The sequence below is a fragment of the Streptomyces sp. NPDC012888 genome, from assembly GCF_042900645.1.
Classification (GTDB): domain Bacteria; phylum Actinomycetota; class Actinomycetes; order Streptomycetales; family Streptomycetaceae; genus Streptomyces.
This window is the reverse complement of sequence record NZ_JBIBBM010000019.1, coordinates 1-50,200: the sequence shown is the minus strand read 5'-3', so window position 1 is coordinate 50,200 and position 50,200 is coordinate 1. Positions and strand designations below refer to the sequence as shown.

At 73.7% G+C, this 50,200-nt stretch carries 47 protein-coding genes; 27 read left to right on the top strand and 20 right to left on the bottom strand.

The window, feature by feature from the left end; genetic code table 11:
* Nucleotides 1-272: 272 nt before the first annotated feature.
* Both ACFY61_RS28055 and ACFY61_RS28050 read right to left on the bottom strand, forming a co-directional pair.
* Nucleotides 273-1,139 (bottom strand): arylamine N-acetyltransferase, encoded by an 867-nt coding sequence (locus tag ACFY61_RS28055; protein WP_389476410.1) that lies wholly within the window; start codon nucleotides 1,137-1,139, stop codon nucleotides 273-275.
* Nucleotides 1,140-1,196: 57 nt separating this feature from the next.
* Nucleotides 1,197-2,339: an NADH-quinone oxidoreductase subunit D gene (locus ACFY61_RS28050; protein ID WP_389476408.1), complete on the bottom strand. Its 1,143-nt coding sequence runs from the start codon at nucleotides 2,337-2,339 to the stop codon at nucleotides 1,197-1,199.
* An 80-nt stretch (nucleotides 2,340-2,419) separates the two neighbouring features.
* Here ACFY61_RS28050 and ACFY61_RS28045 point away from each other — a divergent pair, with 80 nt between their 5' ends.
* Both ACFY61_RS28045 and ACFY61_RS28040 read left to right on the top strand, forming a co-directional pair.
* Nucleotides 2,420-2,929: a PH domain-containing protein gene (locus ACFY61_RS28045; protein WP_389476406.1), complete on the top strand. Its 510-nt coding sequence runs from the start codon at nucleotides 2,420-2,422 to the stop codon at nucleotides 2,927-2,929.
* Between the two features lie 11 nt (nucleotides 2,930-2,940).
* Nucleotides 2,941-4,311 (top strand): PH domain-containing protein, encoded by a 1,371-nt coding sequence (locus ACFY61_RS28040; RefSeq protein ID WP_389476404.1) that lies wholly within the window; start codon nucleotides 2,941-2,943, stop codon nucleotides 4,309-4,311.
* Nucleotides 4,312-4,411: 100 nt separating this feature from the next.
* Here the strand turns inward: ACFY61_RS28040 and ACFY61_RS28035 are convergent, their stop codons facing one another.
* Nucleotides 4,412-5,086 (bottom strand): response regulator, encoded by a 675-nt coding sequence (locus tag ACFY61_RS28035; protein ID WP_389476402.1) that lies wholly within the window; start codon nucleotides 5,084-5,086, stop codon nucleotides 4,412-4,414.
* A gap of 23 nt (nucleotides 5,087-5,109) precedes the next feature.
* Nucleotides 5,110-6,315: a sensor histidine kinase gene (locus tag ACFY61_RS28030; RefSeq protein ID WP_389476672.1), complete on the bottom strand. Its 1,206-nt coding sequence runs from the start codon at nucleotides 6,313-6,315 to the stop codon at nucleotides 5,110-5,112.
* Between the two features lie 104 nt (nucleotides 6,316-6,419).
* Here ACFY61_RS28030 and ACFY61_RS28025 point away from each other — a divergent pair, with 104 nt between their 5' ends.
* A complete protein-coding gene (locus ACFY61_RS28025) occupies nucleotides 6,420-7,433 on the top strand; it encodes an SAM-dependent methyltransferase (RefSeq protein ID WP_389476400.1) in 1,014 nt (337 codons plus the stop codon).
* Between the two features lie 198 nt (nucleotides 7,434-7,631).
* On the opposite strand, the gene ACFY61_RS28020 is transcribed toward ACFY61_RS28025, so the two are convergent.
* Both ACFY61_RS28020 and ACFY61_RS28015 read right to left on the bottom strand, forming a co-directional pair.
* Nucleotides 7,632-9,182, bottom strand: a complete 1,551-nt coding sequence (locus ACFY61_RS28020; RefSeq protein WP_389476398.1) for a M28 family metallopeptidase — start codon at nucleotides 9,180-9,182, stop codon at nucleotides 7,632-7,634.
* Between the two features lie 177 nt (nucleotides 9,183-9,359).
* Nucleotides 9,360-10,487: a DUF5937 family protein gene (locus ACFY61_RS28015; protein ID WP_389476396.1), complete on the bottom strand. Its 1,128-nt coding sequence runs from the start codon at nucleotides 10,485-10,487 to the stop codon at nucleotides 9,360-9,362.
* A gap of 150 nt (nucleotides 10,488-10,637) precedes the next feature.
* Between ACFY61_RS28015 and ACFY61_RS28010 the strand changes: the two genes are divergently transcribed.
* Nucleotides 10,638-10,844: a hypothetical protein gene (locus tag ACFY61_RS28010; RefSeq protein WP_389476394.1), complete on the top strand. Its 207-nt coding sequence runs from the start codon at nucleotides 10,638-10,640 to the stop codon at nucleotides 10,842-10,844.
* A gap of 221 nt (nucleotides 10,845-11,065) precedes the next feature.
* Here the strand turns inward: ACFY61_RS28010 and ACFY61_RS28005 are convergent, their stop codons facing one another.
* Entirely contained in the window at nucleotides 11,066-12,247 is a 1,182-nt protein-coding gene (locus ACFY61_RS28005) for a threonine aldolase family protein (RefSeq protein WP_389476392.1), read from the bottom strand.
* A gap of 115 nt (nucleotides 12,248-12,362) precedes the next feature.
* Here ACFY61_RS28005 and ACFY61_RS28000 point away from each other — a divergent pair, with 115 nt between their 5' ends.
* From ACFY61_RS28000 to ACFY61_RS27955, 10 genes are all read left to right on the top strand, one after another.
* Entirely contained in the window at nucleotides 12,363-13,283 is a 921-nt protein-coding gene (locus tag ACFY61_RS28000) for a Rossmann-like and DUF2520 domain-containing protein (RefSeq protein ID WP_389476390.1), read from the top strand.
* Entirely contained in the window at nucleotides 13,280-14,275 is a 996-nt protein-coding gene (gene panC / locus ACFY61_RS27995; RefSeq protein WP_389476388.1) for a pantoate--beta-alanine ligase, read from the top strand. The genes ACFY61_RS28000 and panC overlap by 4 nt, the downstream gene beginning before the upstream one ends.
* On the top strand, nucleotides 14,272-16,017 hold the full coding sequence (locus ACFY61_RS27990) for an L-aspartate oxidase (RefSeq protein WP_389476386.1): 1,746 nt from the start codon (nucleotides 14,272-14,274) through the stop codon (nucleotides 16,015-16,017). The genes panC and ACFY61_RS27990 overlap by 4 nt, the downstream gene beginning before the upstream one ends.
* 2 nt (nucleotides 16,018-16,019) lie before the next feature.
* Nucleotides 16,020-17,006, top strand: coding sequence for a carboxylating nicotinate-nucleotide diphosphorylase (gene nadC, locus ACFY61_RS27985; protein WP_389476384.1), 987 nt, complete (start codon nucleotides 16,020-16,022; stop codon nucleotides 17,004-17,006).
* Nucleotides 17,007-17,009: 3 nt separating this feature from the next.
* Nucleotides 17,010-17,819, top strand: coding sequence for a type III pantothenate kinase (locus tag ACFY61_RS27980; protein ID WP_389476382.1), 810 nt, complete (start codon nucleotides 17,010-17,012; stop codon nucleotides 17,817-17,819).
* A 142-nt stretch (nucleotides 17,820-17,961) separates the two neighbouring features.
* On the top strand, nucleotides 17,962-18,546 hold the full coding sequence (locus tag ACFY61_RS27975; protein ID WP_389476380.1) for a hypothetical protein: 585 nt from the start codon (nucleotides 17,962-17,964) through the stop codon (nucleotides 18,544-18,546).
* A 14-nt stretch (nucleotides 18,547-18,560) separates the two neighbouring features.
* On the top strand, nucleotides 18,561-18,728 hold the full coding sequence (locus ACFY61_RS27970) for a hypothetical protein (RefSeq protein ID WP_389476378.1): 168 nt from the start codon (nucleotides 18,561-18,563) through the stop codon (nucleotides 18,726-18,728).
* 124 nt (nucleotides 18,729-18,852) lie between these two features.
* Nucleotides 18,853-19,281, top strand: coding sequence for a BlaI/MecI/CopY family transcriptional regulator (locus ACFY61_RS27965; protein WP_389476376.1), 429 nt, complete (start codon nucleotides 18,853-18,855; stop codon nucleotides 19,279-19,281).
* Nucleotides 19,282-19,290: 9 nt separating this feature from the next.
* The gene (locus ACFY61_RS27960) at nucleotides 19,291-19,839 is read left to right on the top strand and encodes an amino-acid N-acetyltransferase (protein ID WP_389476374.1); all 549 of its coding nucleotides are present in this window, start codon (nucleotides 19,291-19,293) and stop codon (nucleotides 19,837-19,839) included.
* A gap of 141 nt (nucleotides 19,840-19,980) precedes the next feature.
* The gene (locus tag ACFY61_RS27955) at nucleotides 19,981-20,316 is read left to right on the top strand and encodes an Lsr2 family protein (RefSeq protein WP_389476372.1); all 336 of its coding nucleotides are present in this window, start codon (nucleotides 19,981-19,983) and stop codon (nucleotides 20,314-20,316) included.
* Here ACFY61_RS27955 and ACFY61_RS27950 read toward each other — a convergent pair.
* Nucleotides 20,295-20,882, bottom strand: coding sequence for an SCO3374 family protein (locus tag ACFY61_RS27950; RefSeq protein WP_389476370.1), 588 nt, complete (start codon nucleotides 20,880-20,882; stop codon nucleotides 20,295-20,297). The genes ACFY61_RS27955 and ACFY61_RS27950 overlap by 22 nt on opposite strands.
* Before the next feature lie 442 nt (nucleotides 20,883-21,324).
* Between ACFY61_RS27950 and ACFY61_RS27945 the strand changes: the two genes are divergently transcribed.
* Both ACFY61_RS27945 and ACFY61_RS27940 read left to right on the top strand, forming a co-directional pair.
* Nucleotides 21,325-23,850, top strand: coding sequence for an ATP-dependent Clp protease ATP-binding subunit (locus ACFY61_RS27945; protein ID WP_389476369.1), 2,526 nt, complete (start codon nucleotides 21,325-21,327; stop codon nucleotides 23,848-23,850).
* A 325-nt stretch (nucleotides 23,851-24,175) separates the two neighbouring features.
* Nucleotides 24,176-24,784: a M23 family metallopeptidase gene (locus ACFY61_RS27940; protein WP_389476368.1), complete on the top strand. Its 609-nt coding sequence runs from the start codon at nucleotides 24,176-24,178 to the stop codon at nucleotides 24,782-24,784.
* 67 nt (nucleotides 24,785-24,851) lie between these two features.
* Here the strand turns inward: ACFY61_RS27940 and ACFY61_RS27935 are convergent, their stop codons facing one another.
* The 7 genes from ACFY61_RS27935 to ACFY61_RS27905 all read right to left on the bottom strand — a co-directional run bounded on the left by ACFY61_RS27935 (nucleotide 24,852) and on the right by ACFY61_RS27905 (nucleotide 31,039).
* Entirely contained in the window at nucleotides 24,852-25,997 is a 1,146-nt protein-coding gene (locus ACFY61_RS27935) for a LamG-like jellyroll fold domain-containing protein (protein WP_389476366.1), read from the bottom strand.
* A gap of 75 nt (nucleotides 25,998-26,072) precedes the next feature.
* Nucleotides 26,073-27,386: a two-component system sensor histidine kinase CseC gene (gene cseC / locus ACFY61_RS27930; RefSeq protein ID WP_389476364.1), complete on the bottom strand. Its 1,314-nt coding sequence runs from the start codon at nucleotides 27,384-27,386 to the stop codon at nucleotides 26,073-26,075.
* Complete coding sequence (gene cseB / locus ACFY61_RS27925) at nucleotides 27,383-28,087, bottom strand: two-component system response regulator CseB (protein ID WP_389476362.1); 705 nt, start codon at nucleotides 28,085-28,087, stop codon at nucleotides 27,383-27,385. The genes cseC and cseB overlap by 4 nt, the downstream gene beginning before the upstream one ends.
* A gap of 14 nt (nucleotides 28,088-28,101) precedes the next feature.
* Complete coding sequence (locus tag ACFY61_RS27920) at nucleotides 28,102-28,737, bottom strand: hypothetical protein (protein ID WP_389476670.1); 636 nt, start codon at nucleotides 28,735-28,737, stop codon at nucleotides 28,102-28,104.
* A gap of 26 nt (nucleotides 28,738-28,763) precedes the next feature.
* Nucleotides 28,764-29,321, bottom strand: coding sequence for a SigE family RNA polymerase sigma factor (locus ACFY61_RS27915; protein ID WP_389476360.1), 558 nt, complete (start codon nucleotides 29,319-29,321; stop codon nucleotides 28,764-28,766).
* Between the two features lie 175 nt (nucleotides 29,322-29,496).
* The gene (locus ACFY61_RS27910) at nucleotides 29,497-30,402 is read right to left on the bottom strand and encodes an A/G-specific adenine glycosylase (protein WP_389476358.1); all 906 of its coding nucleotides are present in this window, start codon (nucleotides 30,400-30,402) and stop codon (nucleotides 29,497-29,499) included.
* A gap of 22 nt (nucleotides 30,403-30,424) precedes the next feature.
* Nucleotides 30,425-31,039 carry a phosphatase PAP2 family protein gene (locus ACFY61_RS27905; protein ID WP_389476356.1) on the bottom strand — a complete coding sequence of 205 codons (615 nt, stop codon included), beginning with the start codon at nucleotides 31,037-31,039 and terminating at the stop codon, nucleotides 30,425-30,427.
* 181 nt (nucleotides 31,040-31,220) lie between these two features.
* Here ACFY61_RS27905 and ACFY61_RS27900 point away from each other — a divergent pair, with 181 nt between their 5' ends.
* Nucleotides 31,221-32,051, top strand: a complete 831-nt coding sequence (locus tag ACFY61_RS27900; RefSeq protein ID WP_389476354.1) for a hypothetical protein — start codon at nucleotides 31,221-31,223, stop codon at nucleotides 32,049-32,051.
* On the opposite strand, the gene disA is transcribed toward ACFY61_RS27900, so the two are convergent.
* Both disA and radA read right to left on the bottom strand, forming a co-directional pair.
* Nucleotides 32,048-33,172 carry a DNA integrity scanning diadenylate cyclase DisA gene (gene disA / locus ACFY61_RS27895; RefSeq protein ID WP_389476352.1) on the bottom strand — a complete coding sequence of 375 codons (1,125 nt, stop codon included), beginning with the start codon at nucleotides 33,170-33,172 and terminating at the stop codon, nucleotides 32,048-32,050. The genes ACFY61_RS27900 and disA overlap by 4 nt on opposite strands.
* 542 nt (nucleotides 33,173-33,714) lie before the next feature.
* Nucleotides 33,715-35,115: a DNA repair protein RadA gene (radA, locus tag ACFY61_RS27890; RefSeq protein WP_389476350.1), complete on the bottom strand. Its 1,401-nt coding sequence runs from the start codon at nucleotides 35,113-35,115 to the stop codon at nucleotides 33,715-33,717.
* A gap of 197 nt (nucleotides 35,116-35,312) precedes the next feature.
* Here radA and ACFY61_RS27885 point away from each other — a divergent pair, with 197 nt between their 5' ends.
* On the top strand, nucleotides 35,313-37,121 hold the full coding sequence (locus ACFY61_RS27885; protein ID WP_389476348.1) for a hypothetical protein: 1,809 nt from the start codon (nucleotides 35,313-35,315) through the stop codon (nucleotides 37,119-37,121).
* Between the two features lie 9 nt (nucleotides 37,122-37,130).
* Here ACFY61_RS27885 and ACFY61_RS27880 read toward each other — a convergent pair whose 3' ends face one another.
* Nucleotides 37,131-38,000 carry a hypothetical protein gene (locus ACFY61_RS27880; protein ID WP_389476346.1) on the bottom strand — a complete coding sequence of 290 codons (870 nt, stop codon included), beginning with the start codon at nucleotides 37,998-38,000 and terminating at the stop codon, nucleotides 37,131-37,133.
* 62 nt (nucleotides 38,001-38,062) lie between these two features.
* On the opposite strand from ACFY61_RS27880, the gene ACFY61_RS27875 reads away from it, so the two are divergent.
* The 4 genes from ACFY61_RS27875 to ilvD all read left to right on the top strand — a co-directional run bounded on the left by ACFY61_RS27875 (nucleotide 38,063) and on the right by ilvD (nucleotide 42,643).
* A complete protein-coding gene (locus ACFY61_RS27875; protein WP_389476344.1) occupies nucleotides 38,063-38,992 on the top strand; it encodes a Ppx/GppA family phosphatase in 930 nt (309 codons plus the stop codon).
* A gap of 87 nt (nucleotides 38,993-39,079) precedes the next feature.
* A complete protein-coding gene (locus ACFY61_RS27870; protein ID WP_389476342.1) occupies nucleotides 39,080-39,919 on the top strand; it encodes a sugar phosphate isomerase/epimerase family protein in 840 nt (279 codons plus the stop codon).
* A complete protein-coding gene (locus ACFY61_RS27865; protein WP_389476340.1) occupies nucleotides 39,916-40,683 on the top strand; it encodes a TetR family transcriptional regulator in 768 nt (255 codons plus the stop codon). Before ACFY61_RS27870 ends, ACFY61_RS27865 begins: the two co-directional genes overlap by 4 nt.
* 109 nt (nucleotides 40,684-40,792) lie before the next feature.
* On the top strand, nucleotides 40,793-42,643 hold the full coding sequence (gene ilvD / locus ACFY61_RS27860) for a dihydroxy-acid dehydratase (protein WP_389476338.1): 1,851 nt from the start codon (nucleotides 40,793-40,795) through the stop codon (nucleotides 42,641-42,643).
* Between the two features lie 130 nt (nucleotides 42,644-42,773).
* Here ilvD and ACFY61_RS27855 read toward each other — a convergent pair whose 3' ends face one another.
* Nucleotides 42,774-44,984: a PQQ-binding-like beta-propeller repeat protein gene (locus tag ACFY61_RS27855; RefSeq protein ID WP_389476336.1), complete on the bottom strand. Its 2,211-nt coding sequence runs from the start codon at nucleotides 44,982-44,984 to the stop codon at nucleotides 42,774-42,776.
* Nucleotides 44,985-45,089: 105 nt separating this feature from the next.
* On the opposite strand from ACFY61_RS27855, the gene ACFY61_RS27850 reads away from it, so the two are divergent.
* The 5 genes from ACFY61_RS27850 (at nucleotide 45,090) to proC (ending at nucleotide 48,554) form a co-directional block, all read left to right on the top strand.
* Nucleotides 45,090-45,392: a peptidase gene (locus ACFY61_RS27850; protein ID WP_389476334.1), complete on the top strand. Its 303-nt coding sequence runs from the start codon at nucleotides 45,090-45,092 to the stop codon at nucleotides 45,390-45,392.
* 68 nt (nucleotides 45,393-45,460) lie between these two features.
* Complete coding sequence (locus ACFY61_RS27845; RefSeq protein ID WP_389476332.1) at nucleotides 45,461-45,994, top strand: hypothetical protein; 534 nt, start codon at nucleotides 45,461-45,463, stop codon at nucleotides 45,992-45,994.
* Between the two features lie 78 nt (nucleotides 45,995-46,072).
* Entirely contained in the window at nucleotides 46,073-46,900 is an 828-nt protein-coding gene (locus ACFY61_RS27840) for an ABC transporter ATP-binding protein (protein WP_389476330.1), read from the top strand.
* A complete protein-coding gene (locus ACFY61_RS27835) occupies nucleotides 46,897-47,658 on the top strand; it encodes an ABC transporter permease (RefSeq protein WP_389476328.1) in 762 nt (253 codons plus the stop codon). The genes ACFY61_RS27840 and ACFY61_RS27835 overlap by 4 nt, the downstream gene beginning before the upstream one ends.
* A gap of 86 nt (nucleotides 47,659-47,744) precedes the next feature.
* Nucleotides 47,745-48,554, top strand: a complete 810-nt coding sequence (gene proC, locus ACFY61_RS27830; protein WP_389476326.1) for a pyrroline-5-carboxylate reductase — start codon at nucleotides 47,745-47,747, stop codon at nucleotides 48,552-48,554.
* 49 nt (nucleotides 48,555-48,603) lie between these two features.
* On the opposite strand, the gene trpS is transcribed toward proC, so the two are convergent.
* Nucleotides 48,604-49,590, bottom strand: coding sequence for a tryptophan--tRNA ligase (gene trpS, locus ACFY61_RS27825; RefSeq protein WP_389476324.1), 987 nt, complete (start codon nucleotides 49,588-49,590; stop codon nucleotides 48,604-48,606).
* Between the last annotated feature and the right edge of the window lie 610 nt (nucleotides 49,591-50,200).

Genomic DNA, 50,200 nt, shown 5'->3' with positions numbered 1-50,200 from the left:
CACGGGCGGGCCGGCACGTGCCGCGCAGCGGGGGCCGCGGCGCGCGGGGCTCGGTTGCCGGCGGGGCGGAGGTGGCCCCGGTCAGGGGCGCGGGGACCTGCGCGAGCGGCCACGGGCGGGCCGGCACGTGCCGCGCAGCGGGGGCCGCGGCGCGCGGGGCTCAGTCGCCGGCGGGGCCGGAGGTGGCCCGGCCGGGGCCGGCCGCGGCCCGCCCGGGGTGGGCCTGCCGACCCGCCGCGGGCGGACGGGCGCGACCCCCGGCCGGCCCGGGGTCAGGCCGGGGGCGGTGGGGTGTCGCGGTCGGAGAGCCAGGCCTCGTGGGCCTGGGTGACCTTGTGCCACAGCGCCTGCCGGTCCGCCGGGGTCAAGTCGTGCAGCTCGCGCCCGAAGACCGTGGACACGGCCTCGTACAGCTCCTCCGCCGTACCGAGCTCCCGCTCGCTCGGCCCCTTCGCCGGGTCGATCCGGTACAGGATCCGTCCCCGCAGCAGGTCGATCCCCTCGGCGTCCCGGCGCAGCAGCGTCAGGGTCCGCACGAACGGGGAGTCCTCGGCGGTGGACAGCCGCAGGTGCTCCGCCTCGAAGTCCGCCGTCACCGCCGGCGCGCTCCGGAAGTTGGTCCTGGGGAACGGGCCGCCGGGGCTGTGGTAGCTCCAGCCGGTCTGCTCCCCCTCCGGCCCCTCCAGCCGCTCCAGCCGGTACCGGAACCCGCCCTGCTCGTGCACGCCCTCGCGCAGCGGCAGCGGGTCGAAGGGGCCGTCGCCCAGGCCCGTGTCGACGAAGTACGCCTCGCCGTCGACCCGGACCGTCAGCGCCATGTGGTTGCCGTTGACGCCGGTGTCCCCGGAGTCCTCGTACACGCCCGCCACGTGACGGGTCACGTCGTAGCCGAGCTGCTCCAGCAGGGCCGCGAAAGCCCCGTTGAGGTGGAAGCAGTACCCGCCGTGGCCGGCGGCGAAGCGGCGGGCCGACAGCTCGGGCGCGATGCCCGGCGGCCGGCCGAGCTGGATGTCGATGTTCTCGTACGGGACGCGTTCCAGGTGGGCGCGCTGCAGCGTGAACAGCGCCTCTGCCGAGGGCTTTCCCGGGTCGGTGACGCCCAGCCGGCGCAGGTAGCCGGCGAATATGCCAGAGATCATGAAGCCCACCCTAGGCACCGAAGGCCGCGCCGACCCCCAAATCGCCCGGACCGGCACCTACTTGTCGATGTCGCCGACCACGAAGAACAGCGAGCCCAGGATCGCCACCATGTCCGCGACCAGGGTGCCCGGCAGCAGCTCCGTCAGCGCCTGGATGTTGTTGTAGGAGGCGGAGCGCAGCTTCAGCCGGTACGGCGTCTTCTCACCCTTGGAGACCAGGTAGTAGCCGTTGATGCCGAGCGGGTTCTCGGTCCACGCGTAGGTGTGCCCCTCCGGGGCCTTCAGCACCTTGGGCAGCCGCTGGTTGACCGGCCCCGGCGGCAGCTCCGCCATCCGGTCCAGGCAGGCGTCGGCCAGGTCGAGGGAGTTGTGCGTCTGGTCGAGCAGGCACTCGAAGCGGGCCAGGCAGTCGCCCTCGGTGCGGGTGACCACCTCGAGCACGTCCTGGAGCTCGCCGTACGCCAGGTAGGGCTCGTCGCGGCGCAGGTCGAAGTCGACGCCGGAGGCGCGGGCGATCGGCCCCGAGACCCCGTACGCGTGCACGGCCTCCGCGGACAGCACGCCGACGTCCCGGGTCCGGGCGCGGAAGATCTCGTTGCCGCGCACCAGCTTGTCGTACACGTCCATGCGGGAGCGGCACTCGGCGACGGCGGCGCGGGCCCGGCCGAGCCAGCCGGCCGGCAGGTCCTCCTTGAGGCCGCCGACCCGGTTGAACATGTAGTGCATCCGGCCGCCGGAGATCTCCTCCATGACGGCCTGGAGGTCCTCCCGCTCGCGGAAGGCGTGGAAGATCGGGGTGATGCCGCCGAGTTCGAGCGGGTACGACCCGAGGAACATCAGGTGGTTCAGCACCCGGTTGAGCTCGGCCAGCAGGGTGCGCATCCACACCGCCCGCTCGGGCACCTCCATGCCCAGCATGCGCTCGACGGCCATGACCACGCCGAGCTCGTTGGAGAACGCGGACAGCCAGTCGTGGCGGTTCGCCAGCATGATGATCTGCCGGTAGTCACGCGCCTCGAAGAGCTTCTCGGCACCCCGGTGCATGTAGCCGACGACGGGCTCGGCGCTCGCGATGCGCTCGCCGTCCAGGACGAGGCGCAGCCGCAGCACGCCGTGCGTCGAGGGGTGCTGGGGCCCGATGTTCAGCACCATGTCGGTGCTTTCCGCCGCGCCGCCGATACCGACCGTGGTCTCCGTCATGGGCGCATTGTCTCAGCCCGCCGCCGGATCTCGTCCTGTGGTCCCACAGGTCGGATCGAACGGCGACCTAGGGTTGAGACATGGACACGGGGACGGATACCGGGACGGGCGCGGGGACGGCTCCGGCCGGGCCCGACTGGGTGGGGCTTCCGGGCGGACTGCTCGGCCTGCGGCGGCTGCTGCTGGTCGTGTGGATGCTGCTGCTGGCGGCGGCCACGGCCGCGGCCGGGGCCTGGTGGATCGGCCCAGGCTGGGCCGCCCTCGGGCTGTTCTGGATCGCCGTACTGGCCTGGGGCTGGCCCATGCTGGCCCGCAACTGGCGGTCCTGGCGGTACGCCGAGCGCGCCGACGACCTGCTGATCAGCCGGGGCGTGCTGTGGCGCGAGCAGACCGTCGTGCCGTACGGGCGGATGCAGCTGGTCGAGGTGACCTCGGGCCCGCTGGAGCGGCACTTCGGGCTGGCCTCCGTACAGCTGCACACGGCCGCCGCCGCGACCGACGCGAAGATCCCCGGCCTCGACCCGGCCGAGGCCGAGCGGCTCCGGGACCGGCTGACCGCGCTGGGCGAGGCAAGGTCGGCGGGGCTGTGAGCGGAGGGGCTGTGAGCGGGACCACGGAGCCGGGGACCCCGGAGCCGGGGACCCGGGAGCAGGGGACCCCGGAGCCGGGGACCCCGGTCCTGGAACGGCGGCTGCACCCGTTCACCCCGCTGCGCCGGGCCTGGGTGCCGATCGGCGCTACCGCCGGCGTGCTGTTCCACCAGGGCGACCGGGCCGGCGAGTGGCTGGAACGGTTCCGCTCCGGCGGCCTCGGCCTGCTGATCATGGCGGGCGTGGTCCTCGCCGGCGCCCTCTACGGCTTCCTGAGCTGGCGTTTCACCTCGTACGCGGTCACCGACACGGAACTGCGCATCCGTACCGGCCTGCTGTTCCGGCGCACCGCGCACATCCGGCTGGACCGGCTCCAGGCCGTGGACGTCACCCGGCCGCTGCTGGCCCGGGTCGTGGGCGTGGCCAAGCTGAAGCTCGACGTCATCGGCACGGAGGAGAAGGACGAGCTGGCCTTCCTGGGCGAGCGGGAGGCCGGCGAGCTGCGCGCCGAGCTGCTGGCCCGGGCGGCCGGCATCGCGCCCGCCGAGGCCGTGTCCGTCGGCGAGGCCCCCGTGCGCGGGCTGCTGCGGGTGCCCTCCGGGCAGCTGGCCGTCTCGCTGCTGCTCAGCCTGGGCACCTGGGCGGCGGTCGTGACCGCGCTGGTCGCACCCGTGGTGGTGTGGCTGCTCAGCGACAGCCTGTGGGCGACGCTCGCGACGCTGCTGCCGGTGCTCGGCGCCGCCTGGGCGCACAGCGCCGGCCGCTTCCTCACCGAGTACGACTGGACGGTCGCGGAGTCCCCGGACGGGCTCCGGCTGGACCACGGCATGCTCGACCGGGCGCACGAGACCGTGCCGCCGGGCCGGGTGCAGACCGTCCGCATCGTCGAACCGCTGCTGTGGCGGCGACGCGACTGGGTCCGGGTGGAGCTGGCGGTGGCCGGCTCGAAGAACGACGTGCTGGTCCCGGTCGCCCCGCGCGGGGCGGCGTACGCGGTGGTGGCGCGGGTGCTGCCGGGCGCGGACCTGGCGGCGCTGGACTTCAGCCCGTCGCCCGGCCGGCGCTCCCGCTGGGTGGTGCCGGTGTGGTGGAAGGGCTACGGCGTGGCCGTCTCGGCGGAGGTGTTCGCGGCCCGGCACGGCCGGCTGTGCCGCCGCACCGAGATCGTCCCGCACGCCAAGGTCCAGTCGGTGCGGCTGACGCAGGGGCCGTGGGAGCGGGCCCGCGGGCTGGCCGACGTATGCGTGGACACCGGCGCGAACGGCACGGTGACCGCCCGGCTCCGGCCCGCCGAGGAGGCGGAGGCCCTCCTCGGCGCCCAGGCCGACCGCTCCCGCACCGGCCGCGCGACCGCGCGCCCGGACCGCTGGATGACGTCCTGACCCCGACGCCGACCGCGGCCCCGGCGCCCGACCCCGGCGCCCGGCCCCGCCCGGCCGACCCGCCCGCCGGCTGAGGGGCGGGCCGCCGGGGGAGGGGCCGTCAGGCCGGGCCGCCGCCGGCGCGGACCATGCCCGTCTCGTAGGCCAGGACGACGACCTGCACGCGGTCGCGCAGGCTCAGCTTGGTCAGGATGCGCCCCACGTGCGTCTTGACCGTGGCCTCCGACAGGACCAGCCGGGCGGCGATCTCGCCGTTCGACAGGCCCTGCGCCACCAGCAGCATCACCTCGCGCTCGCGCTCGGTCAGCCGCTCCAGCTCCTTGTTCTGCGGCTCCGCCGTGGTCGTCGGCAGCATCGGGGCGAAACGGTCCAGCAGCCGCCGCGTCGTCGACGGGGCCACCACCGCGTCCCCGCTGTGCACGCTGCGGATCGCGGCCAGCAGCTCGGCCGGCGGCACGTCCTTCAGCATGAACCCGCTCGCGCCCGCCTTCAGACCCGAGAACGCGTACTCGTCCAGGTCGAAGGTGGTCAGGATGATCACCTTGGGGTGGTCCTCCTGCGCGCAGATCCGCCGCGTCGCCTCCACCCCGTCGAGCCTGGGCATCCGCACGTCCATCAGGACGACGTCCACCTTCGTGGCCCGCAGCACCTCCAGCGCCTCCAGGCCGTCACCCGCCTCGGCGACCACCTCCATGTCCGGCTGTGCCGCCAGCACCATGCGGAAGCCGGTGCGCAGCAGGACCTGGTCGTCGACAAGCATCACTCGGATGGACATCCGCTACCTCGACCTCACTCTTCTCAATTCGGCTGCTTCTTGAGCGGCAGCAGCGCGCTGATCCGGAAGCCGCCGCCCGGCCGCGGGCCCGCGTCCAGGGTGCCGCCGACCATACCGACCCGCTCGCGCATGCCGATCAGCCCGTGGCCCGCGCCGTCCGCGCCGCCGTCCTCGTACAGTTCGTGCGCCGCGCCGCGGCCGTCGTCCTCGACCAGCAGGCCGAGTCCGTCGTCGAAGTACACCAGCCGCACGCTGGCGCTGGCGTCCGGTCCGCCGTGCTTGCGGGTGTTGGTCAGCGCCTCCTGCACGATCCGGTACGCCGTGAGCTCCACTCCCGTGGGCAGCTGCCGCGGCGTGCCCTCGACCTGGAAGTCCACCGCCAGGCCGGCCGCCCGCACCTGCTCGACCAGCACCTCGATCTGCTCGACGTCCGGCTGCGGCACGTAGTCCTCGGACTCCTGCGGTTCGCCGGTGCGCAGCACGCCCAGCAGGCGGCGCATCTCGGCGAGGGCCTGACGGCCGGTCCCGGAGATGGTCTGGAGGGCCTCCTTGGCCAGCTCCGGGGAGGAGTCCAGGACGTACGCGGCGCCGTCGGCCTGCACCACCATCACGGACACGTTGTGCGCGACCACGTCGTGCAGCTCCCGGGCGATCCGGGCGCGCTCGGCGGCCACCGCCACCTGCGCCTGGGCGGCGCGTTCCTTCTCCAGCCGCTGGTTCCGCTCCACCAGCTGCGCGTAGTAGGCGCGGCGGGTGCGGACCGAATCGCCCAGCACCCAGGCCAGCGCGAACATCACCATCAGCATGACGATGGCGAAGACGGTCTCGCCGGTGGTCGTCCCCTCGTTCATCCGCCACCGCAGGTTCGACAGCGGCGGCGCGGCCAGACCCATGGCCAGGGCGACGCGGGAGACCCAGCGGGGGACGTCGGCGGCGCCGACGGTGTAGAGCACGACCAGCATGGCGAGGTTCGCCGGGGTCGGCTCGGAGTCGGTGACCAGCTGGTACGCCCCGGCGCCGGCGGTCAGCCAGAGCATCGGCACGGTGTACTTGCGGCGCAGGGCGACGGCCGTGGCGAGCGCGACGACGGCCGGGACGGCGGTCAGCTTCACGTCCCGGTGGTCGGCGCTCCCCGCGACCTGCAGCATGCCGAGCCCGAAGAGCAGGACAGCCCAGAAGCTGTCGACGCCCGTCGGGTGTCTGCGGAGGAAGTCGTAGAGGCGCTGCACGTAACCCAGCGTAGGCACGGGAGATAGGTGCTGGAGTCAACCACAGGGGCGATCCGTGATGCGGGGCCGTACTCCGCAAGGTGGAGGGGCCCTAGCCTGGGGCCATGAGCGGGCAGAGGAGCGGGGCGGCCGGGGCGACCCGCGGTGCGACCGGGGCGGCCGGGGCGGTCGGCTGGGCCGAGGCGATGGAGCGGGCCCTCTACGGGCCGGACGGGTTCTACGTCCGCCCGGGCGACTCCACCGGGCCGGCGGGGCACTTCCGCACGTCGGTGCACGCCTCCCCGCTCTTCGCCGGGGCGGTGGCCCGGCTGCTGCTGTGGGTGGACGGGGCGCTGGGGCACCCGCCGGAGCTGGCGCTGGTCGACGTGGGCGCGGGCCGCGCGGAGCTGCTGACCGGGGTGCTGGCCGCGCTGCCGGCCGGGACGGCGGCCCGGGTCCGGCCGTACGCGGTGGAACGCGCGGCCCGGCCGGCGGGGCTGGACCCGCGCGTCGCCTGGGTCGCGGAGCCGCCGCGGGGGGTGTCGGGACTGCTCTTCGCGAACGAGTGGCTGGACAACGTACCGCTGGACGTGGCGGAGGACGGGCGGTACGTACTGGTCGACCGGGACGGTACGGAGAGCCCCGGCGGGCCGGTCTCCGCCGCGGACCGGGCCTGGCTGGACCGGTGGTGGCCCGGGCCGGGCCGGGCGGAGATCGGCCGTACGCGCGACGAGGCGTGGGCGGCGGCGGTGGGCTCGCTTTCCCGGGGCCTGGCGGTGGCGGTGGACTACGCGCACACGGCGGCGAACCGCCCGCCGTTCGGCACGCTGGCGGGGTTCCGGGCGGGGCGGGAGTGCCGGCCGGTGCCGGACGGCAGCTGCGACGTGACCGCGCACGTCGCGCTCGACGCGTGCGGTGCGGCTGCTGCGGAGCCGCTTCTGCTCACCCAGCGCGAGGCGCTCGCCGCGCTCGGCGTCTCCGGGGCCCGGCCCCCGCTGGCCCTCGCCTCGTCGGACCCGGCGGCGTACGTCCGGGCGCTGGCGGCGGCGGGCGAAGCGGCGGAACTCACCGCGCCGGGCGGCCTGGGCGACTTCCTCTGGCTCGCCCACCCGGTCCACGTCCCGTCCCCTTGGCCCTGACGCGCCGGCCCGCCCCTCACCTCCGCCCCACGCACGGCCCGGTGGCCGTCGGCCGCGCAGTTCCCCGCGCCCCCTGGGGCCTACCCGTCTTCGGCCGCTGCGGGCGGGTGGTGGCTGGTCGCGCAGTTCCCCGCGCCCCTGGTGGGGCGCAGCGTGGCCCCCGCCAGGGGGTGGCGGGGGCCACGGGCGGCGGGGTGGTTACTCCGTCGCGTGGTCGTGGCCGTCGTGGAGGCCACCACCGCTGCCGTCCGTGCCGTCCGTCGGCTCCGACACCACCGGCTTCGACAGCGGCGCCAGGTCGAACGCGTAGTGCCCGACCGCGTCCGCGATCACGTCGACGTTGACGTCCAGCGCCTTGTGGTCGATGTTCGTGATGTCGTCGCCCGCACCGTGGTAGTTGACGTCGTACGCGACACCCGCCTGCCCGCCGAACTTCGCGGCCTGCGCCTCCGTCTTGATGCCCTCCGCGCCGGTGAACGTGCCGCCCGACGGGATGCCGACCTCGATGAACGGCCCGTAGTCCGAGCGGCCGCTGAAGTCCGTGCCCTCGTGCGGCAGGTTCTTCGAGTCGAGGAAGTCGGTGATGCCCTTCTCGATCTGCGCGGAGCCCTCCGGGCCGGGGCCCGAGCCGACGCCGTCCGAGTCGTCGCCGTCGTACACGAAGTACGCCGCGTTCGGCGAGGCGATCATGTCGAAGTTCAGGTAGAGCTTGATCTGCTTCTTCTGCTCCTCCGTCAGGGAGGCGACGTACGCCTCCGATCCGAGCAGACCGAACTCCTCCGCCGACCACCAGGCGAACTTGACCTTGTTCTTGATCTTGTCCTGGCTGGACGCGAGGCGCTGCGCGACCTGGAGGATGCCCGCCGAACCCGACCCGTTGTCGTTGATGCCGGGCCCGTCCGCGACCGAGTCGAGGTGGGCTCCCAGGAACACCGTGTTGTTCGCGTCGCCGCCACGGGTCTCCGCGACCACGTTCCAGGTCTTGCGGTTCTCGCGCAGCTCGCGGACGTCCAGGGTGAGCGAGACCTCCCCGGCCGCCGCCTCGGCGGCCAGCTTCTCGCCGTCCTCCTGGCTCACACCACCCGTGGGGATCTTGCCCAGCGTCGGGTCGCCGATCGTGCCGTTCAGGGCGCCGGCCGTGTTGTTGTAGATCACCGCACCGACCGCGCCGGCCGCCGCCGCGTTGGCCTGCTTGACCGCGAAGGTGCAGCCGCCGCGCTTGACCAGCGCGATCTTGCCGGTGAAGGTGCCGGACGCGAAGTCGCCCGGCTCACAGCCGTTGGTGCCGTCCGCGTCCACCGGGGCGACCGCCACCGGGGCGGTGACCCCGCCCTCGGGGCTGCTCGCCGTGTACGTCATCAGCTTGATCGGGACGTCCCGCCCGGCCGACCCGTTCACGGTCAGCTTCTCGGCGAGCGTCTCGACGTACACGAAGTCGAACTCGTGCCGGGACACCTTGTAACCGGCGGCCTTCATGACCGCCTCCACGTACTTGGCCGACTGCTCATGGCCCTTGGAGCCCGCCACCCGGGTGTCGCCGTTGTAGTCGGCGATGGACTGGAAGACCTTCAGGTGGTTGAAGGCGCCCTTGCCGGTGGAGTCCTTCACCAGCTTCCGGGCGAGCGCGTCACCCCGCGCTGCGTCGCTCTGCGGGCTGGTGGCGCCCGCGGGGCCGGCGAGCAGCAGCGGTGAGACGAGGGCCGCGGCCGCCAGGGTGGCGGTGGCAACGGCTATACGGCGTGAGGGCATGGAGGTCCTTTCACGACAGGCAGGTCGTCTGCGGTGGACGCACGTTAGACAGCAAGGAGCCGCTCTGGCCAGACTTCGCGCTGATTCCGGTTTATGAATTCCAGATATCGGTACGCCATACCGGTACGTCGACATGACGATCGGGCGTTTGCGGACCGGTCGGACGGGCCCTCAGCGTCAGCGCAGGATGCCCTCGATGAAGTCCGAACCGATCCGCGCGACTATGGACAGGTCCAACTGATGCTGTACATAACGGCCTTCGCGCCGCGTGTGGAGCAGCCCGGCCTTCTTCAGCACCGACAGGTGCCGCGACACCTCCGGCGGCGTGATCCCGTACACGCTCGCCAGCTCGCTCGTCGTGTACGGGGCCCGGGCCAGGCTCCGGCACAGCTTCATCCGCATCGGGTGCGCGAGGGCGTCCATCCGCCGCTGGAGCAGCTCCACCGACCCGGATCCCGCCGCCAGTTGGGACGAGGGGGACGACAGCGGGTAGTGCACCACGGGCCGCCAGCCGGGCGCGTGCAGCACCAGCAGGTGCGGCCAGCCGAAGTGGGTGGGCAGGAACACCAGGCCGGGGCGGCCGATGGCGGGGTCGGTCGCACTCGTCGTGCCGTGGGCCATCTTGTCCACGGTGATGGTGGTCTGCGCCTCGTCCACGGCGAGTGCCGCGGACACCTCCGCCAGCGCGGCCGGCAGCCCCTTGCGGCGCAGCACCTCCGTCTTGTGCCGGGCGTCGGCCGTCTGCTGCGGCTCGATCCGCCGCCAGGTCGCGGCGAAGAACGCCTCGTCGCAGTCCTCGAGCAGCCGCCGCAGCCACACCCGTACGGACGCCGTGTCGTCCAGCAGCCGCAGCGTGAACGCCAGCCGGCCCGGGCCGCGCGCGGCCGCCGTCTCCAACGCCTTGGCGCGGGCCGCGGGGTCGACGAGGGGGGACGCGCCGGGGCCCTCGTCGTAGAGCGCGAGCCAGCAGTGCTCCAGCGCGGCGGTCACGAACCGCTCGTCGTCCAGACGGTCGAGTACGTCGAGCTCCTCGGCGAGCGTGGCGGCCGGCCGGCCGGTGCCGCCGGGCACGCCCGCGAACGGCATGAACACGTCGGAGAAGGAGCTCCGCCACATGAAGTCGGCCTCCAGGAGCCGGTCCGCCAGACACGGGTCGAGCGCGGCGGAGGTGGCGGCGGTCCAGGAGCCGAGGCCGGGGTGGTGGGCGGGCTGGGACAGCGCGTGCAGGGCCATGCAGAGCTCGGCGAGCGGGGACGCGGCGAAGGTGACGGCGTCGGCCGGAAGGCCCGCGATGTCGATGTTCACGCCCACGCCGACCCCTTCCGCCTGCCTGTCGTTGACCGGAGCCCCATTCTGTCGGGTGTCGTCGCAGGTCCGCGGCCCGGGTGGGCCGGTCGATTGACGCTCCCCGTCAATCGACGGGCGCGGGTGCGCCGACGGGGTGAGGGTGGAGGCATGACCGCGATCGAGCAGTACCTCGTCGACAGCTACCGGGCGGCGCAGCGGGGGGACGCGATGCCGCCGCCGCCCGGGCGGGACGACCTCGCCGTGCTGCGGGCCGCCCGTTCCTACGAGCAGTTCCGCGCCGTCCTCGACGGCCGCCCGGCCCGCCACCCCTGGCGCGCCGCCCTCCACCGCGCCTGGCCCGGCCCACCCCACTGACCCGCCTGGCCCGCGCCCCACGTTGCCCAGCGCGTTTGAGGCGTGGGGGTCCCCCCGGAACGGAGTCCGGGGGGGCGTTCGGGGCGGAGCCCCGCGTGTCCGGGCGGTGCTCCCGTCGGGCCCGCTCAAGCGCCGCTCGGGTCCGCCCGGCGGGCGAGCGCTGCCGCAGCCTTCAGCCGGGGCGGAGCCACCGCCGGGCCGGGGCGGCGGTGGGGCGCCCGTCAGCGCTGGACGCGGGCGAGGAAGTCCGCCAGCGCCGCCCCCACGTCCCGCACCGTCCACGACAGCCCCGGTTCCGTGACCGTCACCTCCGTCACCGCCAGCCCCGGCGGCCCGCCCGCCGCCCAGCGGCGGAACAGCACCGTGCCGGTCTCCTCCGCCTGCCGCAGCCCCGCCTCCGTGAGCCGTTCCGCCTCGTACGGCAGCCACACCTGGAACTGGTGGGTGTGCGGCGGCTCCGGGTGCACCCGGAACCACGGCACGCCGGCCGACGACAGCCCCGCCGCCAGCGCCGCGGCCACCACCCGGGCCTGGCGCACGTACGACGGCAGCCGCGGCAGCTCCCGCTCCAGCCCCGCCAGCGCCGACAGGGCCTGCGGGAACTGCCGGAACACCCGGCCGCCGTACCGGTGCCGCCACACCCTCGCCTCGGCGACCAGCCCGGCCGGGCCGGCCAGCGCCGCCCCGCTCAGGCCGCCCAGCGACTTGTAGAAGGAGACGTACACCGAGTCCGCCAGCCCCGCGATCTCCGCCAGCGGCCGCCCGAAGTGCTCGGTGGTCTCCCACAGCCGCGCCCCGTCGAAGTGCACCACCGCGTCCCGTTCCCGGGCCGCCTCCACGACCTCCTCCAGCTCCTCCCACGACGGCAGCAGGAACCCCGGGTCGCGCAGCGGCAGCTCCAGCACCAGCGTGCCGAACGGTTCCGCCAGGTCCCGTACGTCCTCCGCCGCCGGCTGCCGCGGGCCCGACACCGGGTGCACCGTCCGCAGCCCCGACACCAGCGACAGCGCGCCGCCCTCCCACACCTCCGGGTGGCTCTCCGGGTGCAGCGCCACCACCGGGTTCCCCGTGCGGCCCGCCCAGCAGCGCAGCGCCACCTGCTGCGCCATCGTCCCGCTCGGGAAGAACGCGGCGTCGGCCGTGCCCAGCAGCGCGGCCACGCGCTGCTCCAGCCGGGCCACGACCCCGTCGCCGTACACGTCGGCGGGTTCGTCCAGCGCTCCGCCGCCAGCGGCCGCCAGCTCCGCCAGCAGCTCTCCCACCGTGGGCTCGGACGCGGCGAACGACAGCCTGCGCCGCGCCCCGCGCCACGCCGCCACCTCCCGAAGCTCCCGCGCCGCCGGCTCCGCCTCTCCCGCCGCCCGCGCCGCCGGCCCCGCCCCGCCCGCACTCGTGTCAGTCATCCCCCGATCCTGCCCGACCGACCGCCCACGACAGGGGCCGGCCAACCCCCAGGAGCTAGCATGGCGACGTATCGTCCGGTACCCCCCGCGGACTGGAACGGAAGGCCCTCCCCGCGTGAACGCAACACAGCAGGCCCGACCTGCCCGGCTCACCGTCGGCGTCGTCGGTGCCGGCCGCGTCGGCCCGGCGCTCGCCCGCGCCCTGCAACTGGCCGGGCACCGCCCCGTCGCCGTGTCCGGCGTCTCCGACGCCTCGCGCCGCCGCGCCGCCGAGATGCTGCCCGACGTGCCGCTGGTACCACCCGCGCAGGTGCTGGAGCTCGCCGAGCTGGTGCTGCTCACCGTCCCCGACGACGCGCTCCCGCCCCTGGTCCAGGGCCTCGCCGACACCGGCGCGGTCCGCCCCGGCCAGCTCCTGGTGCACACCTCCGGCCGGTACGGGGCGGCCGTCCTCGACCCGGCCCGCCGGGCCGGCGCGCTCCCGCTCGCCCTCCACCCCGCCATGACCTTCACCGGCACCTCGGTCGACGTGGACCGGCTCGCCGGCTGCTCCTTCGGCGTCACCGCCCCCGACGAGCTGCGGCTCGCCGCCGAGGCCCTGGTCATCGAGATGGGCGGCGAACCCGAGTGGATCGCCGAGGCCTCCCGGCCGCTCTACCACGCGGCCCTCGCCCTCGGTGCCAACCACCTCGTCACCCTCGTCGCGCAGTCGATGGAACTGCTCCGCACCTCCGGCGTGGAGCACCCCGACCGGATGCTCGGCCCGCTGCTCGGCGCGGCCCTCGACAACGCCCTGCGCTCCGGCGACGCCGCCCTCACCGGCCCGGTCGCCCGCGGCGACGCCGGCACCGTCGCCGCACACGTCGCCGAGCTGCGCAAGCACGCCCCCAGTACCGTCGCCGGCTACCTCGCCATGGCCCGTACCACCGCCGACCGCGCCCTCGCGCACGGCCTGCTCAAGCCCGAACTCGCCGAGGACCTGCTCGGCGTGCTCGCCGACGCCACGGACGACCGGCCCGAGGGGGGCGCCCGATGACCAGGCTGCTGCACACCCGCGACGAACTGGCGGCGGTCGCCCCGCCCGCGGGCGGCCGGCGCGCCGTCGTCATGACCATGGGCGCCCTGCACGAGGGCCACGCCACCCTCGTCCGCGCCGCCCGCGCCCACGTCGGCCCCGACGGCCAGGTCGTCACCACCGTCTTCGTCAACCCCCTCCAGTTCGGCGCCGGCGAGGACCTCGACAAGTACCCGCGCACCCTCGACGCCGACCTCGTCGTCGCCGAACGCGCCGGAGCCGACGTCGTGTTCGCCCCGGCCGTCGACGAGGTGTACCCCGGCGGCGACCCCCAGGTCCGCGTCAGCGCCGGCCCCATGGGCACCCGCCTGGAAGGCGCCACCCGCCCGGGCCACTTCGACGGCATGCTCACCGTCGTCGCCAAGCTGCTCCACCTCACCGCGCCCGACGTCGCCTTCTTCGGCCAGAAGGACGCCCAGCAACTCGCCCTGATCCGGCGCATGGTGACGGACCTCAACTTCCCCGTGGCCGTCGTCGGCGTCCCCACCGTCCGCGAGGACGACGGGCTCGCCCTCTCCAGCCGCAACCGCTACCTGTCCGAACCGGAACGCCGCACCGCCCTCGCGTTGTCCCGCGCCCTGTTCGCCGGCCGCGACCGGCTCGCCGCCCAGACCGCCCTGGCCGCCCGCGCCGAGGCCAACGCCTCCTCCGAGGCCCGCGCCACCGCCCTCGCCAGGCTCGGCGAGGCCCGCGCCTCCGCCGACGCCCACGCCGTCTCCATGGCCGGCGCCGGACTCCCCGACGCCGTACGGGCCGCCGCCCGGCACGTCCTCGACGAGGCGGCCCGCGGCGACACCCCCCTGGTCCTCGACTACCTGGCCCTCGTCGACCCCGCGGACTTCACCGAGGTCCCCGCCGACCACACCGGCCAGGCTGTCCTCGCCGTCGCCGCGAAGGTCGGCACCACCCGGCTGATCGACAACATCCCGCTGGAATTCGGAGCACACCCGTGAGCACCTCGTCAGGCAGAGCGACCGGCACCGCCCCGAGCGGCGGCACCGGCATACGGCTGCACGCCCCGGCCCCCGGCTGGGCCCTGGAAGCCGACGTCGTGGTCGTCGGGTCCGGGGTCGCGGGCCTGACCGCCGCCCTGCGCTGCGCCGCCGCGGGCCGCCGTACCGTCGTGGTCACCAAGGCCCGGCTCGACGACGGCTCCACCCGCTGGGCCCAGGGCGGCATCGCCGCCGCCCTCGGCGAGGGGGACACCCCCGGCCAGCACCTCGACGACACCCTCGTCGCCGGGGCCGGACTGTGCGACGAGACCGCCGTACGGATGCTCGTCACCGAAGGCCCCGACGCGGTCCGCCGCCTGATCGCCACCGGCGCCGTCTTCGACACCTCCCCGGACACCGGCGAGATCGAGCTGACCCGGGAGGGCGGCCACCACCGCCGCCGCATCGCCCACGCCGGCGGTGACGCCACCGGCGCCGAGATAAGCCGGGCCCTGGTCGAGGCCGTCCACGCCGCCGGCATCGAGACCGTCGAGAACGCCCTGGTCCTGGACCTGCTCCAGGACGCCGAGGGCCGCACCGCCGGCGTCACCCTGCACGTCATGGGCGAGGGCCAGCACGACGGCGTCGGCGCCGTCCACGCCCCGGCCGTCGTCCTCGCCACCGGCGGCATGGGCCAGGTCTTCTCCGCCACCACCAACCCGGCCGTCTCCACCGGCGACGGCGTCGCCCTTGCGCTGCGCGCCGGCGCCGAGGTCTCCGACCTCGAATTCGTCCAGTTCCACCCGACCGTGCTCTTCCTCGGACCCGACGCCGAGGGCCAGCAGCCCCTGGTCTCCGAGGCCGTCCGCGGAGAGGGCGCCCACCTGGTCGACGCCGACGGCGTCCGCTTCATGGTCGGCGCGCACGAGCTCGCCGAGCTGGCCCCCCGCGACATCGTCGCCAAGGGCATCATGCGCCGCATGCGGGAACAGGGCGCCGAGCACATGTACCTCGACGCCCGGCACTTCGGCGCCGACATGTGGGAGAACCGCTTCCCCACCATCCTCGCCGCGTGCCGCGCCCACGGCATCGACCCCGTCACCCAGCCGATCCCGGTCGCCCCGGCCGCCCACTACGCCAGCGGCGGCGTCCGCACCGACCTCGACGGACGCACCACCGTCCCCGGCCTGTACGCCTGCGGCGAGGTCGCCTGCACCGGCGTTCACGGCGCCAACCGGCTCGCCTCCAACTCCCTGCTGGAGGGCCTGGTCTTCGCCGAGCGCATCGCCGCCGACATCGCCGCCCACCCGCCCGCCTCGGCCGGCCCCGGCATCCCCGTCCCCTCCCGCGGCCCGCTGCTGCCCGCCACGGCCCGCTTCGAGGTCCAGCGGATCATGACCCGCGGCGCCGGCGTGCTGCGCTCCGCGGACTCCCTGCGCGAGGCCGCCGACGCCCTCGACGCCCTGTACGCCTCCGCCCTGTACGACCTGGAGGTGCACGGCAAGACGGCCGAGCCGGGCGTGGACACCTGGGAGGCCACCAACCTGATGTGCGTGGCCCGGGTGCTGGTCGCCGCGGCCCGGCGGCGCGAGGAGACCCGCGGCTGCCACTGGCGCGAGGACCGCCCGGAGCGCGACGATGCGGCCTGGCGCCGCCACCTCGTCGTCCGCCTGTCGAGGACCGAGCACCGCGCCCTGGTCGTCACCGAGACCGAGACCGCGGACTTCCCGTCCGTACGCCACCCCCTGAGCCAGGAGCAGTGACCGTGAGCACCCCCGACCTCCCCCTGATCGACCAGAACGCCGGCGGCTGCGGCGACGACTGCGGCTGCGGCGGCGAGGAGTCCGGCCTGGACCCGGCGCTGGCCCAGCTGCTGGCCGACGCCGGCCTGGACCCGTACGAGGTCGAGGCGATCGCCGAGATGGCCGTCGCGGAGGACCTCGACGGCGGAGTGGACGTCACCACCGTCGCCACCGTCCCCGAGGACGCCGTCTCCACCGCCGACTTCACCGCGCGCGAGGCCGGCACCGTCGCCGGACTGCGCGTCGCCGAGGCCGTCTTCTCGATCGTCTGCACCGAGACCTTCGAGGTGGAGCGGCACGTGGAGGACGGCGAGCGGGTCGAGCCCGGCCAGGTGCTGCTGTCGGTCACCGGCCGCACCCGCGACCTGCTCACCGCCGAGCGCAGCGCGCTGAACATCCTCTGCCGGCTCTCCGGCATCGCCACGGCCACCCGCCGCTGGGCCGACGCCCTGGAGGGCACCGCCGCCAGGGTCCGCGACACCCGCAAGACCACCCCCGGCCTGCGGTCCCTGGAGAAGTACGCGGTCCGCTGCGGTGGCGGCGTCAACCACCGCATGTCGCTGTCGGACGCCGCGCTGGTCAAGGACAACCACGTGGTGGCGGCGGGCGGCGTCGCCCAGGCCTTCCAGGCCGTGCGGGAGGCGTTCCCGGACCTGCCGGTGGAGGTCGAGGTGGACACCCTGCACCAGTGCCGCGAGGTCATGGACGCGGGCGCCGACCTGATCCTCCTCGACAACTTCACGCCGATGGAGACCGAGGAGGCCGTGATCCTGAACCGTGAGCACAACAAGGGCCGCGCCGTCCTGGAGTCCTCCGGCCGGCTGACCCTGGAGAACGCGCGGGCCTACGCGGAGACCGGCGTGGACTACCTCGCCGTGGGTGCCCTCACCCACTCCTCGCCGGTCCTGGACATCGGCCTGGACCTCCGCGAGCCCCGCGAGGCGGTGTAACCCATGCTGTTGACCATCGACGTCGGCAACTCCCACACTGTGCTCGGCCTGTTCGACGGCGACGAGATCATCGAGCACTGGCGGATCTCCACCGATCCGCGCCGTACCGCCGACGAACTCGCCGTGCTCATGCAGGGCCTGATGGGCATGCACCCGATGCTCGGCAGCGAACTCGGCGACGGCATCCACGGCATCGCCATCTGCTCGACCGTCCCCGCCGTCCTGCACGAGCTGCGCGAGGTCACCCGCCGGTACTACGGCGACGTGCCGGCGGTGCTGGTCGAGCCGGGCATCAAGACGGGCGTCCCGATCCTCACGGACAACCCGAAGGAGGTCGGCGCCGACCGGATCATCAACGCCTGCGCGGCCGTCGACCTGTACGGCGGCCCGGCCATCGTCGTGGACTTCGGCACCGCCACCACCTTCGACGCGGTGTCGGCGCGCGGGGAGTACGTGGGCGGGGTCATCGCCCCCGGCATCGAGATCTCCATGGAGGCCCTCGGCGTCCGCGGCGCCCAGCTGCGCAAGATCGAGCTGGCCCGGCCGCGCAACGTGATCGGCAAGTCCACGGTCGAGGCCATGCAGTCCGGCGTGGTCTACGGCTTCGCCGGCCAGGTCGACGGGGTCGTGACCCGCATGGCCCGCGAGCTCATCGGCCCGAACGGCGACCCGGACGACGTCCGCGTCATCGCCACCGGCGGCCTGGCCCCCATGGTGCTGGGGGAGTCCTCGGTCATCGACGACCACGAGCCCTGGCTCACCCTGATCGGGCTGCGGCTCGTGTACGAGCGCAACGCACCGAACTTCGCCTAGGCCGGCCGCGGGGATTCCCGGAGGCAAGAACGAGCCGGGAACCCGGGCCCGCCGCGGCGCACCGGCGGTCCGGCGCTCCGGCGGCACGCCCGGATCATGCGAAGTCGGAGGATTTTGTCCGATTAGCGCGTATCTTCTGGCCATGCCCACGCCCTACGGATCCCGCGGCGGCATGGCGTTCAGCGCTGCTGAACTGCGCGTGCTGCGGCGGTCCCTCGCCCACGCCCTCCAGACCTCCGCCGGCCCGCTCCCCGCAGCCGAGGTCCGGGACTGCCTCCGGCTCGCCCAGGCCGTCGACGACGCGGCCGCGGAGTCGGGCCGGCTCAGAGCGTTCCTGCGGGAGGACCTCCGGCGTTACCGCGAGGCCCTGCCCGGCAGCGCGGCCGGCTACCTGGAGCTGCTGCGCGAGGCGATGGCCCACGGCTACGAGCCCGCCCCCGAGGACCTGGCCGGGCTGCGGGCACTGCGCGGCAACCCGGCCGCCGCCGCCCTGCTGGAGCGCACCCGCCCGGCCGGCGGGCCGTCCGTACGGCCCCGCCCGGGCGCACCCGTACCGCGGGCCCGGTACCTCACGCTGGCCGGCGGGAGGGACGAGGGCGAGCCGCGCCCCAAGCCCGCGCCGGCCCCGCCGGTGCGCGAACCGAGGCCGGTGCCGACCCCCGGAGAGGTGTTCCCGCCACGCCGGAAGCCGACCCCGCCCCCGGCGGCGGCCCGCGCCGCCGGGTAGCTACGCTGGGGGGCATGGACTACGTTTCCGCGCTCGTGCCCCCCGTCGTGATGGCCGCGTTCTTCATCGCCCTCGTCGTGACGATCGTGAAGAGCCAGGGCGGTTCCAACAAGGCCAAGGAGGACGCGGCCGTGGACGCCGTCATCGCCCGCGCCGAGGCGGGCCAGCCGAATCAGAAGTAGTGCGGTAGTGCTGTAGGACGAAAACACGGGCGGACGGCTCCTGAGGGGCCGCCCGCCCGATTTTCTTGGGTGGTTCCGGACGAATAGCCGGGCAATTGCGGACATCCCGCACTATCGTGCTGGTGTGCCTCGCCCCTTGGGAGAACTCGAAGACGCCGTCATGACGCGGGTGTGGCAGTGGAACCGCCCGGTCACCGTTCGGGAAGTGCTGGAAGACCTCCAGCAGGAACGCTCCATCGCGTATACGACGGTCATGACCGTCATGGACAATCTCCACCAGAAGGGCTGGGTCCGGCGGGAAGCCGAAGGCCGCGCCTATCGGTATACCGCGGTCTCCACCCGCGCCGCCTACTCGGCCGCACTCATGAACGAAGCCTGGTCCACCAGCGACAACCCCGCCGCCGCCCTGGTCGCCTTCTTCGGGATGATGTCGTCGGAACAGCGCGAGGCCCTCCGGGACGCGGTGCGCATCGTCCAGCACGACGACGATGACGAGGCCGAGGCCGAGGCCGAAGGCGACTCCGGCGAGCGCCGCCCCGAGCCGGGGCGATAGCGTCCGGGCATGGAAGACGATTCGCCCGCGCAGCCGGTTACCGGTGCAAATGCAAAAGCAGTGACGATCCGCCGGGCCCGTACCGGGGATGTTCCCGCGCTGCGCCGACTGCTCGACCAGTACGTGCAGCAGCGGATCCTGCTCGACAAAGCCCCGGTGACCCTTTACGAGTCCATCCAGGAGTTCTGGGTCGCGGAACGCGGCACCGACGGCCGGGTGGTCGGCTGCGGCGCCCTCCACGTGATGTGGGAGGACCTCGCCGAGGTGCGCACGCTCGCCGTCGACCGGGAGCTGAGGGGGGCCGGCGTCGGGCACCTCGTGCTCGCCCGGCTGTTGCGGACCGCCCGGGAGGTCGGCGTGCAGCGGGTATTCTGCCTGACCTTCGAAGTGGACTTCTTCGCGAAGCACGGCTTCGTCGAGATCGGCGAGACTCCGGTGGACACGGATGTCTACACGGAGCTGCTCCGTTCCTATGACGAGGGCGTCGCCGAGTTCCTCGGTCTCGAACGAGTGAAGCCGAACACCTTGGGCAACAGCCGGATGCTTCTGCACCTGTGACCGATCTGTTCGCGAACCCTATGTCCGAATCGCGCACGTTTCCCGCCCGCTAGCCCTCCTGAACCTCTCCCGGGGGTTTGAGTTTTCCAGGCAAAAGCGGTTTCCTTTCCGCGTACTGCATTTTCGATGAAAGGAAATCCGGTGGCGCAGAAGGTTCAGGTCCTTCTTGTCGACGACCTCGACGGTGGCACGGCGGACGAGACCGTCACGTTCGCACTGGATGGCAAGAGCTACGAGATCGACCTCACCAGCGCCAACGCGGCGAAGCTCCGCAGCGCGCTGGAGGAGTTCGTGAAGGCCGGACGCCGCACGGGCCGCACCTCCGCGGGCCGCGCCAAGGGCCCCCGGGCCGCCTCCGCGGGCAGCCCGGACACCGCGGAGATCCGCGCCTGGGCCAAGGCCCAGGGTCTGAGCGTCAACGACCGCGGCCGCGTGCCCGCCGACATCCGCGAGGCCTACGAGAACGCCAAGGGCTGACCCACACCCCCCGGCCGCCGCGCACGCAGCAGTCTGGCCCGGTGGCACTCCGTCGCCGCCGCGCCGACCAGCCGCACGAGGCCGGGGGCCGAACCCTGCCCGCGGCCGGGCAGGGCCGGCAGCGAGGCCTCACAGCCCGGCTCCGGGGGCCGCAGCCACACGGCGGCACCCCGAGGGACCTCACCGGGCGGGTGGACGGCCCCGGGGGGCTCCGGGGCGGTCATCCGGCCGCCCTCACCCATCGCGGTGAGCTCCAGCTCCACCCCGCCCCACTCCAGCCAGTCGAGCAGGCCCGCCAGCTCCTCGGCCCCGCCCGGCGCCACCAGGAACCGCATCCGCCGCCCCAGCAGGGCGACCGGCCCGGTGGCGACCGGCCGGCGCAGCAGGGCCGCCCCCGCGTCCGCGGGGAGCTCCAGCACGTCGAAGAGGAGACCGGTGGCCAGCTGGACGGGCACCCCGCCCGCCACCCGCCAGCCGAGCACCCGCTCGTACCAGCGCGCGGTCCGGTCGGCCGACCGGACGGGGTCCCCGGGAGCGGTCCTGGGCGGCGGAACCGTGAGAGCCATGCCAGGAGCAACAGCCACCGGACCCCCGGGGTTACGCTGAGCTCCCGGAGGAATGCGGAACGTAAAGCTCGGTCTCACATTCGGGACGCAACTGTGTTCGCCCGTAGCGGAGGGAACGGGTGCCGGGGGCATGGAGTGTCAGTGCTTACGGGTAAGACATTCCTAGTGGATCGGGGCGACACGCTGATTTGACCGGCTCCCGTTCGCCATCGGCGTACACGTGTGACGGGTATCTGCCTGGCCTGCGGGAACATCGTCTCGCACCATCGGGTTGGAGCAGTTGTCGGCTGTTCAGGCCGGTTTTTCCTCACCGACGTGGGGGTGAGCCGTGGACGGATGTCGGCAGTTGGAATGAGCTGTCCCGCCCCGCGGGACTAGCATGCGGAAGGACAGGGAGGGGACCGCCCCCTTACTGCCCGACCGCTCTGAGGAGCGATTAACGATGTTCGAGAGGTTCACCGACCGCGCGCGGCGGGTTGTCGTCCTGGCTCAGGAAGAAGCCCGGATGCTCAACCACAACTACATCGGCACCGAGCACATCCTTCTGGGCCTGATCCACGAGGGTGAGGGTGTCGCCGCTAAGGCCCTGGAGAGCCTCGGGATTTCGCTCGAGGCGGTCCGCCAGCAGGTGGAGGAGATCATCGGCCAGGGCCAGCAGGCCCCGTCCGGCCACATCCCCTTCACCCCTCGCGCCAAGAAGGTCCTGGAGCTTTCCCTCCGCGAGGCTCTTCAGCTCGGCCACAACTACATCGGGACCGAGCACATCCTGCTCGGCCTGATCCGTGAGGGCGAGGGCGTCGCCGCCCAGGTCCTCGTGAAGCTGGGCGCCGACCTGAACCGGGTCCGGCAGCAGGTCATCCAGCTGCTCTCCGGCTACTCGGGCGGCGGCAAGGAGTCGGCCACGGCCGGCGGCCCGGCCGAGGGCACGCCCTCGACCTCCCTGGTCCTCGACCAGTTCGGCCGCAACCTCACCCAGGCGGCCCGCGAATCCAAGCTCGACCCGGTCATCGGGCGCGAGAAGGAGATCGAGCGGGTCATGCAGGTGCTGTCCCGCCGGACCAAGAACAACCCGGTCCTCATCGGCGAGCCCGGCGTCGGCAAGACCGCCGTCGTCGAGGGCCTGGCGCAGGCCATCGTCAAGGGCGAGGTGCCCGAGACCCTCAAGGACAAGCACCTCTACACGCTGGACCTCGGCGCGCTCGTCGCCGGCTCCCGCTACCGCGGTGACTTCGAGGAGCGCCTGAAGAAGGTCCTCAAGGAGATCCGCACCCGCGGCGACATCATCCTGTTCATCGACGAGCTCCACACCCTGGTGGGTGCGGGCGCCGCCGAGGGCGCGATCGACGCCGCCAGCATCCTCAAGCCGATGCTGGCCCGCGGTGAGCTCCAGACCATCGGTGCCACCACCCTCGACGAGTACCGCAAGCACCTGGAGAAGGACGCGGCCCTGGAGCGCCGCTTCCAGCCCATCCAGGTCGCCGAGCCCTCGCTGCCGCACACCATCGAGATCCTCAAGGGTCTGCGCGACCGCTACGAGGCCCACCACCGCGTCTCGATCACGGACGAGGCCCTCGTGCAGGCGGCCACCCTGGCCGACCGGTACATCTCGGACCGCTTCCTCCCGGACAAGGCGATCGACCTGATCGACGAGGCCGGCTCCCGGATGCGCATCCGCCGGATGACCGCGCCGCCGGACCTCCGCGAGTTCGACGAGAAGATCGCCGGCGTCCGCCGGGACAAGGAGTCCGCGATCGACTCCCAGGACTTCGAGAAGGCGGCCTCGCTCCGTGACACGGAGAAGCAGCTGCTGGCGGCGAAGGCCAAGCGGGAGAAGGAGTGGAAGGCCGGCGACATGGACGTCGTCGCCGAGGTCGACGGCGAGCTGATCGCCGAGGTCCTCGCGACCGCCACCGGCATCCCGGTCTTCAAGCTGACCGAGGAGGAGTCCAGCCGGCTGCTCCGCATGGAGGACGAGCTCCACAAGCGCGTCATCGGCCAGAAGGACGCCATCAAGGCCCTCTCCCAGGCCATCCGGCGTACCCGTGCGGGTCTGAAGGACCCCAAGCGCCCCGGTGGCTCGTTCATCTTCGCCGGCCCGTCCGGCGTCGGTAAGACCGAGCTCTCCAAGACGCTCGCCGAATTCCTCTTCGGCGACGAGGACGCGCTGATCTCCCTCGACATGTCGGAGTTCAGCGAGAAGCACACGGTTTCCCGTCTCTTCGGTTCGCCCCCCGGTTACGTGGGCTACGAAGAGGGCGGCCAGCTCACCGAGAAGGTGCGCCGCAAGCCGTTCTCCGTCGTCCTCTTCGACGAGGTCGAGAAGGCCCACCCGGATATCTTCAATTCCCTTCTCCAGATCCTGGAGGACGGTCGCCTGACCGACTCCCAGGGCCGGGTCGTGGACTTCAAGAACACGGTCATCATCATGACGACCAACCTGGGCACGCGGGACATCTCGAAGGGCTTCAACCTGGGCTTCGCCGCCCAGGGCGACACCAAGACCGGCTACGACCGCATGAAGGCCAAGGTCAACGAGGAGCTGAAGCAGCACTTCCGCCCCGAGTTCCTGAACCGTGTCGACGACACGGTGGTCTTCCACCAGCTGTCGCAGGAAGACATCATCCAGATCGTCGACCTGATGATCGCCAAGGTGGACGAGCGGCTGAAGGACCGCGACATGGGCATCGAGCTCAGCCAGGACGCCAAGCTGCTGCTCGCCAAGCGCGGCTACGACCCGGTCCTGGGTGCCCGGCCGCTGCGCCGGACCATCCAGCGCGAGATCGAGGACGTCCTGTCGGAGAAGATCCTCTTCGGCGAGCTGCGTCCCGGCCACATCGTGGTCGTCGGCAAGGAGGGTGAGGGCGAGGAAGCCAAGTTCACCTTCCGCGGCGAGGAGAAGTCGGCCCTGCCGGACGTCCCGCCGATCGAGGCGACGGGCTCCGGCCCGGACCTCAGCAAGGGCGCGTAAGGCCGTACGGCCACCGCAGGGCGGCCCCGGAACCGAGAGGTTCCGGGGCCGCCTTCTTCGTGCCGCGGCCCGTCCCGGGCCGCCGGAGGCCGGTGACAAGCCGCACAGGACAAATCGGACCTACGACGCCATCTCGTAGATCCTTCGCGTACTGCGAGGGGGTATCGCCCCAGGAAGACGCCGGTCAACGGGGGAGGAATGTGACGTCGACCCTACGGGGTCTGGTAGTAGATGCGGCTTTTGGGGCATAGGGCCCCGACGGGTTACCAAGGGTGGGCCGTTCCCACGGCACCCCCGCTTCAAACCCGTCTCGGAGGACTCACCCATGTCTGCGAAGCCCTTCCGCACCCGCCGCATCCGCACCGCCCTCGTCGCCGCCTCGGCCGGCGCCGCGCTGGCCGCCGGAGCCGCGGGCACCGCCTTCGCCGACGAGGCCCCGCAGGCCCCGCTGCCGACCGCCCAGCTGGTCGCCGCGCAGGCCAAGGCCCAGGGTGAGGCCGCCGCCGCCAAGGGCGCCGCCTGGAAGAAGCCGGTCTCCGGCTACACGCTCACCGCGACCTACGGCAAGGCCGGCAGCATGTGGGTGCGCAAGCACTCCGGCCAGGACTTCGCCGTGCCGGTCGGCACCCCCGTCAAGGCCGTCGGCAGCGGCACCGTCGTCAAGGCCGGCCCGAACGGAGCCGGTGACGGCCCGGCCTACGGCAACGCCGTCGTCATCAAGCACGACAACGACACCTACTCGCAGTACGCCCACCTGTCGAAGATCCAGGTGAAGGTCGGCACGAAGGTCGCCGCCGGCAAGCAGATCGCCCTGTCGGGCAACACCGGGAACTCCAGCGGCCCGCACCTGCACTTCGAGATCCGGACCACCCCGAACTACGGGTCGTCCGTGAACCCGATGGCCTTCCTGCGCTCCGCGGGCGTCTCCATCTGACCCGGGGCGGGCCTCCGGCCCCGAGCCGCCCTCAGGCGGCCCGCCCTCCCGCCCTCCCGGCCCCGCCTCAGCCGGCGAGCCAGGAGTGGGCCGGTTCCACGGCCGGCTTCCCCTCCTTCATCGCCGCGACCTGCTCCGCGGTCAGGGCCGCGTTCCAGGTCCGCACCTCGTACAGGGAGCCGACCCAGGGGGCCACCCAGCCGCCGTTGAAGTGGGCCCGGCCCAGCTGCGCCGGCCCCTGGCCGCCGAAGATGCCCTTGGGCACCGCGGTGGTGTCGGCCGCCTTGTCGTCGACGTACAGGGTGACGGCCTTCTTCTCGGCGTCGTAGGCGCCGGTCAGCCGCACCCAGCTCTTGGCGTTCTTCGAGGCGTCCCCGAAGGCGTTCAGCGAGACGGGCTTGCCGTCCTTGCCGGCCGTCCGGACCCGGAACACCCACCGCTTCTTCCCGGCCTTCTCCTCGTAGCCCAGCGCGAAGGAGAAGTCGTCGCCGGCGCTCTGGCTGACGGCGATCTTGGTGCCCTTCTCGGCCTTGTTGAGGACCTTGGCCGACACGGTGAAGCTCTTGGCCACGTCCACGGCGGCCGCGGGCGCCTGCCCCCACGAGTTCTGGCCGCCCTTGAACCGGGCCTCGGTGCGCTCGCCCGACTTTGCGGTGGACGCGTCCGGCCCCAGCGACATCTCCAGCTTGCCCTGCGGGTCGGCGATGACCTTCGACTCCCCGCCCGCGGCACCCGAGCCGGACGGGCTCGGAGAACCCGAGGCGACGGGCTTCTTGTCGTCCTTCTTCTCCTCCCCGGTCACCTTCAGGGCGAAGTAGCCGCCACCGCCCGCCAGGGCGATCACCAGCACGCCCGCGACGACGGCGAGCACCTTCTTCTTCCGGCCGCGCCGCGACTCGTTCTCGTCGGCCATCGCCTGCCAGTCCGGCTGCTCGCCGCCCGGCTGGGGGTAGGGCCCCTGCTGCCACTCGGGCGCGGGCTGCTGCTGCCACTCCGGCTGCGGCGGAGCCACCGGCGGCGGCCCGAAGGCTCCCGGCTCGGTCGGCAGGCCCGCCGCCCAGGGCTGCGGCTGCGGCGGCTGGTACGGGCCGGGCTGCCCGGGCTGCGGATAGCCGTACCCGCCGGGCGTCGGCCCGGCGGGGTATCCGTAGCCGCCGTTGCCCGGGGCGGGGTCGGGCTGCGGGCTGTGGTTGCGATCCGTACCGTCAGTCATGGCAGGGATGCTAGAACATCGGTCCGGTCATTCGAACGGGCGCCGGTACCGATCGGGACTCGACACCCCGGACAATCACCCCGGCAACTGGATGATCGGGAAACTTCCGGTGGTCGTCGGCGCGTGTTCGGGCAGCCACAGCACCGCCACCGCGCCCGCGGCCGCGCCCTCGCGCTCGATCCCGCCGGGCGCCGCCACGTTCCGGAACGTCAGCCGCGCGCCCAGCACCCGGGCCTGGCCCGCCGCGATGGTCAGCCCCAGCCCGTGGCCGACACCCGCCCGGTCCGAGGACCCGGTCCGGAACCGGCTCGGCCCCTCCCGCAGCAGCGCCTCGGGGAAGCCCGGCCCGTGGTCCCGTACGCGAACCACCCGGCCCTCGACGTCCACCTGGACCGGCGGCTTGCCGTACCGGGCCGCGTTCGCCAGCAGGTTGCCCAGGATCCGCTCCAGACGCCGAGGGTCGGTGCTCACGATCTCGTCCGCGACGATCCGCACCGTCGCCTCCGGCATCAGCGAGGTCACCCGCCGGCCCACGAACTCGCCCAGCGCCACGTCCTGCAGCTCGGCCCGCTCCGAAGCGCTGTCCAGCCGGGCCACCTCCAGCACGTCCTCCACCAGCCCCCGCATGGCCTGCGCCCGGTCCCGGACCAGCTCCGTGGGCCGGCCCGGGGGCAGCAGCTCTGCCGCGGTCAGCAGGCCCGTGACGGGGGTGCGCAGCTCGTGCGCGATGTCGGCGGTGACCCGCCGCTCGGCCTCCAGCCGCTCCTGGAGGGCGTCGGCCATCGCGTCCACCGCCCGCGCGAGGTCGTCGGTCTCGTCCCGTACGACCCCGCCGACCGCGTCGCGCACCCGTACGTCCCCGTCACCGTGGGCCATGCGATTGGCCGCGGCGGCGGCCTTGCGCAGCCTCCGCGAGATCTGCCCGCCGATGAGCACGCCGAGCGCCGAACCGCCGATGACCACCGCGAGGGAGCCGATGACCAGCGCCTGGTCCAGGTCGCGCATCATGTTGGCGCTCTCCCGGAACTGGCTGTGGATCGACAGCACCTGCCCGTTCCCTATCGGCACCGCGGCCCACACCTCCGGCAGCCCGTGCGGGTTCTCCTGCACGTACGTACCGCGCCGCCCGCCGCGCACCTTCTCCCGCAACTCCGGCGGCAGCTCGGGGTCGTTGACCTTGGCGCCCATCATCGCCTTGCGCCCGGTGTCGGCGTTGCGCGAGATGAACTGCACCCGGTCCAGCTGGACGTCCCGCTGACTGTCGAGCATCGACACCCGCGCGGCACTGTGCACCACCAGACTGAGCGCGATGGCGATCAGCGCGCCCACGGCGGCGATGGCGAAAGTGATCTTCCAGCGGATTCCCGTACGCAGGGTGAACCGCTTCATCCTTTGAGCTTGTATCCGAATCCGCGGACCGTCTCGATGCGGTCCTGGCCGATCTTGGTGCGGAGGCGCTGGACGTGGACGTCCACCACGCGGGTGTCGCCGCCCCAGTCGTAGTCCCAGACCCGCTCCAGCAGCCGGTCGCGGGAGAGGACCGTTCCGGGTGCGGAGGAGAACTCCAGGAGCAGCCGCATCTCCGTCGGGGTGAGCGCCACCGGGGCGCCGGACCTGCGGACCTCCATGCCCTCGGTGTCGACCTCCAGGTCGCCGAAGGACAGCACCCCGCGCTCGCCGGCCGGTTCGCCGGCGGGGCCGCCCGGGCCGGAGCCGCCCGCGTGGCCGAAGCGCCGCAGTACCGCGCGGATCCGGGCGACCAGTACCGAGCCGTCGAACGGCTTGGTGACGTAGTCGTCGGCGCCCGCCTCCAGGCCGAGGACGACGTCGATGGAGTCCGCGCGCGCCGACAGCATGATCACCGGAACGGTGGACTCGTCGCGGATGCGGCGGCACAGGCTGACGCCGTCCATGCCCGGCACCATGACGTCGAGCAGCGCGATGTCCGGCCGGTCGGCGCGGAAGGACTCCAGGCCCGACAGGCCGTCGGGCATGGCGGTGACCACGAAGCCGTCGCGTTCCAGGGCGAGGGTCGTGGCCTCGCGGATGACGTCGTCGTCCTCGACGAACAGGACATGGGTCTCGGCCATGCGAAAGCCTCGCCTCAGTTCTTCGTTGTCACGGCCGGGGCGGGCTGGCTGCCGCCGTCGACCACGTTGCTGTAATCCGTGTGCACCCGGTCGTGCTCGACGAACTTGTCACCCGACCAGCGGTAGGTGATCACGTCCTCGCCGGACGGGTAGGTGAGCGTGTCGCTCTTGGCGTACACCGGCTTGCTGACCACCAGGTCGCCGCGGTCGATCTCCGCGTAGACGGGCGGCTGTTCGTCGATGAACACGCTCTCGTACTTCCCGTCGTTCTCCCGGTACACGTACGAGCCCAGACCCATCGCGTCCGCGCAGGACAGGACGTTGACGACCACGTCGGCGACCGAGTTGCCCGTCACCTTGCCGTAGCTGACGTCGATGGGGAGGTCCTTGCCCGGGCCCGCGCAGGGCTTCAGGTCCCGCTTGATCGCGGCGCTGACCTTGGGGTCGGCCTTGAGCAGCGCCACCGGGTCCACGTTCGCCCGCTTCGCCGTCTCCGCGGTGCCCGCGGGCGACGGCGACGGCGCCGACTTGGCCACGGACTCGGTGCGGGCCGGCCCGCCGTCCTTCAGACCGGTGCCGCCCGAGGAGCACCCGGTCGCGAACAGCACTGCGCCGGCGAGGACCACGGTCCCCGCCGACGTCACCACCAGCGAACTGTTTCGGCAGTTCAGGCCTCTCAGGCCGCGCAACGCTCCCGCCCCTCGTCCCGTACGTGGTCTCCGCGCTCCAGGGCGCGCAGGTCCAGGTCGCGGCTTTCCAGCTCCTGCCGGAGCCGGGCCAGCGCCCGGTGCAGAGTGCTCTTCACGGTACCCGCCGACATCCCGAGCGCCGCGGCCGTCTCCTCGGTGCTCATCTGCTCCCAGTGTCGCAGCACGACCACACTGCGCTGCTTGGGTGCGAGGACCTTCAGGATGTCCATCAGCAGGGCCCGGTCGGCGCGCTGCTCGGTGCCGTCCTCGACGCTGGCGTCGGGCAGCTGCTCGGTGGGGACCTCCTCCAGCTTGCGGGCGCGCCACCACTCGGTACGGGTGTTGATCATGACGCGGCGGAGGTAGGCGTCGGCGAGGGTCTTGTCGGCGATGCCGTCCCAGCGGCCGTAGGTCCGCACCAGGGCGGTCTGCAGGAGGTCCTGCGCGTCGGTGGGGTCCGGGACCAGGCGCCGGGCACTGCGCAGCAGGGCGTCCTGCCGGGTGCGTACGTACTCCTCGAATTCGAGTACCTCGCCGTGCGCCATCTCAGACCGCCTCCGTTCCGTAACCGCCGAGCGTTCCCCGCTTGCGGATTCGAAGGTACGGAGGCGTTGTCACGAGGCTGTGCGGTCCAGACCTCGATGGGCGCACGGACACCCATAGGTTGTGTAACAGCGGCGGTGACCTGGGCGTTTCGCCGTGACAAACGGAATCCGCGCCTCAGCTCAGCGGCAGCCGGTACCTCCCGCCGTCCAGGGGCTCGACCAGCCCGTCGGAGACCAGGCCGTCCAGGGCGCGGGCCCGCTGCACCGGCTCGTCCCACACCGCGTCCAGCGCGGTCTGCGGGACCGGTCCGGGCGCGTCCCGCAGTACGGCGAGCAGCTTGCCGCGCACCTGCCGGTCGGTCCCGGCGTACGTCTGGCCCCGGCGCGGCGGCCCGTCGTGCGCGGGCTTGCCCGCCAGCCGCCAGGCACACTGCCCGGACACCGGGCAGCGGCCGCAGTCGGGGCTCTTCGCGGTGCACACCAGGGCGCCGAGCTCCATCGAGGCCGCGGCCCAGCGGGCGGCCGTGGCCTCGTCCTCGGGCAGCAGCTCCCGGGCGAGCCGCCGCTCGGCGGCGGTGGTGGCGTTCGGCGGGTACTCCACCCCGGAGGCGGCGCGGGCCAGGACCCGGCGCACGTTGGTGTCCAGTACGGCGTGCCGCTGCCCGTACGCGAAGGAGGCCACGGCGGCCGCGGTGTACTCGCCGATGCCCGGCAGGGCCAGCAGCTGGGCGTGGTCGCGCGGCACGTCCCCGCCGTGGCGCTCCGTTATGGCCACGGCCGCTCCGTGCAGCCGCAGGGCGCGGCGCGGGTAGCCGAGCCGGCCCCAGGCGCGGACGGCCTCACCGGGCGCCTCGGCGGCCAGGTCGGCCGGCCGGGGCCAGCGGGCCAGCCACTGCTCGTAGACCGGCAGCACGCGGTTGACCGGGGTCTGCTGGAGCATGAACTCGCTGACCATGACGCCCCACGGGCCGGCCTCGGGGCGGCGCCAGGGCAGGTCGCGGGCGTGCTGGTCGAACCAGGCGAGGACGGGCGGGTGCAGCGCGTGCGGCGCGTGCGGCACGGCGGAAGTGGTAGCAGTCATGGCCCTTGCATCCTGGCACGGATCAGTGCCTGCGCGCGGGGCCCGGACCGGTGAACCAGACGGCCGCGGTGGTGCCGCTGCCCCGCACGGTGATGATCAGCCGACCGGCCGGACCGGCGAGGGCGAGCATCAGCAGGCCGGCCACCGAACCGCCGAGCAGCAGGCCCGTGGCGACGTCGTGCGGGTAGTGGACGCCGACGAAGACCCGGGAGAAGGCCATCAGTACGGCCATGGGCAGGGTGAGCAGGGCCATGCCGCGGCCGGCGGCCACGGCGAGGGCGACGGCGGCGGCGCCGGCGATGGCGGAGTGGTTGCTGGGGAAGGACCAGTCCCCGTACTCGGGGCAGTCGACGAGGGGGAGGACCGCGCCGGCCACCGCCCGGCAGGGACGTTCCTGTTCGATGGCGGACTTGGTCAGCTCCGACACCACGTAGGCGAGTGCGGTGACCAGCGGGGCGAGCACGGCCAGGGCGGCGGCGCGGGGGGCCGCGGTCCGGCCCTTCCACCACACGGAGACGAAGAGCACCCCGAACAGCAACAGCCCCAGTTCGGTCCACACCTCGGCGGTGGTCTGCAGCCACCCGGGCGTGGTCCGGGCGAAGTCGGTGATGTCGCGGTAGAGCTCGGAGCTGTTCATGGTCACTGACGGTACTCAAAGCGGATCAACCTATTCGTCACACGGGTGGCCGATTCCGTTCGGCTCCCGCCCGGATTCCGCCCGGCCCGCCTCCGCCGCCGGGATGATCATCGGCAAAACTCCCGCGTCGCCCGGCATGGGGAGCACTGAACACCTCCCCGACTCTCGTAAAGTTCGGTGCGTGGGATCTCTGCGCAATCCGGTCGGGCCGCTTCCCTCCTCCATCTACTGGCGACGGAGGGCCGTTCTCGCGTCCGTCGTGGCGCTCCTCGCGCTGCTCGCCGTATGGACCGTCAGTTCCGGTGGCGGCACGGTGAACGACAACGGCAAGGGGCAGGACGGCCCCGACCCCGTGGCCTCGATCACCCCCGGGGCACCCGGCAAGGGGCCGGCGATCAGTCAGGCCCCGGGCGGGCGCGACGAGTCGGGCGGCGGCTCCGGCAAGAACGGTGAGCCGGGCGGCGGTTCGGGCACGGCCAGCGGCGGCTCCGCGGGCTCCGCCGGAGCGGGCACCGGCTCGGGTGCGGACGCCGGCACGGGGGCGGCCCCCGGCGGCGGTCCGGGCGGCGGCACGGCCGCCGGCCAGGTGCCGGTCGACTCCCCGCTGCCCACCTGTGCGCCCAGCGCCCTCCAGTGGGAGGTCAAGAGCGCGAAGAACGAGTACGAGGCGAACGAGAAGCCCCGGCTGGAACTCGTCGCCCGCAACGTCTCCGGCACCACCTGCAAGGCCGACCTCGGCCCGAAGCAGGCCGTCCTGACGATCCTTCAGGCTTCCAGCGGCAAGGCCGTGTGGTCCTCCGACCACTGCCCGGCCGGCGCGGGGAACGCCTTCTTCCGGGTCCCCGCGGGCGGCCAGACCAGCCAGGCCCTGGACTGGGACCGCCGGTTCAGCGCCGGCGGCCAGTGCCAGGACCCGCCGGCCGGCGCCGCGGCGCCCGACACGTACGTGGTCGAGGTGAAGGCCCCGGGCATGCCGGTGGCCCGTACGTCCTTCGTCCTCAAGCAGGACTAGACGTAGCGCTCCAGGATGGAGGACTCGGCCAGGCGGGACAGGCCCTCGCGGACGCTGCGGGCGCGGGCCTCGCCCACGCCGTCGACCGTCTGCAGGTCGTCCACGCTCGCGGCCAGCAGCTTCTGCAGCCCGCCGAAGTGCTCCACCAGCCGCTCGATGATCGCGCCGGGCAGCCGCGGCACCTTGGCCAGCAGCCGGTAGCCGCGCGGCGAGACCGCGGAGTCCAGCGTCTCCGGGGACCCGGTGTAACCCAGGGCGCGGGCCACGATCGGCAGCTCCAGCAGCTCGGCGTGGGTGAGCGAGTCCAGCTCGGCCAGCGCCTCCTCCACGGTGCGGGAACGCTTCGCCGTCGGCTCGGGCACGTAGTCCCGGATGACCAGCTCGCGCTCCGCCTCAATGCCGACGGTGAGCTCGTCCAGCTGGAGCGAGAGCAACCGGCCGTCGGTGCCGAGCTCGACCACGTACTCGGCGATCTCCGTGGCGATCCGGCGGACCATCTCCAGCCGCTGTGCGACCGCGGTCACGTCGCGGACCGTCACCAGGTCCTCGATCTCCAGCGCCGACAGCGTGCCCGCCACCTCGTCCAGCCGCAGCTTGTACCGCTCCAGCGTGGCCAGCGCCTGGTTCGCGCGGGACAGGATGGCCCCGGACTCCTCCAGGACCCGCCGCTCCCCGTCCACGTACAGGGCGATCAGCCGCATCGACTGGGAGACGGACACCACGGGGAAGCCGCACTGCTTGGACACGCGGTCGGCGGTGCGGTGCCGGGTCCCGGTCTCGTCGGTGGGGATCGACGCGTCGGGCACCAGCTGCACGCCGGCCCGGAGGATCTTGGTGATGTCCTTGTCCAGGACGACCGCGCCGTCGAGCTTGCACAGCTCGCGCAGGCGGGTCGCGGTGAACTCGACGTCCAGCACGAAACCGCCGGTGCACATCGCCTCGACGGCCTTGTCCATGCCGAGGACGATCAAGCCGCCGGTGTTGCCGCGGACGATCCGCTCCAAGCCGTCGCGCAGTGGCTGACCAGGGGCGACGGCGGTCAGCGACGCACGCATCAGCGCATCGTGCTTGGAGCTCGCGCCGGACTTCCCGGGTGCTGCTGCCCCGTCCTTGGCTGCCACTGCACTCCTCCGGTCGCGGGTTGCGCCGCCGTGTCCCGCGGGCGTGGGGAGCGGGCGGACCAGCACAAAGTCTACCGGCGCGGCCTGCGCCCCCGCCGGAGCTTTCCGCCACGCCCACGGATCCCCCCTCCCCGGGTCCGCTTTCCCCCGCCCCGACCGCCCACCCGCCCGGGGCCGGTCTCCCCCGCCCGAGCGGCGTTCGAGCGGGTCGGGGCGGAGCCGCGGCGAGCGTCTGGGCGTGGCCGCGCGTCAAGCCCGAGCGGCGTTTGAGCGGGCCTGGCGGGGCTCCCGCCGGGCACGCGGGGCGCTGCCCCGCACCCCGCGCCTCAATCGCCGGCGAGGCTGGATTCGCCGGGCGGGGCCGGTCGGCGCGGGCCACGCCCGCCCAGCGCGGGCCGCACGACACCGGCGCCGGCCTTCCCAGCCCGAGCGGCGCTTGAGCGGGCCCGGCCGGGGCTCCGGCCGGCCAGGCCCGCGGCACGGCCGGCCAGGCCCGGGGCACGGCCGGGGCTCCGGACAGGGCGCGCGCCGGGTCGGGGGCGTCAGGACGGGGTGGACGGGGCGCGGCGGCCGCGGGGGAGGACTCGGAGCGCGTCGCCCATGTCCGCGACCTCCAGGACCTTCATGCCCGGCGGCACCTTCCCCGGGTCCGAGGGGACCAGCGCGTGCGTGAAGCCCAGCCGGTGCGCCTCCGCCAGCCGCCGCTGGACGCCCGTCACCCGCCGGACCTCGCCCGCCAGCCCGACCTCGCCGATGGCGACCAGGTTCTTCGGCAGCGGGGTGTCCGACGCCGCCGAGGCCAGCGCCAGCGCGATCGCCAGGTCGGCCGCCGGCTCCGAGAGCTTCACCCCGCCGACCGTCGCCGAGTAGATGTCCCGCTTGCCCAGCGCGGTGATGCGGCCGCGCTGTTCCAGCACGGCCAGCATCATCGAAACGCGGGAGGTCTCCAGCCCCGACGTGGTCCGCCGCGGCGAAGGGATCTGGGAGTCCACCGTCAGCGCCTGCACCTCCGCGACCAGCGGGCGCCGGCCCTCCAGCGTCACCGTCAGGCAGGTGCCCGGCACCGGCTCCGCCCGCCGGGTCAGGAACAGCCCGGACGGGTCCGCCAGCCCGATGATGCCCTCGTCGTGCAGCTCGAAGCAGCCGACCTCGTCGGTCGCCCCGTACCGGTTCTTCACCCCGCGGACCAGCCGCAGCCGGGCGTGCCGGTCGCCCTCGAAGTGCAGCACCACGTCCACCAGGTGCTCCAGCAGCCGCGGGCCCGCGATCGCGCCGTCCTTCGTCACGTGGCCCACGAGCAGCGTGGACATGCCGCGTTCCTTCGAGGCCCGGATCAGCGCCCCGGCGACCTCCCGGACCTGCGCCATGCCGCCCGGCGCGCCGTCGATCTCGGGGGAGGCCACGGTCTGCACGGAGTCCAGGACCAGCAGCGAGGGCTTCACCGCGTCCAGGTGCCCGAGCACCGCCGACAGGTCGGTCTCCGCGGCCAGGTAGAGGTGGTCGCTCAGCGCGTTGATCCGGTCGGCCCGCAGCCGGACCTGGCTCGCGGACTCCTCGCCCGTCACGTACAGCGTGCGGTGCTCGTCGGAGGCCGCCTTCGCCGCCACGTCCAGCAGCAGCGTGGACTTGCCCACGCCCGGCTCGCCCGCCAGCAGGACCACCGCGCCCGGTACCAGCCCGCCGCCGAGCACCCGGTCCAGCTCGTCGACGCCGGTGGACCGGGCCGTCGCCTGGCGGCCGTCGACCTGGCCGATCGGCAGGGCCGCCGTGGACACCCGGCCGGCGGCCGTGGTGCGGACGGCGGGCGCCCCGTACTCCTCGACCGTCCCCCAGGCCTGGCACTCGGGGCAGCGGCCGAGCCACTTGGCGGTGGTCCAGCCGCATTCGGTGCAGCGGTAGGACGGCCGGTCCTTGGCGGATGAGCGGGATGTACGGGCAGCCATGCGCCCCACGGTATAGGCCGGCGCCGACAGGGCCGCCGGCCCCGGCGCCGCGCGGACCGCCGGGGACGGGACTGGAGTGACGGGTGGGACGAAGCCGTCAGGACAGCTGTCCTGTTTTGTGCGATCTGGTCACCCGTAAGGGTTAAAACTGCTCAAGGCTTCCGGGCGGTCACCGGCGTGCCGCCTACGGTCACCGGGTGAGCAGCAGCAGCCAGGCAGACGCCGTCCAGCGCACCGGCGCACAACGGGCGCACGGGCGCACGCTCCGCGACGCGGAGCCACCGCCGCGGTCCCCGTACGAGCCCTACCTCGACGGCCTGTTCACGTACTGCCTGTCGGTGCTCTGCGACCACGACTCCGCCGTCGAGGTCCTCGGTGAGGCGCTGGCCGCGGCCGACCGCCACCCCGGGCGCTGTCCCGGCGAAGGCGACCGCCGGGCCTGGCTGTACGCCCTCGCCCGCTGGGCCTGCCTGCGGAGACTCTCCGAACAGCGCCGCGACCGGCCCTCCGGCCAGGGGGCGCACACCGCCCGGCGTACGCCGGAGCACACGGGGCGCACCCAGCCGGCGGACGCGGCGTCCCCGCCCGGAACCGGCCCGGACGACGACCCGACCGAACCCGGCGGACCCGACGGTCCCGGCGGACCGGACGGTCCCGCCGGGGCGAAGCTGCGCCGGAGCGAACTGGCCCGCCTCGCCTGGCCCGAGGCCGCCGGTACCACGCCCGAACAGCGGGAGGCACTGGAACTCGCCGTCCGCCACCGCCTCTCCGTCCCCGACCTCGCCGCCGTCCTCGGCACCCCCGCCCCCGCCGCCCGCGAGCTCCTGTCCGCCGCGGCCTGCGAGGTCGAACGCACCCGGGCCGCCCTCGCCGTCGTCGACACCGGCTGCTGCCCGTCCGTGGCCCGGCTCGCCGGCGACGGCCACGTGCTGCTCTCCACCGCCCTGCGCGCCGAACTGGTCCGGCACGTGGACGACTGCCCGCGCTGCCGCCGGGTCGCCGAGCGCGTCGGCGCGGGCGGCCCCTGGCCCGGCTCCGGCGGCACCGGAACCGCCGCCCTCCCGCTGGTCCCGGCACCGCGCACGGCCGTCCGCGTGGCCGCGCTCGGAGCCGGACGCGGCCGCTCCACGGCCCCCCGCTTCGACCGGACCGGCTTCCCGATGGACCCCAAGGACCGCGCGGCCCGCCGGGACCGGCTCCGCGCCCGCGCCGTCACCACCACGGTGGTCGCCACCGTCGTCGCCGCGCCGGTACTGGCGCTGTGGGCGGCGTACCGGGGCGCACCCGACACCGCCGAACCCGCGGCCGGCGCGGGCAGCACCCGGATCTCCGCCAGCGAGGCCGAGATCCCGGCGGACGCCGACGGCAGCCCGTACCCCTTCGCCAACGCGGGCAACGCCTCCCGCACCACCGCCGGCCCACGCCCCCCGGCGGGCCTCCCGGCGCACCCGGACTCGGACGTCTCGGTCGAGGTGATCAGCACCGGCGTCCCCACCACCCCGCCGGACCCGGCCGCACCGGGCCGCATCGAGGTCGACGCGGTCTCCCGGGCCGGCACGACCTACCTGCGCCTCACCGCGGCCGGCGGCGGCCCCGTCGACTGGCAGCTGTGGACGGACGCGCCCTGGCTGCGGGCCGACCGCACCGCCGGCACGCTGGCCCCCGGAGAATCGGTCACCCTGAGGGTCACCGTCGACCAGGCCTCCCAGCCCGAGGGCCCCTGGTCGGCGCGGATCGGCATCACCCCCGGCACCGCCACGGTCGCCGTCCACGGCCGCGGCCGCCCGGCCCCGACCCCGACGCAGCCGCAGAGCCCGGCACCGACGGGGCCCGCCACACCGACCCCGGCACCCACACCCACACCCACGCCGACGCCGACCCCGACGCAGTCATCGGACCCGACGCCCACGCCGACCCCCACGCCCACGCCGACGCCCACCGGGTCACCGGACCCCGGCCCCTCTGAAGGAACGGTTTCCCCAGAACCGGCCCCCTCCGCGGGCTGAGCCCTCGGTTCAGGAGGCCGGACCGCCGTCACCCGGCCGGGGCGGCACCGGATCGGCCGGGTGCGGTGCCATGGGCAGCAGCGAGGCCAGCCGCGCCTCGCACAGCTCCACCAGCACGTCGTAGCCGGCCTTGCCCATCAACTCGGTCAGCTCCGCCCGGTACGTCTTGTAGACCGGCTCGCCGGCCCCGTGCGCCGACGTGGCCGAGGTGCACCACCAGTGCAGGTCGTGCCCGCCCGGTCCCCAGCCGCGCCGGTCGTACTCCCCGATCGACACCTGCAGCACGCGCGTGTCGTCGGGCCGGTCGATCCAGTCGTAGGTACGCCGGATCGGCAGCTGCCAGCACACGTCCGGCTTGGTCTCCAGCGGCTCCCGCCCCTCACGCAGGGCCAGGATGTGCAGCGAGCAGCCGGCCCCGGCCGGGAAACCGGGCCGGTTGAGGAAGATGCAGGCCCCGTCCCAGCGCCGGGTCTGCTTGTCGCCGTCCTCGTCCAGCTGCGTCCAGCCGCTCTCGCTGCCGACGTCGTGGAACTGCCACAGCTCGGGCGTCAGCCGCGCCACGTGCTGGGCCACCCGCTGCTCGTCGTCCTCGTCCGAGAAGTGGGCGCCCAGCGTGCAGCAGCCGTCGGAGGCCCGGCCCGCCTGGATGCCCTGGCAGCCGCTGCCGAAGATGCAGGTCCAGCGCGAGGTCAGCCAGGTCAGGTCGCAGCGGAAGACCTGCTCGTCGTCGGCCGGGTCGGGGAACTCCACCCAGGCCCGGGGGAAGTCCAGGCCCTTCTCGTCGGCCTCGACGGCGGCGTCGGCGCGGACGCCGGCGCCGTCCCGGCCGAGGGCCTTCGTGGACTTGCTCTTCGTCTTGGCCTTCTTCGTATTTGGCACAAACCCAAGCCTAAGCGCCCCTTACGTCACCCATACACGTTCGTGCCAGTAGCGTTTCGCGTATGAGACTCGGTGTCCTTGACGTGGGTTCGAACACGATCCATCTGCTGGTGGTGGACGCGCACCCCGGCGCGCGGCCGCTGCCCGCGCACTCGCACAAGGCGGAACTGCGCCTGGCGCAGCTCCTCGACGACGGCGGAGCGGTGAGCGAGGAGGGCGTCGAGCACCTGGTCTCGGTGATCGCCGGCGCGGCCCAGGCCGCGGAGGACAAGGGCTGCGAGGAGGTCCTGCCCTTCGCCACCTCCGCGGTGCGCGAGGCCACCAACGCCGACGAGGTCCTCTCCCGGGTCAAGCGGGAGACCGGCGTCGACCTGCAGGTCCTCAGCGGCGAGGACGAGGCCCGGCTCACCTTCCTCGCGGTCCGCCGCTGGTTCGGCTGGTCGGCGGGCAGGCTGCTGGTCCTCGACATCGGCGGCGGCTCGCTGGAGATCGCGTACGGCATCGACGAGGACCCCGACGCGGCCGTGTCCCTCCCGCTGGGCGCGGGCCGGCTGACGGCCGGCTGGCTGCCGGGGGACCCGCCGGACCCGGCGGACGTCAAGGCCCTGCGCAGGCACGTGCGGGCGCAGATCGCCCGCACGGTCGGCGAGATAAGCCGGCTCGGCGCGCCGGACCACGTGGTCGGCACCTCCAAGACGTTCAAGCAGCTGGCCCGCATCGCGGGTGCGGCCGGTTCGGCGGCCGGCCCGTACGCCCAGCGCGACCTGAGCCGCAAGGCCCTGGAGGAGTGGGTACCGCGGCTGTCGGCCATGACGGTCGGCCAGCGGGCGACCCTGCCCGGGGTCTCGGAGGGGCGCGCGGCGCAGCTGCTGGCCGGGGCGCTGGTCGCGGAGGGCGCGATGGACCTCCTCGGCGTCGACGAGCTGGAGATCTGTCCGTGGGCGCTCCGTGAAGGCGTGATCCTCCGCCGCCTGGACCACCTCCCCACCTGACGGCCGGCCACCGCGAGGCCGGCGGCCGGAGGGCCGGGGTCCGGCCCGGGCGGGCTCCGGCGGGGCGGGGCCCCGTACCCTGTCCCCGTGGCAGAACCAGTCCGCATCCCCGACGCGAAGGTCGCGCTGTCCACCGCCTCGGTCTATCCCGAGTCCACGGCGACGGCCTTCGAGATCGCCGCGCGCCTCGGCTACGACGGCGTCGAGGTGATGGTCTGGACGGACCCGGTCAGCCAGGACGTCGAGGCCCTCAGGCGGCTCTCCGACTACCACCGCGTACCGATCCTGGCGATCCACGCCCCCTGCCTGCTGATCACCCAGCGCGTCTGGTCCACCGACCCCTGGGTCAAGCTCCAGCGCGCCCGGTCGGCCGCCGAGCGGCTGGGCGCCACGACCGTCGTGGTGCACCCGCCGTTCCGCTGGCAGCGCCAGTACAGCCGTGACTTCGTCACCGGCATCCACCGCATGGCCGACGAGACCGACGTCCGGTTCGCCGTGGAGAACATGTACCCCTGGCGGTACCGGGACCGCGAGATGCTCGCCTACGCCCCCGAGTGGGACGTCACCAAGGACGACTACCGCCACTTCACCGTGGACCTCTCGCACACCGCGACCGCCCGTACCGACGCGACCGCCATGGTGGACCGGATGGGCGACCGCCTGGCCCACGTCCACCTCGCCGACGGCAACGGCTCCGCCAAGGACGAGCACCTGGTGCCCGGCCGCGGTACGCAGCCCTGCGCCGAGCTGCTGGAACGTCTCGCCCGGCGCGGGTTCGACGGCCACGTGGTCATCGAGGTCAACACCCGCCGGGCCATGTCCTCGGCCGAGCGGGAGGCCGACCTCGCGGAGGCCCTGGCCTTCACCCGCCTCCACCTCGCCAGCGCCGGCACCGGCAGCGGCTCCGCGTACCGGGTCCGCCCGTGAACGCCACGGCCCCGGAGCCGCCGCAGGACCCCGGCACCCCCGGCACCCCGGCCACCTCCGAACCCGCGCCCCCGGCCGGCCGGCCCACCGACGGCCCCGCCCCCGTCCCCGCCGCAGCCACCCCGGAACCATCTGCCGCCCCGGAACCCCCCGCCGCGCCCCGGCGCCGCCGGGGCCCCGGCCGCCCGCCCCGCGACGAGGCCGAGGACGGCCCCAGCACCCAGGAGCGCATCCGCCTCGCCGCCCGCACCGAGTTCGCGGCCCGCGGCTACGACAAGACCTCCGTCCGCGGCGTCGCCAAGACCGCCGGCGTGGACCCGGCCCTGGTCCACCACTACTTCGGCACCAAGGACGACCTCTTCGCGGCCGCCATCGAGATGAGCATGGAGCCGGCCCTGGTCGTCCCCGCCGTCCTCGGCGAGGGCCCCGACGGCATCGGCGAGCGCCTGGCGCGCTACTTCCTCTCCGTCTGGGAGAACCCGGTCACCCGCGCCCCGCTGCTCGCCGTGATCCGGTCCGCCCTCACCCACGAGGCCGCCGCCGCGGTGCTCCGCCGGCTCGTGCTGCGCCGGGTCCTGGGGCGCGTCGCGGCCGACCTCGACGTACCCGACCCCACCTTCCGCGCCGAGCTCGCCGCCTCCCACATGGTCGGCATCGCGATCCTCAGGTACGTCGTACGGGTGGAACCCCTGGCCTCCGCCGACCCGGAGGACATCGTGGAAATGGTCGCGCCGACCCTCCAGCGCTACCTGACCGGCGCCTGACCACGAAATGACCCGCCCGTCCCGGCATCCGGACGGCCTGTCCGTATCCCGGTAGGCAGGCGTAGCCTCGTACTGAGCCTTATCCGTAACTCCTGGGGAGCTGAACCCGATGCCCGAGCTGAGGTCCCGCACCGTCACCCACGGCCGCAACATGGCGGGCGCCCGCGCCCTTATGCGCGCCTCGGGCGTAGCGAGCGAGGACATCGGCAAGCCCATCATCGCGGTGGCCAACTCCTTCACCGAGTTCGTGCCCGGCCACACCCACCTCGCCCCGGTCGGCCGCATCGTCTCCGACGCCATCCGGGCCGCCGGCGCCGTCCCCCGCGAGTTCAACACGATCGCGGTCGACGACGGCATCGCCATGGGCCACGCCGGCATGCTCTACTCCCTGCCCTCCCGCGACCTCATCGCGGACAGCGTCGAGTACATGGTCGAGGCGCACTGCGCCGACGCCCTGATCTGCATCTCCAACTGCGACAAGATCACCCCCGGCATGCTGATGGCCGCCATGCGCCTGAACATCCCGGTGGTCTTCGTCTCCGGCGGCCCCATGGAGGCCGGCCAGGCCACCCTCGTCGACGGCACCGTCCGCAAGCTCGACCTGATCGACGCCATGGTCGACGCCTCCAACGAGAACGTCTCCGACGAGGACGTCCTCCGCATCGAGGAGAACGCCTGCCCGACCTGCGGCTCGTGTTCCGGCATGTTCACCGCCAACTCGATGAACTGCCTCGCCGAGGCCATCGGCCTGGCCCTCCCCGGCAACGGCTCGGTCCTCGCCACCCACACCGCCCGCCGCGCCCTCTACGAGGAGGCCGGCCGCACCGTCGTCGAGATCACCAAGCGGTACTACGAGCAGGACGACGCCTCCGTCCTGCCCCGCAACATCGCCACCCGCGAGGCCTTCGAGAACGCCATGGCCCTCGACATCGCCATGGGCGGCTCGACCAACACGATCCTCCACCTGCTGGCCGCGGCCCAGGAGGCCGGCCTCGACTACGACCTCAAGGACATCGACGAGGTCTCGCGCCGCGTGCCCTGCCTGGCCAAGGTCGCGCCGAACGTCGCGCCGGGCGGCACGTACTACATGGAGGACGTGCACCGGGCCGGCGGGATCCCCGCCATCCTCGGCGAGCTGCACCGCGGCGGCCTGCTGAACAAGAACGTCAACACCGTCCACTCGGCCAACCTCGACGACTGGCTGGCGAAGTGGGACGCCCGCTCCGGCACCGCCACCCCCGAGGCCATGGAGCTGTGGCACGCCGCCCCCGGCTGCAAGCGCTCCGCCACCGCCTTCTCGCAGTCCGAGCGCTGGGAGTCCCTGGACCTGGACGCCGAGAACGGCTGCATCCGCTCCGTCACCCACGCCTACAGCAAGGACGGCGGCCTCGCGGTCCTCAAGGGCAACATCGCGGTCGACGGCTGCGTGGTGAAGACCGCCGGCGTGGACGAGTCGATCTGGACCTTCGAGGGCCCGGCCGTGGTCTGCGAGTCCCAGGACGAGGCCGTCGAGAAGATCCTCACCAAGCAGGTCACGCACGGCGACGTCGTCGTCATCCGCTACGAGGGCCCGCGCGGCGGCCCCGGCATGCAGGAGATGCTCTACCCGACCTCGTTCCTCAAGGGCCGGGGCCTGGGCAAGACCTGCGCGCTGATCACCGACGGCCGGTTCTCCGGCGGCACCTCGGGCCTGTCCATCGGCCACGCCTCCCCGGAGGCGGCCTCGGGCGGCGTCATCGCCCTGGTCGAGGACGGCGACCGCATCCGGATCGACATCCCCAACCGCTCCATCGAGCTCCTCGTCGACGAGGCCACCCTGGCGGCCCGCCGCGAGGCCCTGGGCGGCGTCTACGCCCCGAAGGACCGCGAGCGCAAGGTCTCCGCCGCGCTCCGCGCCTACGCGGCGATGGCCACCAGCGCCGACAAGGGCGCCGTCCGCGACGTCTCCAAGCTCGGCTGACGGCCCGGCCGGCCCGGCCCGCAGCAGTACGGCCGGCAGTACGGCCGGCCGGCACCCCGGCACCCCACGGACCCCGCCGCGGCACACACGCCCGGCGGGGTCCCGCCGTCGGGGGCGCGGGCCGCCGTCGTCACCACCCGGCCGGGTCGGCCGCGTCCACCGCGAAGACCGACCCGTCCGGGGCCCCCGCGAACACCCGGCCGTCCGCCACCACGGGTGCGGGACGGGATCCCTGGTAGGCCGCCCCGTCGGCACTCGGCCTCGGCTCCGTCTGGCCCGCCGGCCGCCCGGTCGCGGCGTCCACCGCCAGCAGACGCCCGTCCACGGCGGTCAGGTACACGAAGCCGCTCCCCGCCACCGGCCGGGACGCGACCGACAGACCCGTCTCCAGCCGCCACCTCTCCCGCCGCCCGTCGACGGCAGCCAGGGCCCCCGAGGTCCCGAACACGTACACCACGCCGTCGGCCCCCACCGCCGCCTGCGCCTGCACCAGCGGGGTCGTCAGCGGGACGCTCCGCGGCTCGCGCGACCGCAGGTCGATCCGCAGCACCGACCTGGCCGCCTGCCGGGCGTCCTCCACCAGCAGGTGCAGCGCCCCCTGCGCCACGCCGACCGGCCCCGCCAGCCCCGGGACGCGCGACTGCCACAGCACGGCCCCCGTCGCCGTAGCCACCGCCGCCACCCGCGTCGACGCCCCGTCGGAGCCGGGCGTCACGGAGAACACGGCGCCGCCGCCCTCCGCACCCGCGGACCACATCGAGCCGAGCCCGCCCAGCCGCTTCGACCAGCGCACCGCCCCGCCGGCCGCGTCGAGCGCCGTCACCCCGCCGTCCGCCGCCGCCACCAGCACCAGCGCCCCGGCCGGCACCAGCTGCGCACCCGGCGGCAGCTCCCTGTGCCACCGCTCGGCACCGGTCGCCGGTTCCAGCGCCCGCAGCACCCCGCCGCCGGCGGCGTCCGCGACGACGAGCACCAGCCCGCCGGCGTGCAGCGGAGCCGAACCGTGGCTGCCGGGCGCCGCCCGCCCCGCGGCCGCGCCCCAGGCCTTCGCCCCGTCGGCGGGCGCCAGCCGGGCGGCGAGCAGCCCCGGAGCGGAGCAGTACAGCGCGCCGTCCCCCCACGAGCAGGCCGGCGGCCGGCTCGCCGCGCCCGGCCCGGCCGGCCGGGCCACCCAGGGGGCGAACGCCTCCGCGGCCGGCTTCGCGTGCCCGCCCGCCAGGGACGTACCCGGCTGCGGATCCGGCCGGAAGTGCAGGTAGCCACCGACGCCCGTACCCGCGAGGACCAGCGCCGCGCCCAGCACGAGTGCCGTCCGCCGGCGGCCCCGCCGACGAGCCCCCGGCCCGCCCGGCCCGCCACCACCCGGCACCCGCCGGTGCGTCACCTCCTCCGCGACGGACGCCACGGACGCCACGGACGCGACTGACACCACGGACGCAGCCGCCCCCATGGGCGCCACCACCGGCGCCACGTCGGTCACCGGCCGCCGCGGCTCCGGTATGAACGCCCGCGTCTCCTCCGACGTCGCGTAAGCGGCCTCCCGCAGCGCCACGATCAGCTCGTCCGCCGACGGCCGCTCCGCCGGCTCCTTGGCCAGGCACCGCGCGATGACCGGCGCCAGCCGCACCGGCACCCCGGTCAGGTCCGGCTCGCTGTGCACCACCTGGTACGCCACGATGTACGGGCTGTCGGAGTCGAACGGCCCCCGCCCGGTGGCCGCGTGCACCAGCACCGCCCCCATCGCGAACACGTCCGCGGCCGGCCCGACCTCCCTCGGGCGCTGGAACTGCTCGGGCGCCATGAACGGCGGCGTCCCGATCAGCTTCCCCGTCTCGGTCCGCAGATCGCTGTCGTACGGCCGGGAGATCCCGAAGTCGATCACCTTCGGCCCGTCGCCCGCCATCAGCACGTTGCTCGGCTTGAGGTCCCGGTGCACCACCCCGGCCCGATGGATGTCCCGCAGAGCCTCGGCCAGCCCGGCCCCCAGCCGCGCGACCTCCGGCCCGTCCAGGACCCGCTCCCGTACCCGCTCGGCCAGCGTCGGGGCGTCGATGAACAGGGTGGCCATCCACGGCCGCTCCGCGTCCGCGTCGGCGTCGACCACCGGCGCGGTGAACGCTCCGCTCACCCGCCGAGCGGCCGCGATCTCCTGCCGGAACCGCGCCCGGAACTCCGGATCGACCGCGTGCTCGGCGTGCACCACCTTCACCGCCAGCTTCAGGCCGGAGCCGGAACTGGCCAGGTGCACGACTCCCATGCCGCCGGACCCGAGCACGGATCCGAGCCGGTACTGCCCGGCGTACTCGGGAAATCCGGCCTGCTCCGCGCGTACCGAACGCATGGCCCACCACCCCCGCCGGAGCCTAGTCGATACCCCGTGCGATCCGGCCGGAGCCTGTTACCCTGCGCGAGTTGCCGGGCGGACCGCCGGGCGGGGGAGGAAGACATGACGGTCGAGAACGAGCCGGGCGGGGCCGCGACCCTCGCCGCCGAGTCGGGCTACCAGTCGTACCCGGTCGCGCCGGGCTACCGCGTCAACGTCCGCAGCGGCCCGGGCACCGGCTATTCCTTGGTGAAGGTCCTCCCCTACAACGCGTGGGTCACCATCAACTGCCAGACCACCGGCACCACCGTCTCCGGCCCCTACGGCACCACCGCCATCTGGGACTGCATCGGCAACGGCCAGTTCGTCTCCGACGCGTACGTCAAGACCGGCAGCGACGGCTACGTGGCCTCCCGCTGCGCCTGACGGCGCCAGGACGTCCGCCACCCGGACGCCCCGGGCCCCGCCCGCCCCGCCGGGAGATAATCGCCGCTGTGAGCGAAGAGCAGCAGCGACCCCAGTCCGAGCACGAGACCGGCGCCGACAAGGAGCACACCCCCGGGCCCCGGCCCGAGCCGATCCGCTACTTCGGCACCACCTGGGTGGACCACGACGGCGGCTACGCCCTGCGCCGCGCCGGCATGGCCGCACTGACGCTCTGCCTGGCCGTGCTCGGCGCCTACCTCCTCCGCTTCGCGTACGAAGGCCTGGAGATCGGCAACGTCGGCACCTTCCTCTCCGCCTCCGTCGTCGTCCTCTTCGCCATCTCCAGCGCCATCGCCTTCTGGAAGACCTGGGAGTCCTTCTCCCGCCGCCGGCCGCCGTCCTCCGACGAGGCCTCCCTCAAGGGCCTGATGATGATCGGCTTCATCGGCTCGCTCATCGCCTACTTCCTCCGCTGCTTCAGCGAGGCCCCCGGCGAGGCACTGCGCCGCGCCGAGTACGAGAAGGCCTCCGCCGATTACGCCCGCCGCCGCAGCGCCCGCACCGGCAACCCGGCCGCCCGCCGCGCCAAGCGCAAGAAGTAGCCCCAGACCGCCCGGGCCGACCCGCACAGCACCCGCACCCGTTGACGCCCCGGCACCGCCAGGCGCATTATTCATCACATGATGAATAATCGGGACGGCACCGCCGTCCACGCCCGCGCCCTCACCGTCCGCCGCGGCACCTCACGCCACACCCTCCGCACCGTCCTCGACGCCCTCGACTTCGAGGTCCCCCGCGGCCGCATCACCGGACTCCTCGGTCCCTCCGGCTGCGGCAAGTCCACCCTCATGCGCGCCGTCGTCGGCACCCAGGCCAACGTCACCGGCACCCTCGACGTCCTCGGACTCCCCGCCGGCGCCCCCGCCCTCCGCTCCCGCATCGGCTACGTCACCCAGGCCCCCTCCGTCTACGACGACCTCACCGTCCGGCAGAACCTCGACTACTTCGCCGCCGTCCTCCACCCCGGCCGCGCCGCCACCACCCACCGCCGCGCCGCCGTCGAACGCGCCATCGCCGACGTCGCCCTCACCAGCCACGCGGACGCCCTCGCCGGCAACCTCTCCGGCGGCCAGCGCAGCCGGGTCTCCCTCGCCGTCGCCCTCCTCGGCACTCCCGAACTGCTCGTCCTCGACGAACCCACCGTCGGCCTCGACCCCGTCCTCCGCCGCGACCTCTGGAACCTCTTCCACACCCTCACCCGGACCCGCGGCACCACCCTCCTCGTCTCCTCCCACGTCATGGACGAAGCCGAGCGCTGCCACGACCTGCTCCTCATGCGCGAGGGCCGCCTCCTCGCCCGCGGCACCCCCGACGACCTCCGGACCCGCACCGGCACCCACACCGTCGAAGAAGCCTTCCTCCGCCTCGTCGACCAGGCCACCGAAGCGGCAGCAGCCACCGAAGCGACCGGGACGAACGCCCCCACCCCCAGGGAGCCCCAGCGATGACCGCCACCACCACCCGCGCGATCCACCCCGCCCGGACCACCGCCACCGCAGCCCGCGTCCTGCGCCAGCTCCGCCACGACCCCCGCTCCATCGCCCTGATGCTGCTGGTCCCCGTCCTGATGCTGACCCTCCTGCGCTACGTCTTCGACGGCGACCCGCGCGTCTTCGACAACATCGGCGCCAGCCTCCTCGGCATCTTCCCGCTCATCACGATGTTCCTCATCACCTCCATCGCCACCCTCCGCGAACGCACCTCCGGCACCCTCGAACGCCTCCTCGCCATGCCCCTCGGCAAAGGCGACCTCATCGCCGGCTACGCCCTCGCCTTCGGCGCGCTCGCCGTCGTCCAGTCCCTCCTCGCCACCGGCACCGCCCTCTGGGTCCTCGGCCTCGACGTCATCGGCTCCCCCTGGCTGCTCCTCCTCGTCGCCCTCCTCGACGCCCTCCTCGGAACCGCCCTCGGCCTCTTCGTCTCCGCCTTCGCGGCCTCCGAGTTCCAGGCCGTCCAGTTCATGCCGGCCGTGATCTTCCCCCAGCTGCTCCTCTGCGGCCTCTTCGCCGCCCGCGACACCATGCAGCCCGCCCTGGAGGCCGTCTCCGACGTCCTCCCCATGTCCTACGCCGTCGACGGCATGACCCAGGTCCTCACCCACACCGACATGACCGCCGACTTCGTCCGCGACGTCCTCATCGTCGCCGGCTGCGCACTCCTCGTCCTCGCCCTCGGCGCCGCCACCCTCCGCCGCCGCACCCCCTGACCACCCACCGGACACCCCCTCGCCGGGCCCACCCCGGGTGCAAGGATGAAGCGACACGTACCAGTCGCTCGGCGAGGTGAGCCCGCATGACCCAGACAGTCGCAGTCCTCGGTACCGGCAAGATCGGCGAGGCCCTGCTCAGCGGCATGATCCGCGGCGGTTGGCCCGCCTCCAAGCTCCTGGTCACCGCCCGCCGCTCCGACCGCGCCGAGGAACTCCGCACCCGCTACGGAGTCGAAGCCGTCACCAACGCCGAAGCCGCCAAGCGCGCCGACACCCTCATCCTCACCGTCAAGCCGCAGGACATGGGCAAGCTCCTGGAGGAACTCGCCCCCCACGTCCCCGCCGACCGCCTCGTCATCAGCGGCGCCGCCGGCATCCCCACCTCCTTCTTCGAGGAGCGGCTCGCCCCCGGCACCCCCGTCGTCCGCGTCATGACGAACACCCCCGCCCTCGTCGACGAGGCCATGTCCGTCATCTCCGCCGGCAGCCACGCCACCGCCGCCGACCTCGCCCACACCGAGGAGATCTTCGGCGGCGTCGGGAAGACCCTCCGCGTCCCCGAATCCCAGCAGGACGCCGCCACCGCCCTCTCCGGCTCCGGCCCCGCGTACTTCTACTACCTCGTCGAGGCCATGACCGACGCCGGCATCCTCCTCGGCCTGCCCCGGGCCCAGGCCCACGACCTCATCGTCCAGGCAGCCGTCGGCGCCGCCGTCATGCTCCGTGACAGCGGCGAACACCCCGTCAAGCTCCGCGAAGCCGTCACCTCCCCCGCCGGGACCACCATCAACGCCATCGTCGAGCTGGAGAAGCACGGCGTACGGGCCGCCCTCATCGCCGCCCTCGAAGCCGCCCGCGACCGCAGCCGCGAACTCGCCGGCGGCAACAGCTGACCCGACGCGCGAAGGGCCCCGCCCGCGCGGGGCCCCCGCCACCCCCTCCTCAGGGCACCAGCAACCCGATCGCCCCGTACGCCCGGTCCACCACCGGCCGGGCCAGGCCCCGGGCCCGCTCCGCCCCCGCCCGCAGCACCCGCTCCACCTCCGCGGGATCCGCCGCCAGCTCCGCGTGCCGCTCCCGCACCGGCCGCAGCACCTCCACCACCGCCTCGGCCACGTCCCGCTTCAGCGCCCCGTACCCCTCGTAGCCGGCGGCGAGCCGCTCCGGATCCCCACCGGTGCACGCCGCCAGGACGTCGAGCAGGTTCGCCACCCCCGGCCGGGAGGCCCGGTCGTACACCACCCCGCCCTCGTTGTCGGTGACCGCCCGCATCACCTTCCGCCGCACGGCCTCCGGCTCGTCCAGCAGATAGACGACGCCCGGACCGCTGTCGTCCGACTTCCCCATCTTCGAAGCGGGGTCCTGCAGGTTCATCACCCGCGCCGCCACCGCCGGGTACACGGCCCGCGGCACGGTGAACGTGCGCCCGTACCGCTGGTTGAACCGCACCGCCAGATCCCGCGCCAGCTCGACGTGCGCCCGCTGGTCGTCCCCCACCGGCACCTCGTCCGTCTCGTACGCGAGGATGTCCGCCGCCATCAGCACCGGGTACGTCAGCAGCGACAGCCGGACCTGCTCCCCGGACGTCTGAGCCTTGGCCGCCTTCTCCCGGTACTGCACCATCCGCCGCAGCTCCCCGTCGGAGGCCGTGCACTCCAGCAGGTACGCCAGCCGGGTGTGCTCGTCCACGTGGCTCTGCACGAAGAGAGTGCACCGCTCCGGGTCCAGCCCCGCGGCCAGCAGCAGCGTCGCCGCCTGCCGGCTCAGCCGCCGCACCCGCGCCGGATCGTGCTCCACGGTCAGCGCGTGCAGGTCGACGACGCAGAACAGCCCGTCGTCGGGCGCCGCGACCCACTGCCGCACCGCCCCGAGATAGTTGCCCAGCGTCAGATGCCCGGTCGGCTTGATCCCGCTGAAGACCCTTGCCATGTCCGTCCACTCCCTGTCGTCGTCGGTGGCTGCCGTGACTCGGCGACCGACTGCCCAGGGGCAGGAACACGAACGGCCGCCGAGGCGGCGGCCGTGGAGCGCATGCGTGCTCGTGTCGAAGGTCGGCCGCCGTCAGGCGGCCCACCAGCGAAGGCTGAGCGCGAGCGCATGCGTAGTCATGGGCACCAGCGTAGGGGGACGACCGTGAGCACGGCATCAGCTTTGCCGACGACGTCGACGCCGGCCCGGCCGACGCGGCCCGGGCAGGGAGTTGACACAGACGTGCGCGATCCGTAAGGTTCTTCGAGTTGTCCGAAGTGAGCGCCGACTGCGGTCGGTCCCCGGACAGCCATTCCGCAACACTCATTCGAACGAACGGCGCACTCTGCCGTCTTGTTTTCATGCGTATTTGCGAATGAGGAATCCGTGTCCGAACGACACAGCCGCCGATTAGGTCGGGGGCAAGGAATCCGCTAAGGTCTCAACTCGTCGGAAGGGCCCAACAGCCCGGAAGGCAAAACCCGCTGACTGGGAGTCAGGCCCGAAAGGATCTGATAGAGTCGGAACCGCCGGAAAGGGAAACGCGAGAGCGAAGACCTGGAAAGCACCG

Bases quoted from the DNA above. Each gene is read 5' to 3' on its own strand.
- ACFY61_RS28055 (WP_389476410.1), bottom strand. From the start codon at position 1,139: ATGATCTCTGGCATATTCGCCGGCTACCTGCGCCGGCTGGGCGTCACC.
- ACFY61_RS28050 (WP_389476408.1), bottom strand. From the start codon at position 2,339: ATGACGGAGACCACGGTCGGTATCGGCGGCGCGGCGGAAAGCACCGAC.
- ACFY61_RS28045 (WP_389476406.1), top strand. From the start codon at position 2,420: ATGGACACGGGGACGGATACCGGGACGGGCGCGGGGACGGCTCCGGCC.
- ACFY61_RS28035 (WP_389476402.1), bottom strand. From the start codon at position 5,086: ATGTCCATCCGAGTGATGCTTGTCGACGACCAGGTCCTGCTGCGCACC.
- ACFY61_RS28025 (WP_389476400.1), top strand. From the start codon at position 6,420: ATGAGCGGGCAGAGGAGCGGGGCGGCCGGGGCGACCCGCGGTGCGACC.
- ACFY61_RS28020 (WP_389476398.1), bottom strand. From the start codon at position 9,182: ATGCCCTCACGCCGTATAGCCGTTGCCACCGCCACCCTGGCGGCCGCG.
- ACFY61_RS28010 (WP_389476394.1), top strand. From the start codon at position 10,638: ATGACCGCGATCGAGCAGTACCTCGTCGACAGCTACCGGGCGGCGCAG.
- ACFY61_RS28005 (WP_389476392.1), bottom strand. From the start codon at position 12,247: ATGACTGACACGAGTGCGGGCGGGGCGGGGCCGGCGGCGCGGGCGGCG.
- panC (WP_389476388.1), top strand. From the start codon at position 13,280: ATGACCAGGCTGCTGCACACCCGCGACGAACTGGCGGCGGTCGCCCCG.
- ACFY61_RS27980 (WP_389476382.1), top strand. From the start codon at position 17,010: ATGCTGTTGACCATCGACGTCGGCAACTCCCACACTGTGCTCGGCCTG.
- ACFY61_RS27975 (WP_389476380.1), top strand. From the start codon at position 17,962: ATGCCCACGCCCTACGGATCCCGCGGCGGCATGGCGTTCAGCGCTGCT.
- ACFY61_RS27970 (WP_389476378.1), top strand. From the start codon at position 18,561: ATGGACTACGTTTCCGCGCTCGTGCCCCCCGTCGTGATGGCCGCGTTC.
- ACFY61_RS27960 (WP_389476374.1), top strand. From the start codon at position 19,291: ATGGAAGACGATTCGCCCGCGCAGCCGGTTACCGGTGCAAATGCAAAA.
- ACFY61_RS27950 (WP_389476370.1), bottom strand. From the start codon at position 20,882: ATGGCTCTCACGGTTCCGCCGCCCAGGACCGCTCCCGGGGACCCCGTC.
- ACFY61_RS27945 (WP_389476369.1), top strand. From the start codon at position 21,325: ATGTTCGAGAGGTTCACCGACCGCGCGCGGCGGGTTGTCGTCCTGGCT.
- ACFY61_RS27940 (WP_389476368.1), top strand. From the start codon at position 24,176: ATGTCTGCGAAGCCCTTCCGCACCCGCCGCATCCGCACCGCCCTCGTC.
- ACFY61_RS27935 (WP_389476366.1), bottom strand. From the start codon at position 25,997: ATGACTGACGGTACGGATCGCAACCACAGCCCGCAGCCCGACCCCGCC.
- cseC (WP_389476364.1), bottom strand. From the start codon at position 27,386: ATGAAGCGGTTCACCCTGCGTACGGGAATCCGCTGGAAGATCACTTTC.
- cseB (WP_389476362.1), bottom strand. From the start codon at position 28,087: ATGGCCGAGACCCATGTCCTGTTCGTCGAGGACGACGACGTCATCCGC.
- ACFY61_RS27915 (WP_389476360.1), bottom strand. From the start codon at position 29,321: ATGGCGCACGGCGAGGTACTCGAATTCGAGGAGTACGTACGCACCCGG.
- ACFY61_RS27910 (WP_389476358.1), bottom strand. From the start codon at position 30,402: ATGACTGCTACCACTTCCGCCGTGCCGCACGCGCCGCACGCGCTGCAC.
- ACFY61_RS27905 (WP_389476356.1), bottom strand. From the start codon at position 31,039: ATGAACAGCTCCGAGCTCTACCGCGACATCACCGACTTCGCCCGGACC.
- radA (WP_389476350.1), bottom strand. From the start codon at position 35,115: ATGGCTGCCCGTACATCCCGCTCATCCGCCAAGGACCGGCCGTCCTAC.
- ACFY61_RS27875 (WP_389476344.1), top strand. From the start codon at position 38,063: ATGAGACTCGGTGTCCTTGACGTGGGTTCGAACACGATCCATCTGCTG.
- ilvD (WP_389476338.1), top strand. From the start codon at position 40,793: ATGCCCGAGCTGAGGTCCCGCACCGTCACCCACGGCCGCAACATGGCG.
- ACFY61_RS27855 (WP_389476336.1), bottom strand. From the start codon at position 44,984: ATGCGTTCGGTACGCGCGGAGCAGGCCGGATTTCCCGAGTACGCCGGG.
- ACFY61_RS27850 (WP_389476334.1), top strand. From the start codon at position 45,090: ATGACGGTCGAGAACGAGCCGGGCGGGGCCGCGACCCTCGCCGCCGAG.
- ACFY61_RS27840 (WP_389476330.1), top strand. From the start codon at position 46,073: ATGATGAATAATCGGGACGGCACCGCCGTCCACGCCCGCGCCCTCACC.
- ACFY61_RS27835 (WP_389476328.1), top strand. From the start codon at position 46,897: ATGACCGCCACCACCACCCGCGCGATCCACCCCGCCCGGACCACCGCC.
- proC (WP_389476326.1), top strand. From the start codon at position 47,745: ATGACCCAGACAGTCGCAGTCCTCGGTACCGGCAAGATCGGCGAGGCC.
- trpS (WP_389476324.1), bottom strand. From the start codon at position 49,590: ATGGCAAGGGTCTTCAGCGGGATCAAGCCGACCGGGCATCTGACGCTG.